This window comes from Collinsella sp. TM09-10AT, from assembly GCF_003436275.1.
Taxonomy (GTDB): domain Bacteria; phylum Actinomycetota; class Coriobacteriia; order Coriobacteriales; family Coriobacteriaceae; genus Collinsella.
Map to the genome: position 1 here is coordinate 1 of NZ_QSOP01000004.1, position 57,671 is coordinate 57,671.

45 protein-coding genes and 2 tRNA genes (1 of these 47 running past the window's edge) are annotated in these 57,671 nt (G+C 61.5%); 39 read left to right on the top strand and 8 right to left on the bottom strand.

Translation table 11 applies throughout. The features are described 5' to 3' along the window. Positions 1-261 precede the first annotated feature (261 nt). From rpmE to DXD77_RS02665, 16 genes are all read left to right on the top strand, one after another. Positions 262-687 carry a 50S ribosomal protein L31 gene (rpmE, locus tag DXD77_RS02590; protein ID WP_006235303.1) on the top strand — a complete coding sequence of 142 codons (426 nt, stop codon included), beginning with the start codon at positions 262-264 and terminating at the stop codon, positions 685-687. A gap of 307 nt (positions 688-994) precedes the next feature. Beyond that, positions 995-3,802, top strand: coding sequence for a preprotein translocase subunit SecA (gene secA / locus DXD77_RS02595; RefSeq protein ID WP_117646541.1), 2,808 nt, complete (start codon positions 995-997; stop codon positions 3,800-3,802). Continuing rightward, positions 3,802-4,950 carry a peptide chain release factor 2 gene (prfB, locus tag DXD77_RS02600; protein ID WP_117646542.1) on the top strand — a complete coding sequence of 383 codons (1,149 nt, stop codon included), beginning with the start codon at positions 3,802-3,804 and terminating at the stop codon, positions 4,948-4,950. The genes secA and prfB overlap by 1 nt, the downstream gene beginning before the upstream one ends. 131 nt (positions 4,951-5,081) lie before the next feature. Next, positions 5,082-5,972 carry a YitT family protein gene (locus DXD77_RS02605; RefSeq protein WP_117646543.1) on the top strand — a complete coding sequence of 297 codons (891 nt, stop codon included), beginning with the start codon at positions 5,082-5,084 and terminating at the stop codon, positions 5,970-5,972. Between the two features lie 208 nt (positions 5,973-6,180). After that, positions 6,181-7,011: a transketolase gene (locus tag DXD77_RS02610; RefSeq protein ID WP_117647649.1), complete on the top strand. Its 831-nt coding sequence runs from the start codon at positions 6,181-6,183 to the stop codon at positions 7,009-7,011. A 1-nt stretch (position 7,012) separates the two neighbouring features. Continuing rightward, positions 7,013-7,954, top strand: coding sequence for a transketolase family protein (locus DXD77_RS02615; RefSeq protein ID WP_117564201.1), 942 nt, complete (start codon positions 7,013-7,015; stop codon positions 7,952-7,954). A gap of 451 nt (positions 7,955-8,405) precedes the next feature. Then, a complete protein-coding gene (gene ftsE / locus DXD77_RS02620; RefSeq protein WP_117564202.1) occupies positions 8,406-9,626 on the top strand; it encodes a cell division ATP-binding protein FtsE in 1,221 nt (406 codons plus the stop codon). Further along, positions 9,613-10,533, top strand: a complete 921-nt coding sequence (gene ftsX / locus DXD77_RS02625; protein ID WP_099432018.1) for a permease-like cell division protein FtsX — start codon at positions 9,613-9,615, stop codon at positions 10,531-10,533. The genes ftsE and ftsX overlap by 14 nt, the downstream gene beginning before the upstream one ends. Positions 10,534-10,668: 135 nt before the next feature. Next, positions 10,669-12,804, top strand: a complete 2,136-nt coding sequence (locus DXD77_RS02630) for a ribonuclease R family protein (RefSeq protein WP_117647651.1) — start codon at positions 10,669-10,671, stop codon at positions 12,802-12,804. A 177-nt stretch (positions 12,805-12,981) separates the two neighbouring features. Next, positions 12,982-13,587 carry a recombinase family protein gene (locus DXD77_RS02635; RefSeq protein WP_117564204.1) on the top strand — a complete coding sequence of 202 codons (606 nt, stop codon included), beginning with the start codon at positions 12,982-12,984 and terminating at the stop codon, positions 13,585-13,587. Between the two features lie 105 nt (positions 13,588-13,692). Next, the gene (locus DXD77_RS02640; protein WP_117564205.1) at positions 13,693-14,274 is read left to right on the top strand and encodes a VanZ family protein; all 582 of its coding nucleotides are present in this window, start codon (positions 13,693-13,695) and stop codon (positions 14,272-14,274) included. Positions 14,275-14,478: 204 nt separating this feature from the next. Beyond that, positions 14,479-15,330: a MurR/RpiR family transcriptional regulator gene (locus DXD77_RS02645; protein WP_117564206.1), complete on the top strand. Its 852-nt coding sequence runs from the start codon at positions 14,479-14,481 to the stop codon at positions 15,328-15,330. 10 nt (positions 15,331-15,340) lie between these two features. Further along, positions 15,341-16,264, top strand: a complete 924-nt coding sequence (gene murQ, locus DXD77_RS02650; protein ID WP_117564207.1) for an N-acetylmuramic acid 6-phosphate etherase — start codon at positions 15,341-15,343, stop codon at positions 16,262-16,264. A gap of 57 nt (positions 16,265-16,321) precedes the next feature. Continuing rightward, positions 16,322-17,752, top strand: coding sequence for a PTS transporter subunit EIIC (locus tag DXD77_RS02655; protein WP_117634809.1), 1,431 nt, complete (start codon positions 16,322-16,324; stop codon positions 17,750-17,752). A gap of 117 nt (positions 17,753-17,869) precedes the next feature. Next, positions 17,870-18,922 carry a MupG family TIM beta-alpha barrel fold protein gene (locus tag DXD77_RS02660; protein ID WP_117564209.1) on the top strand — a complete coding sequence of 351 codons (1,053 nt, stop codon included), beginning with the start codon at positions 17,870-17,872 and terminating at the stop codon, positions 18,920-18,922. Between the two features lie 92 nt (positions 18,923-19,014). Beyond that, on the top strand, positions 19,015-19,374 hold the full coding sequence (locus tag DXD77_RS02665) for an arsenate reductase family protein (RefSeq protein ID WP_117564210.1): 360 nt from the start codon (positions 19,015-19,017) through the stop codon (positions 19,372-19,374). A 134-nt stretch (positions 19,375-19,508) separates the two neighbouring features. Here the strand turns inward: DXD77_RS02665 and DXD77_RS02670 are convergent, their stop codons facing one another. Then, positions 19,509-19,919 (bottom strand): hypothetical protein, encoded by a 411-nt coding sequence (locus DXD77_RS02670; protein ID WP_117564211.1) that lies wholly within the window; start codon positions 19,917-19,919, stop codon positions 19,509-19,511. Between the two features lie 266 nt (positions 19,920-20,185). Here DXD77_RS02670 and DXD77_RS02675 point away from each other — a divergent pair. The 6 genes from DXD77_RS02675 (at position 20,186) to DXD77_RS02700 (ending at position 22,771) form a co-directional block, all read left to right on the top strand. Next, a tRNA-Gln gene (locus tag DXD77_RS02675) sits at positions 20,186-20,259 on the top strand. Between the two features lie 17 nt (positions 20,260-20,276). Further along, positions 20,277-20,353 (top strand) — tRNA-Glu (locus tag DXD77_RS02680). Positions 20,354-20,450: 97 nt separating this feature from the next. Next, on the top strand, positions 20,451-21,368 hold the full coding sequence (locus DXD77_RS02685) for a hypothetical protein (protein WP_117564212.1): 918 nt from the start codon (positions 20,451-20,453) through the stop codon (positions 21,366-21,368). Further along, positions 21,358-21,828: an SsrA-binding protein SmpB gene (gene smpB, locus DXD77_RS02690; protein WP_117564213.1), complete on the top strand. Its 471-nt coding sequence runs from the start codon at positions 21,358-21,360 to the stop codon at positions 21,826-21,828. Before DXD77_RS02685 ends, smpB begins: the two co-directional genes overlap by 11 nt. Positions 21,829-22,034: 206 nt before the next feature. Next, entirely contained in the window at positions 22,035-22,538 is a 504-nt protein-coding gene (locus DXD77_RS02695) for a flavin reductase family protein (RefSeq protein ID WP_055251877.1), read from the top strand. Positions 22,539-22,627: 89 nt separating this feature from the next. Continuing rightward, on the top strand, positions 22,628-22,771 hold the full coding sequence (locus tag DXD77_RS02700) for a rubredoxin-like domain-containing protein (RefSeq protein ID WP_055251878.1): 144 nt from the start codon (positions 22,628-22,630) through the stop codon (positions 22,769-22,771). A gap of 222 nt (positions 22,772-22,993) precedes the next feature. On the opposite strand, the gene DXD77_RS02705 is transcribed toward DXD77_RS02700, so the two are convergent. Together DXD77_RS02705 and gpmA are read right to left on the bottom strand one after the other, a co-directional pair. Continuing rightward, positions 22,994-24,250: an Nramp family divalent metal transporter gene (locus DXD77_RS02705; RefSeq protein ID WP_117647653.1), complete on the bottom strand. Its 1,257-nt coding sequence runs from the start codon at positions 24,248-24,250 to the stop codon at positions 22,994-22,996. A 75-nt stretch (positions 24,251-24,325) separates the two neighbouring features. Beyond that, entirely contained in the window at positions 24,326-25,099 is a 774-nt protein-coding gene (gene gpmA, locus DXD77_RS02710) for a 2,3-diphosphoglycerate-dependent phosphoglycerate mutase (RefSeq protein ID WP_117647655.1), read from the bottom strand. A gap of 571 nt (positions 25,100-25,670) precedes the next feature. Here gpmA and gltB point away from each other — a divergent pair. The 5 genes from gltB to DXD77_RS02735 all read left to right on the top strand — a co-directional run bounded on the left by gltB (position 25,671) and on the right by DXD77_RS02735 (position 36,109). Beyond that, on the top strand, positions 25,671-30,347 hold the full coding sequence (gene gltB / locus DXD77_RS02715; protein ID WP_117647657.1) for a glutamate synthase large subunit: 4,677 nt from the start codon (positions 25,671-25,673) through the stop codon (positions 30,345-30,347). A gap of 5 nt (positions 30,348-30,352) precedes the next feature. After that, positions 30,353-31,834: a glutamate synthase subunit beta gene (locus DXD77_RS02720; RefSeq protein WP_117647659.1), complete on the top strand. Its 1,482-nt coding sequence runs from the start codon at positions 30,353-30,355 to the stop codon at positions 31,832-31,834. A 353-nt stretch (positions 31,835-32,187) separates the two neighbouring features. Next, entirely contained in the window at positions 32,188-32,895 is a 708-nt protein-coding gene (locus DXD77_RS02725) for a hypothetical protein (protein ID WP_117647660.1), read from the top strand. A 278-nt stretch (positions 32,896-33,173) separates the two neighbouring features. After that, positions 33,174-34,250 carry a hypothetical protein gene (locus DXD77_RS02730; RefSeq protein ID WP_117647662.1) on the top strand — a complete coding sequence of 359 codons (1,077 nt, stop codon included), beginning with the start codon at positions 33,174-33,176 and terminating at the stop codon, positions 34,248-34,250. 488 nt (positions 34,251-34,738) lie between these two features. After that, positions 34,739-36,109, top strand: coding sequence for an amidohydrolase family protein (locus DXD77_RS02735; RefSeq protein WP_117647663.1), 1,371 nt, complete (start codon positions 34,739-34,741; stop codon positions 36,107-36,109). Between the two features lie 133 nt (positions 36,110-36,242). Here DXD77_RS02735 and DXD77_RS02740 read toward each other — a convergent pair whose 3' ends face one another. The 4 genes from DXD77_RS02740 to DXD77_RS02755 all read right to left on the bottom strand — a co-directional run bounded on the left by DXD77_RS02740 (position 36,243) and on the right by DXD77_RS02755 (position 39,895). Beyond that, on the bottom strand, positions 36,243-36,716 hold the full coding sequence (locus DXD77_RS02740; protein WP_117647665.1) for a hypothetical protein: 474 nt from the start codon (positions 36,714-36,716) through the stop codon (positions 36,243-36,245). A 146-nt stretch (positions 36,717-36,862) separates the two neighbouring features. After that, complete coding sequence (locus tag DXD77_RS02745) at positions 36,863-37,135, bottom strand: metal-sensing transcriptional repressor (RefSeq protein ID WP_055285698.1); 273 nt, start codon at positions 37,133-37,135, stop codon at positions 36,863-36,865. Positions 37,136-37,178: 43 nt separating this feature from the next. Then, the gene (locus tag DXD77_RS02750) at positions 37,179-37,400 is read right to left on the bottom strand and encodes a heavy-metal-associated domain-containing protein (protein WP_006235338.1); all 222 of its coding nucleotides are present in this window, start codon (positions 37,398-37,400) and stop codon (positions 37,179-37,181) included. A 152-nt stretch (positions 37,401-37,552) separates the two neighbouring features. Beyond that, a complete protein-coding gene (locus DXD77_RS02755) occupies positions 37,553-39,895 on the bottom strand; it encodes a cation-translocating P-type ATPase (protein ID WP_117647667.1) in 2,343 nt (780 codons plus the stop codon). 560 nt (positions 39,896-40,455) lie between these two features. Here DXD77_RS02755 and DXD77_RS02760 point away from each other — a divergent pair. From DXD77_RS02760 to DXD77_RS02810, 11 genes are all read left to right on the top strand, one after another. After that, positions 40,456-42,654 carry a DEAD/DEAH box helicase gene (locus tag DXD77_RS02760; RefSeq protein WP_117647669.1) on the top strand — a complete coding sequence of 733 codons (2,199 nt, stop codon included), beginning with the start codon at positions 40,456-40,458 and terminating at the stop codon, positions 42,652-42,654. Between the two features lie 352 nt (positions 42,655-43,006). Then, positions 43,007-43,519: a PTS glucose transporter subunit IIA gene (locus DXD77_RS02765; RefSeq protein ID WP_158549076.1), complete on the top strand. Its 513-nt coding sequence runs from the start codon at positions 43,007-43,009 to the stop codon at positions 43,517-43,519. Positions 43,520-43,537: 18 nt separating this feature from the next. Continuing rightward, positions 43,538-44,392, top strand: coding sequence for a PRD domain-containing protein (locus tag DXD77_RS02770; RefSeq protein WP_117647706.1), 855 nt, complete (start codon positions 43,538-43,540; stop codon positions 44,390-44,392). A 99-nt stretch (positions 44,393-44,491) separates the two neighbouring features. Beyond that, complete coding sequence (locus DXD77_RS02775) at positions 44,492-46,108, top strand: PTS transporter subunit EIIC (RefSeq protein WP_117647671.1); 1,617 nt, start codon at positions 44,492-44,494, stop codon at positions 46,106-46,108. A 3-nt stretch (positions 46,109-46,111) separates the two neighbouring features. Beyond that, complete coding sequence (locus DXD77_RS02780; RefSeq protein WP_117634836.1) at positions 46,112-47,494, top strand: 6-phospho-alpha-glucosidase; 1,383 nt, start codon at positions 46,112-46,114, stop codon at positions 47,492-47,494. A gap of 256 nt (positions 47,495-47,750) precedes the next feature. Continuing rightward, positions 47,751-49,583, top strand: a complete 1,833-nt coding sequence (locus DXD77_RS02785; RefSeq protein WP_117647673.1) for an NAD(P)-binding protein — start codon at positions 47,751-47,753, stop codon at positions 49,581-49,583. A gap of 50 nt (positions 49,584-49,633) precedes the next feature. After that, positions 49,634-51,388 carry a [FeFe] hydrogenase, group A gene (locus DXD77_RS02790; protein WP_199408992.1) on the top strand — a complete coding sequence of 585 codons (1,755 nt, stop codon included), beginning with the start codon at positions 49,634-49,636 and terminating at the stop codon, positions 51,386-51,388. A gap of 2 nt (positions 51,389-51,390) precedes the next feature. Beyond that, positions 51,391-52,446 carry an ABC transporter substrate-binding protein gene (locus DXD77_RS02795; protein ID WP_117647676.1) on the top strand — a complete coding sequence of 352 codons (1,056 nt, stop codon included), beginning with the start codon at positions 51,391-51,393 and terminating at the stop codon, positions 52,444-52,446. Positions 52,447-52,449: 3 nt separating this feature from the next. Continuing rightward, the gene (locus DXD77_RS02800) at positions 52,450-53,826 is read left to right on the top strand and encodes an ATP-binding cassette domain-containing protein (RefSeq protein ID WP_147325409.1); all 1,377 of its coding nucleotides are present in this window, start codon (positions 52,450-52,452) and stop codon (positions 53,824-53,826) included. 214 nt (positions 53,827-54,040) lie between these two features. Next, positions 54,041-54,244 (top strand): hypothetical protein, encoded by a 204-nt coding sequence (locus DXD77_RS02805; RefSeq protein ID WP_117647680.1) that lies wholly within the window; start codon positions 54,041-54,043, stop codon positions 54,242-54,244. 34 nt (positions 54,245-54,278) lie between these two features. Continuing rightward, positions 54,279-55,190: a CPBP family intramembrane glutamic endopeptidase gene (locus DXD77_RS02810; protein ID WP_117647681.1), complete on the top strand. Its 912-nt coding sequence runs from the start codon at positions 54,279-54,281 to the stop codon at positions 55,188-55,190. On the opposite strand, the gene DXD77_RS02815 is transcribed toward DXD77_RS02810, so the two are convergent. Continuing rightward, on the bottom strand, positions 55,187-57,322 hold the full coding sequence (locus tag DXD77_RS02815) for a YgiQ family radical SAM protein (protein ID WP_233506716.1): 2,136 nt from the start codon (positions 57,320-57,322) through the stop codon (positions 55,187-55,189). The two genes, DXD77_RS02810 and DXD77_RS02815, sit on opposite strands and share 4 nt — an antisense overlap. 256 nt (positions 57,323-57,578) lie before the next feature. On the opposite strand from DXD77_RS02815, the gene DXD77_RS02820 reads away from it, so the two are divergent. Further along, positions 57,579-57,671, top strand: partial view of a YoaK family protein gene (locus DXD77_RS02820; RefSeq protein ID WP_089572184.1) — the 5' end (the start) only. 624 nt of this gene lie beyond the right edge of the window; only the first 93 of its 717 coding nucleotides appear in the window; the start codon lies at positions 57,579-57,581; the stop codon falls past the right edge of the window.

Here is a 57,671-nt window from a genome sequence, read left to right on the forward strand (position 1 = left end):
GGCACGCTCGTGGAAAAGATCAAGTCGTCCTCGCAGACGCTCAAGCAGGAATATCTCGATACATACGAGAGATGAATGTGGGGGAGTGTTCGGATGAAGTTGATATTTAAGGTCCAGCTCGTGTTGTGCCGAAAAGACCGTGAACCTTTTGTGGGACACGCGGCGCCGTGGTACCATAGCCGAGTTTGTTGTCTTGGTCGGAAACCAAGACGCCTTATGCGCTGATCGGTAACCAGCGCCTGACCAATAAGGAGTCCTACCATGAAGCAGGGTATCCATCCCCAGTATGTCGAGTGCACGGTGACGTGCTCCTGCGGCAACACCTTCAAGACGCACGCTACCGTGTCCGAGATGAAGGTTGAGCTTTGCAACGAGTGCCACCCGTTCTACACCGGCCAGCAGAAGTTCGTCGACACCGGTGGACGCGTCCAGCGCTTCGCCGACAAGTTCGGTGGCGCCGCTGCCGCCCAGCTCAAGAAGGCTGAGGAGGCCAAGGCTGCCAAGGCCGCCAAGGCTGCTGAGGCCGAGGCCGCTCGCAAGGCCGCCGCTGAGGCTAAGGCTGCCGAGAAGGCTAAGCGTGCTGCTAAGTTCGCCGAGGAGGCTGCCAAGCAGGCCGCCGAGGCTCCCGCAGAGGCTCCCGTCGAGGAGGCCGCTGCCGAGGCCGAGACCACCGAGGCTGCTGAGTAAATAGCTCGCCGCGGAATCGCTCGCATTCATGGCATAAGGGCCGTGCATCCATTTGGGTGCGCGGCCCTTTTCTTTTTATTGGTGCAAGCTAACCTGTCCCCGTGGCACCAAATGGCAGAGAGACGGCGTTTGCTCAGATAAAACTTGCCAAAATAAACCTGTCCCATTGTGGCAGGTTGGTCATAGTTATTACGTGGCGGTCGAGGTCGACCGTATAGGCCGTGCCTTGTTTGGCTAAAGTACAATCATCTGTGTTTAACTCGCCCGCAGCTGCACGGCGTGGGCGATGGCCAAAAAGGAAAACCACATGGGATTCATGTCAAAGCTGCTGTCCTTTGGATCCGATAAGGACCTTAAGCGCTACTACAAGATCGTCGACCAGATCAACGGTCTTGAGCCCCAGTTTGAGAAGATGACCGAGGAGGAACTCCGCGGCCAGACCGATAAGTTCCGCGAGCGTTACGCCAACGGCGAGTCGCTCGACGACATGCTCCCCGAGGCTTTTGCCACCGTGCGCGAGGCTTCCAAGCGCATCACGGGCATGCGTCACTTTGACGTACAGCTCATCGGCGCCATGGCGCTGCACGAGGGGCATATCGCCGAGATGAAGACCGGCGAAGGCAAGACGCTCGTCTCCACGCTGGCCGGCTACCTCAACGCTATTGCCGGCAAGGGCGTGCACGTCGTTACTGTCAATGATTACCTTGCCAAGCGCGACTCCGAGTGGATGGGCCGCATCTACAAGTACCTGGGCATGACCGTCGGTCTGCTCCAGAACAACATGCCGCTCGAGCTCAAGCGTCCGGCCTACCAGGCAGACGTCACCTACGGCACCAACTCCGAGTTCGGTTTCGACTACCTGCGCGACAACATGGTCACCCGCCCCGAGCAGCGCGTACAGCGCGGCCACAGCTACGCCATCGTCGACGAGGTCGACTCCATCCTGATCGACGAGGCACGTACCCCTCTCATCATCTCGGGCGCCGGCACCAAGTCCGCCAGCACCTACAAGGACTTCGCGCGTGCCGTGCGCGGCCTTGAGCGCGGCGAGGATGTCTCGCACGACATGCTCACCGCCACCGAGGACGTCGAGCCCACGGGCGACTACGTCATGGACGAGGCCAAGCACACTATCGCCGCCACCGAGCGCGGCCTTAAGAAGATTGAGCGCCGCCTGGGTATCGATGACATCTATGCCGATCTCTCCGGTCAGCTGGTCAACCACCTGCAGCAGGCGCTGAAGGCCCAGTACATGTTCCACCGCGACAAGCAGTACGTGGTCACCAACGGCGAGGTCAAGATCGTCGACGAGTTCACCGGCCGCATCATGGAAGGCCGCCGCTACTCCGAGGGCCTGCATCAGGCCATCGAGGCCAAAGAGGGCGTGCTCGTGCGCGAGGAGAACCAGACGCTGGCCACCATCACCTTGCAGAACTACTTCCGTCTGTATGACAAGCTCTCCGGCATGACCGGTACGGCACTCACCGAGGACGCCGAGTTCCGCGAGATTTACAAGCTGCCCGTCGAGGTCATCCCCTCCAACAAGCCCGTGCAGCGTGTTGACCACGAGGACCTGGTCTACCGCACCATCCAGGCCAAGTACAACGCCGTCGCCGACGACGTCGAGCGACGTCACGCCAAGGGCCAGCCGGTCCTGGTGGGCACCGTCTCCATCGAAAGCTCCGAGAAACTGTCGGCCGCCCTTACCAAGCGCGGCATCGCGCACGAGGTCCTCAACGCCAAGCACCACGAGCGCGAGGCTCATATCGTTGCTCAGGCCGGACGCTACGGCGCCGTGACCATCGCTACTAACATGGCCGGTCGTGGTACCGACATCCTGCTGGGCGGCAACCCCGACGAGCTGGTGCGCGAGCGCCTTGAGTACGAGGGCCTGACCATGGAGGACGTGACACCCGAGCAGCTCGAGCAGTTTAACGCCGAGGCCAAGGAGACCTGCAAGGCCGAGCGCGAGCGCGTGCTTGCCGCCGGCGGTCTGACCGTCATCGGCACCGAGCGCCATGAGTCCCGTCGTATCGACAACCAGCTGCGCGGCCGCTCCGGTCGTCAGGGCGATCCGGGCGAAACCCAGTTCTACCTGTCGCTCGAGGACGACCTCATGCGCCTGTTCGGCGGCGACAAGATGGACCGTGTCTCCAAGATGATGGTCACCGCCGACATGGGCGACGACATGCCCATCCAGCACAAGATCATCTCCAAGGCCGTCGAGAACGCCCAGCACAAGGTCGAGAGCATCAACTTCTCCATGCGCAAGAGCGTCCTTGAGTACGACGACGTCATGAACAAGCAGCGCCAGGTCATCTACGCTGAGCGCAATAAGATTCTGGACGGCAAGGACCTGACCGACCACATCACCGAGGTCATGCACGACACCGTGTACCGCTGCGTTCAGGAGTTCTGCACCAAGGACAGTCACGATGGCGAGCGCGACCTGGAGGGCCTGCGCAAGTGGGTTGTGGAGCTCACCGGCCACATCGATACGCCGAAGTTCCCCGACGAGGATTATGAGGCTCTGGCTGCCGATGTCCTGGCTTACGTAGAGAAGTGCTACAACATGAAGGCCGAGCGCTTGGGCGAGGACCTGATGCGCGAGCTCAACACCCAGGTCATGCTGCGCGTCATCGATACCCGCTGGATGAACTACCTGCAGGAGATGGACTATCTCAAGACCGGCATCGGCCTGCGCGGCTTTGGCCAGCGCGACCCGCTGGTCGAGTACAAGACCGAGGCCTACGGCGCGTTCCAGATCCTCGTCGACACCATGTACGAGGATTACCTGCGCACGGTTCTGCGCATCGAGATCAAGGCTGCCCCGCGTGCCGTGGAGCACAAGGAGGAGCCCGCGCTCGAGGGTGCGCACTTCTCCGGTCCTGCCGAGGTCGATGGTGACAACGGCGACTCGGTGCTGCGCAAGCAGGCGCAGGTGCAGGCCCGCACGGCTGTCCAGGGTGGTCCGGCTGCCGTCAACAACGGTGGCAAGGTGACCACCTATCGCAAGTCCGAGAGCGACGATCCGTACGTCAACGTGGGCCGCAACGACCCGTGCCCCTGCGGTAGCGGCAAGAAGTTTAAGTACTGCCACGGCAGGAATCGTTAATGGCTGAGGCTTTAGAGGTAACGCCCGCCGAGCTGGACGCGTTTGCGGACCGGCTCGGCGAGGTCGAGTCGTATCTCCACTTGGACGAAAAGCGCACGCGCGTGACCGAGCTCGAGGCCAAAAGCGTGGCCCCCGGCTTTTGGGATGACGCCGACGCCGCCCGTGCCACCATGGAGGAAATCGCGCGCACCAAGGAAGATATCGCTGCCGTGGACAACGCGCGCGGCGAGCTTTCCGATGCCCGCGCCGCGCTGGAGCTTGCCGAGGAGATGGGGGATGACCCCGATGCCGCCGCCCTTCGCGAGGAGGCTACAGCCACGGCTGAGCGCCTGGCCCGTGCCATCGATGAGCTTGAGCTTTCGAGCTGGTTTACCGGTGAGTTCGATCACGGCGATGCCATTGTGACCATCAAGCCCGGACAGGGTGGTCTGGAGGCCCAGGACTGGACCTTCATGCTATTTAAGATGTACATGAAGTACTGCCAGCGTCGCGGCTGGAAGGTCACGATTAACGACTGCCCCGCCGCTGAGGTCATCGGCATCGACCGCGCGACCTTTACCGTCGAGGGCAAGGACGCATTTGGCATGCTGCGCGCCGAGGCCGGCGTCCACCGCTTGGTTCGCATTAGCCCCACCGACGACAAGAAGCGCCGCCAGACCACGTTTGCCGGCGTCGAGGTCATCCCCGTGCTACCCGATGATATCGATATCGAGATCAGCCCCGATGACATCCGCGTGGACGTGTACCACGCGAGCGGCCCGGGCGGACAGGGCGTCAACACCACCGACTCCGCCGTACGCGTGACGCATTTTCCCAGCGGCATCGTTGTCACTTGCCAAAACGAGCGCAGCCAGATTCAAAACAAGGCCGCGTGCATGCAGATTCTCAAGGCCCGTCTGTACGAGATCGAGCTCGAGAAGCGCGCCGAGGCGCTCGACGAGATTCGTGGACCCAAGACCACGATCGGTTTTGGTAACCAGATTCGCAGCTACGTGCTCTACCCGTATCAGATGGTCAAGGACCTGCGCTCGGGTGTGGAGACTAGCAATGTCGAGGCCGTTCTTGACGATGGCGATCTGGATCCGTTTGTAATTGGCTATCACCGTTGGGCTACCGGCAACGCCGGTGCGGAAGGCTCGGACGCCTAGGCACATGGTTGGCTCCGGGTCGATGCAAACACTTCGCAGGGGGTGGTATTTGCTCGGTGAATCGGTAGAATCGAATACAGTAAGAAGTTCAAAGCGCACTCGTTTGGGTGCGCTTTTTTGAGGGAGGCAGCATGGCATATCGTCTGGACATCAAGCGCATTCTTTCGCTGAACTTCTTTCATGACTTGCCCAAGATCATGTTTGGCTGCGCCCTGGCAGCTATCGCGACGGATCTGTTTTTGATTCCCAACGGTCTTGCTGCCGGCGGCGTTACGGGTCTCGCCACGATTATCCAGGCGGTCGGCGCCTCGCATGGCATCTCGCTGCCTGTCGGTATTCAAACCATCGTGATGAATGCCTTGCTGCTGCTGGTCGTTATGCGCGAGGGGGGCATGTTCTACGTGGTCCAGACGGCGACGGGCTTTGTGCTGCTGGGCTTCTTCACCGACCTGTTCGCTCCGTTTGTGGCGCCGCTGGCACATGCCGACCTGATGCTGCCCGCTATGTGGGGCGGCATTATCACGGGCATTGGCTACGGCATGGTGCTACGCGCCGGTGCCAACACTGGCGGCTCTGACACCATCGGTCAGATTATCTCGCGCAATACGTCACTACCGGTGGGCTCCACCGTCATGGCGATCGACGTTGCCGTGTGCGCGCTGTCGGCCCCGGTCTTCTCGGTCGAAAACGCGCTGTATGCGGGCCTTTCGATGGTCATTAGCGGCTACGTGATCGATGCCGTGGTCGACGGCGGCAACAGGCGCCGTATGGTACTCATCATCTCGGACAAGTTCCCTGATATCGCTGCCGATATTATGTATGGCCTGGGTCGCGGCTGCACCAAGTTTAAGGCGACCGGCATGTACTCGGGCGCCGAGAAGCCGGTGATCATGGTCATTGTGAGCCGCCGCGAGCTCAACACCCTCAAAACGATCGTGCGCGAGCGCGATCCTCACGCCATTGTGACGGTCGCCGACGTTACGGAAGCTTTCGGTGAGGGATTCAAGGACATTAACGCGTAGGGCCGACTGCGTTCCATCCAAAAGACGTTCACATTGATAAACCGTTTCATCTGCGGGACTGCCTGCTAAATTGCTCAAATAATGATAAAAAGTCTGGTAAAGCCATCAGTTTCCAGCATAATGAATGACGTACGTGCATCGCGGCTGTGTTGGGACTACCTTTCCGTGCCGTGCGCATCTTGTCTTAAGAGGATGAAAGGAAGGCACAATGAGCGACGAAGAGCTCAAAAAGGTTGCCAACGAGGTAAGGAAGGGCATCGTCACCGGCGTGCACGCTGCCAAGTCCGGCCATCCGGGCGGTTCGCTCGGCGCTGCCGACATCATGACCTATCTGTACTTTGAGGAAATGAACGTCGACCCGGCCGACCCCCGCAAGGCCGACCGCGATCGCTTCGTGCTTTCCAAGGGTCATTGCGCGCCTGGTCTGTACGCCGTGCTCGCCGAGCGCGGATTCTTCCCCAAGGAGGATCTCGAGACGCTGCGCCACATCGGCAGCCACCTGCAAGGTCACCCCAACATGAACGACACCCCGGGCGTCGATATGTCCACCGGTTCGCTCGGCCAGGGCATCTCCGCCGCCGTGGGCATGGCCGTTGCCGCCAAGCACTGGGGCGACGACTATCGCACCTACGCCCTGCTGGGCGACGGCGAGAGCGAGGAGGGCCAGGTTTGGGAGGCTGCCATGTTTGCCGGCAACCAGCAGCTTGACAACCTCTGCGTGATCGTCGACCACAATGGCCTGCAGATCGACGGCCCCGTCGAGGAGGTCAACGACCCCATGCCGCTCGCCGACAAGTTCCGCGCCTTCAAGTTCCACGTGGTTGAGCTCACCGACGGCAACGACTTCGACCAGATCCGCGCCGCCTTTGCCGAGGCTCGCGCCACCAAGGGGCAGCCGACCGCCATTATCGCCGAGACCACAAAGGGCAAGGGCGTGTCCTTTATGGAGAACCAGGTTGGTTGGCACGGCAAGGCCCCCAACGATGAACAGTTTGAGCAGGCCATGGCAGAGCTCACGGCCGCCGGAGAGGAGCTCTAGGATGGCAGACGTCAAGAAAATCGCCACGCGTGTAAGCTACGGCGAGGCCCTCGTCGAGCTCGCCAACGAGCACGATGACTTTGTGGTCCTCGACGCCGACCTGGCCGCCGCCACGCAGACCGGTAAGTTTAAGGCCGCTTGCCCCGACCGCTTCTTCGACGTGGGTATCGCCGAGAGCAACCTGATGGGCGTCGCCGCCGGTATCGCGACCACTGGTCGTGTTGCCTTCGCGAGTACCTTTGCCATGTTCGCTGCCGGTCGCGCCTTTGAGCAGGTCCGCAACTCCATCGGCTACCCGCACCTCAACGTTAAGATCGGTGCCACGCACGCCGGCATCTCGGTGGGCGAGGACGGCGCCACGCACCAGTGCTGCGAGGATATCGCCCTCATGCGCGTCATCCCCGGCATGACCGTAATTGTTCCCGCCGACGACGTGGAGGCCCGCGCCGTGACGCGCGCCGCCTACGAGTGCGACGGTCCGGTGTACATGCGCTTCGCCCGTTTGGCCTCGCCGGTTATCAACGACCCCGAGACCTACAAGTTCGAGTTGGGTAAGGGCATTGTCATGCGCGAGGGCGCCGATGCGACCATCATCGCCTGCGGCCTGATGGTCGGCGAGGCTCTCGAGGCCGCCGAGCAGCTCGCTGCCGAGGGCATCGACGCCGAGGTCATCAACATGCACACCATCAAGCCCATCGATGCCGACCTGATCGTCAAGAGCGCCACCAAGACCGGCCACGTCGTGACCGTCGAGGAGCACTCTGTGATCGGTGGCCTGGGCAGCGCCGTTGCCGACGTCCTGTGTGAGCAGTGCCCGACGCCGCTCAAGAAGATTGGCGTCAACGACACCTTCGGCGAGTCCGGCCCGGGTGCCGAGCTCCTGCACAAGTACGGCCTGGACGCCGCCAACATCGTGGCGACCACCAAGGAGTTCTTGGCATAAGGCAAGACGAGGCAAAGTATCGTCTCAACAACCACATCCAAGCCAGAACAGGGGCATCCCCAAAGAGGGCGCCCCTGTTTTTGTTGAATTTAAATTAGAGTCCTGCCAAGCAAAGTTCCCATGGGGAAACGGGCCCATCCCAACAAAGTGCAATTCAGACCCTTCCAACTTTGTATGCGCAGCATCTCAAGTTGGTGCGTCGGCCCCATAGTAGCCGCAGACCGGGCGCAGGGTTACCTCCCAAATCTTTCCGCAGCGCAGGCCGGCGTTTGTCCGCAGCTCCGCAGGAGCAGGACAAATGCCGGCCATGCGCGAGGACGATTTGGGAGGTAACCCTGCGCCCGGCCGGTGGGATCCCAAAGCCCGCCATGCTTCTTATGTGCAGCAAAGCTAATGCTGCTAAAATACTAAGCGCTCATGTAGTTTAAACGCACGACGATAAGGAGCACCAGTGGGTAACCACTTCCGTACCTCCGGTGCGGGCGATGATGCCCCCAAGACGCAGACGGGCGTCCAGGGCAGTCGTTTCGCCACTCCGGATTCAGAGGGCCAGCCTGTTGCTCAGGCCCCCGCTCAGCCGGCAGATCAGGCACAGCCGGCATCCGATCCCTTTGCCTACAATCCCACCAGCGATGTCGCGCTTTCCGGCACGGCGGGTTTTGAGCCCGTTCAGGCCGTGACCGCTCGCGTGGAGCAGCCTCAGGCTGGCGCCGCCACGCCGCAGCCTACCATGGCCGGCATTCCCGACCCCATGGCCCCTGCGACGCCGGTTCCTCAGCCTGCGCAGTCCGGTCTCTTTGCCGCTATTCCCGATCCCACGCAGCCTGCTGCCTCGGTGGTCGAGAGCGATCAGGCCGCCGAGGTCGCAAGCCTCGATAACGCGCTCAACAACCCCGATTTTACGTCGGTGTTTGCGCCCATCGATCCGCAAGCCAGCCGCAAGAAGATGGCCAAGCAGGCCGGTGTCGAGCCCGTCATCCTTATGGAGCATGTCACCAAGATCTATCCGGCACAGCCCAACAAGCCTGCACTCGACGACATCAACATCGAGATCTATCCGGGCGAGTTCGTCTTCCTGGTCGGTCATTCCGGCTCGGGTAAGACCACGCTGCTGTCGACGCTCAACCGCGACGTCAAGCCGACGAGCGGCCGCATCTTGGTTGCCGGTCAGGACCTCATGAAGATCAAGAACCGCAAGGTTCCGTTCCTGCGCCGCCAGATTGGCGCCGTGTTCCAGGACTTTAAGCTTCTGCCGCAAAAGACCGCCTACGAAAACGTGGCGTTTGCCCTGCAGTGCATCGGCAAGCCCAAGGGCGTCATTCGCAGCCAGGTGCCGGAGGTGCTGCGTCTGGTCGGTCTGGCCGATCAGATGGACTCGCTGCCCGACCAGCTTTCCGGTGGCGAGCAGCAGCGCGTCGCCGTCGCCCGCGCTATGGTCAACCGTCCGCCGCTGCTGATCTGCGACGAGCCCACGGGTAACCTCGACCCGGCGATCTCGCTGGGCATCATGAAGCTGCTCGAGCGTATTAACCGCACCGGCACCACCGTGATCGTCGCCACGCACGACCGCGAGATGGTCGATAGCATGCACCGTCGCGTGATCGCCCTCGAGGGCGGCCACGTTATCCGCGACCAGGAGAGGGGAGGTTACGGCAACTATGGCACCAACTAACGTGGGCTACTCCTTCAAAGAGGCAATCAGTCACTTCTTCCGTAACTGGACTACCTCGCTCGGCGCCGTCATCACGATCTTCCTTTCGCTGTTTATCATCGGCCTGTTCATCATGGGCTCCGCGATGCTGAACTCCGTGATCGGCACCGTCGAGGATCAGGTCGTCATCAACGCCTTTATTAGCGATGACGCCGACCAGGCAGATGTTCAGGCCTTTGAGGCTGAGCTCAAGACGTGGAGCAACGTCAAGTCCGTGACGTACAAGGACAAGGACGACGCGCTGGCCGAGTATACGAGCAAGATGTCGGGCAACGCCGACGCCACCATGAGCGCGCTCGATGGCCAGAACCCGCTGCCGGCTTCGTTTGCAATTGAGATGGACGATCCGTCCAAGGTCGAGAGCACGGCCCAGAAGCTCAAGAAGAACGCCGACTTCCAGAAGATCGCGGATGACGGCGACGTCAACGCGAGCGTGCTGTACGGCCAAGAGGAAGTGAGCCGCCTGTTCCAGGTGACCAACTACATCCGCATCGCCGCCGTGGTGCTCGTTGGCCTTTTGACCTTTATCGCATTCATCTTCATCAACAACACGATTCGCCTGTCCATCACGGCGCGTCGTCGTGAGATTGCGATTATGCGTCTGGTCGGCGCCAGCAACGGCTTCATTCGCGGCCCGTTTATCACCGAGGGCGTACTGCAGGCCATTTTGGGCTCGCTGCTTTCCATCGGCGTTCTGGAGCTGCTGCGCAATCTGATGATTCCGCGTTTGCAGGAGAGCATCGGCTGGATGTCGTTTGCCCTGCCGATGCAGTACTACCTGGTGACCTATGCTGCGCTGATTCTGGTCGGTGTGATTATCGGTCTCTTTGGTTCTGCCATAGCCATGCGCCGCTACCTGCGCGTGTAGGCATGCCTGGAATTCATCCCTTCCAACGGGTCGTCTCTTATGGGGCGGCCCGTTTTTTGATCTCTAGGGGACGGCAGGAAAGCGAATCATTTGGGTAGACTCTTTGGAGTTCGTCATCGATAGCAAGGAGGCGCCATGGGGCGCAATAACAAGCATAAGCGCGGTGCTCGCAATAAGCGTGGGCCGGTGCGCAGCGAACGCCGTCTGAGCCTGACCGGGCGCGTGCAGCTCCATGAGCATGGCGCCTATGTCATAACCGAGAGCGGCGACTACAAGGTTATGGGCCGCGGTAAGCGCGAGATCATGGATGGCGATACCGTTGCCGTGAGCATTAAGAACAGCCCGCACGGTGAGCGGCGCGCCGTGATCGAAGGCGTGGTTGAGCGCGCAGCCATAAGCGTGGTGGGTACGTACCAGACCGCTGGTCCGCTCGGTGTGATCGAGCCGCTCGATTCGCGCCTGAAGGCCGACTTCTTCATTCTGTCCGAGGATGCCTCGGCGGATCGTCTGGGCGTCCACCCGGGTGATGCCGTTGTCGCGCGCATTTTGACCTACCCGACGCGCCTGGAATCGGGCACCGTGACGATCGAACGCCGCATTGGCGGAGATGACGCGCCCGATTTGGGCGTTCAATACGTGATGGCGCGTTACGGCTATACCGATAGCTATCCCGAGGCCGCGCTGGACGAGGCCGAGGGGCTTTCGCTCGATGTGTCCGCGGCGCTTAAGGACCCGCTCCGCCGCGATCTGCGCGACCGCTTTGTCATCACGATCGACCCGGTCGACGCGCGCGACTTTGACGATGCCATTTCGCTTGAGCGCACGCCCGAGGGTGGCTACAAGCTGGGTGTGCATATCGCTGACGTTTCTCACTATGTGGCTTGGGACGGGCATATCGATCTTGAGGCTCGCCATCGTACGACATCGGTGTATCTGGCCGATCGCGTGCTTCCCATGCTGCCCGAACGCCTGTCCTGTGACCTATGCTCGCTTCGCCCTGACGAGGACCGTCTTGCGTTTACCGTTGACATTGAGCTCGATGCGCAGGGTCGCGTGCGGCATTACGATCCTTACCCCAGCGTGATTCGCTCGCGTGTGCGTATGGACTATGACGGCGCCGAGGCGCTGCTGGTGCGTGCCGGCGCGGTTGAGTATTCGGTGCTGGAAGGCGCCGCTGAGGATGTTGCGGCTGCTGAGGCCTCGCGCGAGGAGGCGCTTGAGCGCGGTCTTGCGTGCGAGGAAACTGCTCGCGGCTATAACGTCGACCTCGGCGATTTCCTTGTCGCCGCCAAGGAACTCGCCGAACTTCGCCGTCGTATTCGTCGTGCCCGCGGCTCAGTCGATTTTGACACGGCCGAGATTCGCGCTCTATTGGATGAGGACGGAGTACCCGTGCAGATTGTGGCGCGCGAGCGTTCGTGTGCCACGTCGCTTATCGAGGAAGCCATGCTACTCGCCAACGAGTGCGTTGCAGAGTGGCTGGCAGACCGTGATATCGAGGCCTGCTATCGCGTGCATGAGGATCCGAGCCCCGATAGCCTGCACGGTGCCGCCGTTGCGCTGGCGCAGCTAGGCATCATCGACGATCGCCGTGCTGCCGGTATCGCCCTGGGGAGTCCCGATGAGCTACAGGCTGCAGTTGATGCTGCCGCCGGTACGGCCAACGCACCGCTCGTCAACACGCTGCTTCTGCGCAGCATGCAGCGCGCACTGTACAAGCCGCGCAACGAGGGCCACTTTGCGCTCGCCGCGCCGTGCTACTGTCACTTTACGAGTCCCATCCGTCGCTACCCCGATCTGGTGGTGCACCGCGTGCTCAAACTGCAGTTGGCCTATGAGCAGCTCGGCGGCAAGGACGCCCTGGTCCGTACGCCGCGGCTGATCGGCAAGGGGCGCGAGTCGCTGCCGCGCATTCTGCCGCAGATCTGCCGCGCATGCAGCGATGCCGAGCGCGCGGCAGATGCCGCTAGCCATGCGACGCAAAAGATCAAGATTGCCCAGTACTATGAGGATCGCCTGGGCGAGCGCTATGCCGGAACGGTCTCATGGGTCAGCAGTATGGGCCTGTTCGTACGCTTGGACCTGACACAGGTCGAAGGCTTGGTTTCGATCAAGAGCCTGGGCAACGAGTGGTTCGAGTTTGACGAGGACGCGCTCACGCTCACAGGTGTCGACACGGGGACCCGCTATGAACTGGGGCAGCGTGTGATCATCGAGGTCTCACGCGTCAATACCACGCGCGGGCACTTGGACTTTAAGCTTATCCATTAGCCAAATTCCGACTCATGGTGTGGGGGCGGAGAGCGGCCTTTCGGGACCGCCCTTCGCATTTGAATCGTGGCTATCTTGCCGTCTGCTCGGCCGCCTGCTTGCCTGCTATTGGAGAGGTAAAACCTACCAAAATAAACCTGTCCCTTTTTGGCAGGTTTACAAGAAAGCGGGGATGAGATGGCGACGGTGTATGGTTATGCGCGGGTGAGTTCGCGCGATCAGAATCTTAATCGGCAGCTGGATGCGCTGGGCGCCTATGGCGTGGGCTCGGCGAATATTTATGCCGACCATGCGAGCGGCAAGGACTTCGATCGACCGCGTTATCGCGAGCTGCTGCACGTCCTGGGAGACGGGGACGTGCTAGTGGTGCTTTCTATCGACCGACTTGGTCGTAATTACTCCGAGATTCTTGAGGAATGGCGACGCATTACCAAGGAGCTCGGGGTTGCCATTGTGGTGTTGGACATGCCATTGCTTGACACGCGCGCCAGGGCCAGCGGCACGCCGGATGTGACCAACATCCTGATTGCCGATATTGTGCTGCAACTGCTGAGCTACGTGGCGCAGGTGGAGCGCGAGAATATCCATCGGCGCCAGGCGGAGGGAATTGCAGCGGCGCGGGCGCGAGGGGTTCGTTTCGGTCGACCTCGCAAGCCGTGCCCTCCTCAGTTTGAGCTGGTGCGCGATAGCTATGAGGCAGGCGATATTACCCGCAGCCAGGCAGCAAAGTGCCTGGGCGTGTGCGTGGGGACGTTCGATCGCTGGATGCGCGAGGCGGGGTAGGAGTTTGCGTCGCTTTGTTGCTTCCTGTTGCGATTCAAATTTTGATACGGTGACGATGCCATTTTGGACTACACTCGCTGATATTCAAAAAACGGAGGGTGGCCTTTGGCACGCGTAAAACAAATAATCGGATGGACCGCGATCGCTCTGTTCGTCGCAACGCTGGCGGGCATCTGGGTGCTGACGGAGCAAAACGCGGTGCAGACGTCGTTGCTGAGCGAGTCCACCGCGCGTGTGGTGGAGGGTCAGGCTACGGGCGTACAGGCTGCCGATGCCACGGGTGAAGCTCAGACCGAGAACGGGATGACCGGGGGCACCGATTCGGCTGCTTCGAATGTCCGGTCTGGCCGACTTGCTTCCATTCGCATGTGGGTGGGCGCGAACGTCCGTCGCGTTGCCCATACCGTAGAGTTTTTCTTCGTCGGATTGTTCGCCTCGGTGGTCGTGGTTTGCTTTTCCAGGCGTCCGTGGAGCGTATGCTCCCGTTGCGTGCCCGTGTTGCTCTTTTGCGCCGTCTGCTCCGTTGGCGATCAGGTACATAAGATCTTTGTTCCCGGCAGGCATTTCGACGTTATCGATTTAGGATTCGATGCTGCGGGCTATGTTACCGCGATGCTGTTGGTATTGCTGGCAGCGGCGTTGGTGCGCTATGCGACTCGGCCGATCGGCGCCCATGCGAGGCGCTAGCCGGTAACAAACCCGTTTCTGATCATGCGACCTTGTTGAATTATTTTGTGTCGCGCGTATTTCCGAGCGGTCGGATTTGAGGGGCGAGCGGTAGAACGCTCGCCCTTTGTGCGCCACGATGCGGCACAATGTACCGTAAAAGCTGTTTGTATCCGGTACGAATCATTCGTTGGTCTTTAATTCTTCTCAACGGAGGTGTTTGAGATGGCAAACGGATTGCTTTTGCGGCTTCGCGAGCGTGAGCTCAGCGCGAGCCCGGCGGAACGCAATGTCATCGCATATGTGAGCGATCATCCGCACGAGGTGGTCGGGCTGTCCGTCCGCGGTCTTGCCGATGCCACGTTCTCCTCGCCCTCGAGCATTTTGCGCTTTTGCAAGCGTTTGGGTTTTGCGGGCTACAAGGAGTTCCAGCGCGAACTGATTGCCGAGCTGGCGCTCTTAGGCGACAAGAAAGACGTAGCCCTCGAGGACATCTCCATGGATGACAGCGTCGAACGTATCGTGGGGAAGGTGATGAAAAGCAACGTGCGCACGATCGAAGCGACGGCGCGAACGCTCGATTACACCGTCTTGGAGCGATGCGCGGCCTATCTTAAGCGGGCACGCGCAGTCAATCTGTTCGGTATCGGTGCCTCTCGTTTGGTCGCGCACGATCTGGCGCAAAAGCTCATGCGTGTCGACAAAGAGTGCCATCTGTACGACGACTGGCATGATCAGCTCTTGTGTGCCAAGAACATGCATGAGGGCGATATGGCAATCGCCTTTAGCTACTCGGGCTTGACGCAAGAGGTGCTGGACTGCACCGCCGAGGCCCAACGTCACAACTGTCCCGTTGTGGCCGTGACCAAAGTAGATGGATCATCCAAGCTTGCCACCATGGCCGATGCCGTGCTCGGCGTCGCTGCGAGTGAGCCCTTGGTCCGCAGCGGTGCCATGGCTTCGCGTATGGCCCAGCTTATGGTTGTCGATGCCCTGTACGCTGCTTACGTTGCCAGCGACTACGAACGGGCGACGCATGTCATTAAGCAAAACTACATCGAGAAACAGGAAAGATGAGGTGAATGAAATGCTCGATTTAACAAAATTCACGACCGAAAAGCGTAATCAAAGGTCTATGGACCTCGATACGATGACATCGCTGCAAATCGTTACGACGATGAACGATGAGGATCTTCGTGCCGTCCAGTCGGTCACAAAAGTGCTGCCCCAGGTTGCCACAGCAATCGACTGGGCTGCTGAGGCACTCGAGCGCGGCGGGCGCGTCTTTTACATGGGCGCAGGCACCAGCGGTCGTCTGGGCGTACTCGACGCTTCGGAGTGTCCGCCCACGTTTGGCGTGTCACCCGATCTGATTGTCGGGCTCATTGCCGGAGGCGAGACGGCGTTTATCAAGGCTGTCGAAGGTGCCGAAGACAGCGAGGAGCTTGGCGCGAGCGACCTGCGGGAGCGTGGACTCTCGGACAAGGATCTTGTCGTTGGCCTGGCGGCAAGCGGTCGTACTCCCTATGTGGTGGGCGGCCTTGTGTACGCCAAGGCAACTGGGTGCAAGACCATTGCAATTGCCTGCAACCAAGGGTCGAAGATCGGGGAGAGCGCAGATCTTGCCATTGAACCCGTGCCCGGTCCCGAGGTGCTGACCGGCTCAACGAGGCTCAAGGCGGGAACGGTTCAAAAGCTCATTCTCAACATGATTTCGACCGGTGCCATGGTCAAGATCGGCAAGGTATACCAAAACCTGATGGTCGATGTGCAGCAGACGAACGAGAAGTTGGTGGTGCGCGGCCAGAACATCGTGATGGAGGCGACCGGCTGCACGCGCGAGCGCGCTATTCAGGCGCTTGCAGATGCCGGCGGCCACGTAAAAACCGCTATTGTCTCGGTACTGCTGGGCTGCGATGCCGAGCAGGCTGCGGTAGCTCTTGAGCGAGCGAGAGGCCATGTCCGTGCTGCGGTGAGTGGCCATGAGAAGAGCAATGCCGATGCCCAATAGGTGCGCGGCGTGAGCTGATATGACATCCAGACGAGATACCCAATACAAGGAGGAGTTATGACGAACAAAGAGCTGGCTCAAAAGCTGCTGGACCTTTTGGGCGGTAAAGACAACGTGTTGGCAAACGCGGCGTGCATGACGCGCCTGCGCGTGACCGTCAAAGACACGGGCAGCGTCGACACGGAGGGTATTAAGGCACTCGACGGCGTGATGGGCTTGGTCGAGGACGACACGATGCAGATCGTGCTGGGGCCGGGCAAGGTGAATAAGGTGCTCGAGGAGTTCTCCAAGCTCACCGGCCTTGCGAAAGGCGTTGCCGACGAGAGCGTGGTTGACGCTGCGGCCACAAACAAGGCCGCGCAGAAGGCAAAGTACGAGTCCAAGCCGGTTCAGGCCTTCCTCAAGAAGATTTCCAATGTCTTCGTCGCCCTGCTTCCCGGCATCATTGCGGCTGGCCTCATCAACGGTATCTGCAACGTCATTAACGTCTCGACGGCAGGCGCGCTTGCAGGCGAGTGGTGGTACCAGGGCATTCGTTCCATGGGCTGGGCCCTGTTTGCCTATCTGCCCATCTTGGTGGGCTATAACGCGGCACGTGAGTTTGGCGGCTCCGCTGCGCTGGGCGGCATCGCCGGCATGATGTGTATCGCCAACAGTGCCATGCCCCTGCTTGCGCCTGGCGCGGCTGATCCTGCCACTGCCATTCTGCTGCCGCTCACCAATGCGCAGTACAACCCCGCAGCGGGCGGCATGATCGCGGCTCTTATCGCTGGCGCATTTTTTGCCTGGATGGAGCGTCAGATTCGCAAGGTTATGCCCAACGCACTCGACACGTTTTTGTCCCCGCTGCTGGTGCTCATCATCGGCGCCTTTGCTCTGATGCTCGTCATCCAGCCGGTTGGCGCATGGCTGACGACTGCCATCTTTAGCGTTTTGACCTTTATTTTCGAGAAGCTGGGCGTCCTGGGCGGCTATATCCTGTCGGCAGGCTTCTTGCCGCTGGTTTCCGTCGGCCTGCATCAGGCGCTCACGCCGATCCACGCTATGCTCAACGATCCCGACGGCGCTACCAAGGGCATCAATTACCTGCTCCCCATCCTTATGATGGCTGGCGGCGGCCAGGTCGGTGCCGGTCTGGCGCTGTACTTTAAGACCAAGAACGCCAAGCTCAAGAAGTACGTCGCAGAGTCCATTCCCGTTGGAATCCTGGGTGTGGGCGAGCCTCTGATGTATGCTGTTACGCTGCCGCTCGTTCGTCCGTTTGTGACGGCCTGCCTGGGTGCCGGATTTGGCGGCGCGCTCGCGGCGCTGCTTCACATCGGCACGGTTTCTCAGGGCGTTTCCGGTCTGTTTGGCCTGCTGATCGTCGTTCCTGGCCAGCAGCTCGGTTACGTTGCCGCTATGCTGCTTGCCTATGCCGCCGGCTTTGTCCTGACGTGGTTCTTTGGCGTCGACGAGCAGAAGATCAACGAGTTCTTTGGCGAGTAGTTTGATATCGCGAGCCGTGTTGCTTAGGGCTCGCGGCGCGCGGCAGATTTCTTGATGCTATGGTTGTGCCGGCGGGGCTAACTGCTCCGCCGGCCTTTTTTAAAGGAGTGTTGAAGCGTGAAAACGGGTATTTCGATTTATCTTTCCAGCCCTCTGCAGGATATTGAGCGGACGATTGAACACGGTGCCGCGGCGGGTGCGCGCTATGCGTTCACCTCGCTGCATATTCCCGAGGATGGGGGAGCGGCGTATGCCGATAAGGTCCGTCATGTGCTGTCGCTGCTTTCCGCCCGCGGCATTGCGCTCATTGCCGATGTGGGGCCGCGCACGTGCGATTTGCTCGGGCTTGAGCGCATCGAGGACCTGCGCGATCTGGGGTTGGAATACCTTCGTTTGGACTATGGCTTTAGCGCCCGGCGGGTCGCGGAGCTGTCCGGTGTATTTCGCATTGTGGTCAATGCATCGACGGTGAGTTCTGATGAAATCACATCGTGGCGTGAGGCCGGTGCCGATGTGACTCGTTTTGCCGCCTGCCACAATTTTTACCCCAAGCCTTATACCGGTTTAGCTCTGGAGGACATTGCTCGGGTGAATCTTCGTCTTGCGGCGCTTGGATTCGAAATCATGGCTTTTGTGCCGGGTGATGCTAACGTTCGCGGGCCGGTATTCGAGGGACTGCCGACGGTCGAGGCGCAGCGCGGTCGCGCGTCAAAGGTTGCTCTCAATATGCTTGAGCTTGCACATGGCGCCGATTGCGACATTGTGTTGGTCGGCGACCCCGATCTTTCCGATGCGGGCTGGACGCAGTTTGCTCATGTTTCCACCGGATACGTGGACCTGCAATGCGAGCTTGAGCCCGGTTATGCCTATGTACGTGGGCAGATTCATCACGACCGACCCGATTCGAGCACCCTCATCTTTAGGTCTCAGGAGTCGCGTACGACGCTTAAGCCGGATTCCGTGCCGATGGATGCCGGTGCCGGCCTGTCACGAAAGACGGGGTCGATCGCTGTGAGCAATAGCGGCTATGGGCGCTACGAAGGCGAGCTTGAGATTGCGCGGGTCGATCTTCCCGGTGACGAGCGCATGAACGTTGCGGGTCATATCACGCCCGAGGCAATGGAGCTGCTGCCGTTCATCAAACGCGGATTCGGGGTACGGTTCGTTTAGCGTGTGACCCGTGGGCTACAATTGGCCCATCATGCGAAGGCGCCTCGTGTGGCGTGTGTCTGCGTTGACCGATCTATATTCGGAGGATTTCCATGACCGTACTGTTTGTTGAATATCCCAAGTGCTCGACCTGTAAGAAGGCCAAGGCATGGCTGGACGAACACGGGGTAGAGTATATCGACCGCGATATCGTTTTGGACAATCCCACGGCTGATGAGCTTGCGACCTGGATTGCTCGTTCGGGACTGCCGGTGCGGCGCTTCTTTAATTCGTCGGGCATGAAATATCGAGAGCTGGGCCTGAAGGCGCGTCTAGATGCGGGCATGACGGATCGGGAGTGCTACGAGCTGCTGGCGACCGACGGCATGCTGGTCAAGCGTCCGCTGTTGGTGGGCGACGACTTTGCGATTCCCGGCTTTAGGGAATCGGCTTGGGTCGAGGCGTTGCTGTAGCGGCTGCGGAAAGTGCGACCCGTTTTGAGCTTCGATTACGGGATACGGTTTCCGGTTGAGGGCTCGATGGGAAAGTGGGGACCGGTTTGAGCTTGAAATCTGGGACGCACTTTCCGCCGGCAGGCTTGCCCCAGTCAGTCCTCCAACTGCGCCCATTCGTGCGGATCGTAGACCTTTACGTGCTTGTTGGGCTTGCCGCTCCAGTACTCCTCGTCCATAAAGGGCAGATATGCCTGAACGCCGGGGCAGATAAAGGGGATCCGCTGCTGTTGCAGTCGCTCGCGCTGGCGCTGCTCCAGGTGCGCCTCGGATATGACGGTCGGCATACCGGACAGCTCGACGAGGCTTGCCTGGATTCGCTTAAGGTCGGGGAGTCCCGCGTGCCATGACATCCGCATGATCAAAAAGGATGCACGGCGGTATTTTGCCTGCATCACCGTGATGGCGGGGCGCAGAGTGGGATGGATTTTGTCCCGTTCGGGCCAAAGGTCAGCAGTGATCTCGAGGCCCAGGGTCTCCCATAGGTAATCAAGCTCTTCGTCCATGGCGCCTCGATATCTACGTGATCATTGATACTTCGATTGTGTTGCCTGGTGCTATCGTTTTCGCGGTAGAATCTGCCAACGGTTGACGGCTACCGCTCGCGGCGTTTTGCCCTTCGTGTGCAGCGGTCGACTTCACAGGTCCTTCACGTGTTGGCCGTATTTGACTGAATTTCAAAAAAGTCAAAATTGGGGCTTGCGTCACGGCCGGACTTCCCGTATATTTCTTTCTTGCGCAAAGGCACAGCCGAGCGCAGCGATGCAGTCATTGGGATGTCGTCTAATGGCAGGACAGCGGATTCTGGTTCCGTCAATGGGGGTTCGACTCCCTCCATCCCAGCCATTGCATTTGCTACATATGGCCCGTTCGTCTAGCGGTTTAGGACGCCGCCCTCTCAAGGCGGAGATCACCAGTTCGAATCTGGTACGGGCTACCAAAATTGAACGCCCGGGCCTCGTAAGAGACCCGGGTTTTGTGTATTGACCGATATTTAAGGCGCGCGTTGAGTCTGCCGCCCGGACCGAGGAGTTGTCATGGACCTGCCTATCAGCTTGGAAGACATCACGTATGCCGAGAACTATCTGGCGCAGGGCGACCTGGCTACGGCGACGCCGCTGCTGGAGCGTCTGGTGGAGCTTGCCGAGGAGTATATCGACGCTGAATGCAAGACGGAGGAGAAGCGCCAGTACTTTAGCTTCGACAGCAAGTTTGAGCGCCTGGCCTATCGCCGCGTGGAGAAGGATCCGCGCGAGCTGGTGCAGGTCGAGGTTCCCTTTGACCGCCTGTACTCCGACATGGCGTTTGCCTACATTCGCCAGCAGGATTATGTGAGTGCTCGGAATGCCCTGATGCAGGCCGTGCGTTGGGATCCCATGAACTGCAACTATCGCTTGGACTTGGCCGAGCTGTTCCGCGCGCTCGAGGACAAGCAGGAGTGGGCATCGCTCTCGTTCTCGGTGCTGGAGCGCGCGAGCGACGGTAAGTGCGCCGCACGTGCCTACACCAACTTGGGTCAGTACTTCTTGGAGCCCGAGACCGAGAACATTTCGGCAGCCGTGGGCTGCGCGCGTCTGGCGCTGCGCCTGGCGCCCAATGATGCGCATACGACGCGCCTGCTCAACAAGATCCATACCACCTATCCGGATGCCGCGGACGAGAGTGACGACCATGTGATGGGTGAGCTCGCCCTGCAGGGCGTGCCGACCTCGCCTTCGGCCGAGATCGCCATCTGCCTGATCATGTGCGCGACCGATGCTGCAAGCGACGGCGACAAGCAGGAGGCTACGCGTCTGACGGTCCGTGCCCGCGACCTGGTGGGCGAGGAGGCATGCGCGGCGATTATCAAGCTGGTGCGCGAGAGCGATGCCGAGCTTAATGCCGAGCGCAGGGCAAAGCGCGAGGCTGCGGGTTCAAACGCCGATGGCGCCAAGGAGGCCGGCGATGCTCAGTAAGCGCGAGCGCAAGCTCATTTCCAAGAATCGCTCGGCACATCACGAGTACTTTATCGATGAGACGTTTGAGTGCGGTATTGAGCTGAGCGGTACCGAGGTCAAGTCGATTCGCGAGCGCGCGTGCCAGATTACCGATACCTTCGCACTGATTCGTGGTGGGGAGTGCTGGCTCGTCGGCCTGCATATCCACCCTTATAGCCATGGTGGCGTGTGGAATCGCGATCCCGACCGTCGGCGCCGTCTGCTGCTGCACCGCAAGGAGATCGACTTTCTTGACGGCAAACTTCGCAACCGCGGCTATGCGCTGGTGCCGCTGGAGCTCTACTTTAATACCGACGGCCGCGTAAAGCTGCTGCTGGGCCTAGGCCGCGGCAAGAAGCTTTACGACAAGCGCGAGGATATGGCCAAGCGCGATGTCCAGCGCGAGATCGACCGCGCCCTCAAGGAGCGCAATCGCTAGGCGTTCTGTATAAGTTGCGGTGGAATACGGACTGTTTTGCCTGTTTGAGGGGCTATTCAGTCCTTATTTCACCGCAACTGCGGGCGTCTCATCTTTCTTACTGTTCTGACACATATGTTTCAAAGGCAGCGTCCGCTATGGGCGCTGCCTTTTTTGTGGGTACATACATCCATGAGGTTCCAACCCGAGCTAGGGGAGTGATCGTTATGGACAAAACTGCGTTCTTTACCATGCCGAGCGGCCTGTACGTGGTGAGCGCCGCGGCAGACGGGCTGCGCGCCGGCTGCGTCATCAACACAGCGGTGCAGGTGACGTCCATGCCGCCGCGCATTTCGGTTGCCGTGAACAAGGACAACGTCACCTCGGGCGTCATCGCTTCGGCCAAAGCGTTCGCGCTGACCGTGATCGATCAGACCGCCGATATGCTCTACATCGGTAACTTTGGGTTCCGCACTAGCAGCGATTATGACAAGTTTGCCAAATACGAGACCCGCGAGACGGCTCTGGGCATGCCCTATGTGCCCGAGCACGCGGCGGCCCTGTTTAGCTGCCATTTGATCGACACTGTGGATGTTGGCACGCATCTACTGTTTATCGGCGAGGTCGAGGATGCCGAGCGCTTGAGTGACGAGACGCCGCTCACCTACGATTACTACCATAAGGTCCTGAAGGGCAAGACGCCTCCGAAGGCGTCCTCGTATCAAGGCTAGAAATGTTTTAAAAATACTTGCATTATATTATTGAGAATCTATACTGATAAATGAAGTACATCACCAGTCGCGTTTGAGAGGAGAACATCATGGCTGAGGAGAAGAAGACGTATAAGTTCGTGTGCGTCGTTTGCGGTTACGAGGTTGAGGTCGATACGCCCGAGCTGCCCGAGGATTATGTGTGCCCGGTGTGCGGCGTCGGTCCCGATCAGTTTGAGCTCGTCGAGGAGTAGCTCGCAGACACACGGCGAAAGCCGAACATAGCTCTGTCCAAGGGCCTCGGTCGAATTCTCGGCCGGGGCCCTTTTCCTCCGCCCCCAAGGGATCACGGTTGCTGTTGGCCGATCCTGTCTGTTGTGAGTCCGGCCGACCTTTTGTCTTAATCTGTAACGTCTAACGGCTCAAAACGGGTCTTCCTGTTACAGATCGAGACGTTTGCCTAGGTAGGTGCCCCATTACATCCCTGTCAACAACACGACATCGAGAACCGTCACGATGGCACCAATCCCTACGAGCAGCGCGTTGAGCGGGCGCGAATTGGCGTATTTGCCCATGACGCGGCGTGAACTGGTGAGTCGTATGAGCACAAAGACCGTAATCGGCAGCTGAAGCGACAGCAGTGCCTGGCTCCAGATGAGACCTTCAAAAGGATTTGGAACGACCAGGCACGCCGCCACTGCTCCGGCGAAACAGGCCGCCACCCCGACCGAGGAATGTCGGTCGTGGATGTCGTATTCCTCGTCGAACATGCCCGCAGTGATGGTTCCCGCCGCCATGCCCGCTGTCACGCTGCTCGATAATCCCGCGAACAGCAGCGCTACCGCAAAGATGGTCGAGCTCGCCGGGCCCAAGATGGGGGAGAGCGTGGCCGCTGCGACGGCGAGGTCGTCTACGACCATGCCGTGCGCAAAGAAGGTCGTTGCGGCCAGGATGACCATGGCCGAGTTGATTGCCCAGCCCACGCCCATCGAAAAGAGCGTGTCGAAGAGCTCGTAGCGCAGACGTTCTTCGATAACCTGCTCGCCTTGGCCTTCAAAGTGCATGGATTGGATGACCTCGGAGTGCAGAAAAAGGTTGTGTGGCATAACGACCGCACCCAGGACGCTCACGATAATCGCGGCAGAGCCAGTGGGCATACTAGGCGTGATCCAGCTTGCGGCGGCTTGCGGCCAGTCGACCTTGACTAGTGCAAGCTCGGCCAAAAATGAGAGTCCTACCACGCCTACGAAGGCGATGATCCAGCGTTCGGCATGCTTGTAGGAGTTCGTCATGAGCATCGCCATCGATACTGCCGCCACGATGACGCAGCCCGCGCGCACGGGCAGCCCAAAGAGCATTTGAAGGGCAATCGCGCCACCCAGGACTTCGGCCATGGCGGTGGCGACAGTCGCGAGATAGGCACTGGCGAGTACCGTGCGTCCAACGAAGCGGGGGAGGTAACGTGTCGTGGCCTCGGCAAGGCAGGCGCCCGTGGCGATACCCAGGTGCGCCGCGTTGTGCTGCAGCACAATGAGCATAATCGTGGACAGCGTGACGATCCACAGCAGCGCGTAGCCAAACTGCGAGCCCGCGGCCATATTGGAGGCCCAGTTGCCCGGGTCGATAAAGCCGACGGTCACGAGCAGCCCGGGGCCGATATGCCGCGCAATGTCTAGGCCTCCGTGACCGCCGGTGCGCCGGGAACCAAAGTGTTGTTTGAGATGGTTGAGCATGGTACGCTCCTGTGTATGGGCGGCGTGACGTCGCATCTGGGCCGTGCGGCGCCACGCGTCGGTTTTGGGTTGGGGCTACTTGTGTGCTTTGCCCTGATTGGCCACGGCGTCGATCTTGGCGGCGATGGTCGCCGGGTCGCCGATGTAGCGCTTGTCGAGGACGTTGAAATCGGTGTCGAAGGTGTAGACGAGCGGCACGCCGGTGGGGATGTTGACCTTGAGGATCTCCTCGGGCGTGAGGTGCTCGAGCTTCATGACGAGTGAGCGCAGGGAGTTGCCGTGTGCGGCGATGAGTACGCGCTTGCCGGCGAGCATCTGGGGGCGAATCTCGTCTTCGAAATAAGGCCAGGCGCGGGCTATCGTGTCCTTGAGGCATTCGGTATAGGGCAGCTGATCGGGCGCGACGTCGCGGTATTGCTCCTGGGTGTGGGGGTCGCGACTGTCGCCCGGCTCGAGCGCCGGCGGGCAGACATCGAAGGAACGGCGCCAGATGAGCACCTGCTCGTCGCCGTGCTCCGCCGCGGCATCGGCCTTGTTGAGACCCTGCAACGCTCCGTAGTGGCGCTCGTTGAGCTTCCAGGATTTGATGACGGGCAGCCATTCGCGATCCATTTGGCCGAGCACGATGTTGAGGGTGTGGATCGCGCGCTTGAGGCGCGAAGTGTAGCAGACGTCAAAGTCGAAACCGGCTTCTTTGAGGGCGCGGCCGCCTGCCGCCGCCTCTTCGCGGCCCGTGTCGGTGAGCTCGACATCGGTCCAGCCGGTGAACAGGTTGAGCTTGTTCCACTCGGACTCTCCGTGACGGATAAGGACGAGTTGCATCGTCTGCTGGTCTGCTTGGTGCGCCATAGGGGCCTCCTTGATCTGGCACGGTGTGCGTGCCGTTTGCTTGACGCCGCAAAGGATACCCGTTTTAGGCCAAAAAGTTAACCTAGACTAACAAAATTGTTGTATTTGAATAGGATGGTGAAAGGGGGGCTGCCGAAATGTCTCGATCTGTAACAACTAGGGATGGAAATTGGGCCTAGGTGTTACAGATCAAGACAGGAAGAAATGGTCCTTTGGAAAATCTCGATCTGTAACAGCTGACCGCCAAAACCGGCCCTTCGTGTTACAGATCGAGACAAACCAAAACCGTCCTGCAGAAAATCTCAATCTGTAACATCTAGGCGCCAAAATTGGGTCTTCCTGTTACAGATTGAGATGTTAGATGCAGTGAGCTTACAGACCGCCCGGCACGCGGAAGGTGGCGTTGTCGATGAGCTCAATCGACACCTCGGGTGCATGCTCAACCTGCGGCACCCACTCGCAGGGCGTGCGTTACGCGATTGTTTCGAAACGGGTGGGAAACACAACGGGCCGGCGATGCTCCTACTATGCCTATTCAACTGACTGTCTAAATATCTAGGGGAGGATCGCGATGCAGGCAGATTCCGCTCAGCAGCAGGGCCTTTATCGCCCCGAATTCGACCACGATGCATGCGGCATCGGCGCGCTTGCCGATATCAATGGTGAGCGCCATCACCAGATTCTGGACGACGCGCTGTCCATTCTGGTCAACTTGGAGCACCGCGGCGGCACGGGCCTCGAGAAGAACACCGGCGATGGCGCCGGTATCCTGTTCCAGGTTCCGCATCACTTTTTTCGTAAAGAGGCTCAAAAGTGCGGCCAGATTCTGCCGGCAGAGGGCGACTATGGCGTGGCCATGCTGTTCTTCCCGCAGGACGACAAGGGCGTAGAGGATGCCCGCCGCGTGTTTGAGGAGGGCTGCGCCGAGGCCGGCGTGCCGCTGCTCTTTTGGCGCGAGGTGCCGGTCGACCCGCACGACCTGGGCGAGACGGCCCGCGCCTGCATGCCTACTATCCTGCAGGCCTTCCTGGGCCGCCCCGACGACACGCCGGCAGGTGACGCCTTCGAGCGCCGCCTGTACGTGTGCCGCCGCACCATCGAGAAGAAGGCCGACGCCGAGTTTGCCCTGCGAGACAAGATCTTCTACGTGTGCTCCATGAGCTCGCGCACTATCGTGTACAAGGGCATGCTCGTCGCCACGCAGATGCGCCGCTTCTTCATCGATCTCAACGATGCCGCCGTCAAAACGGCCGTGGCGCTCGTCCACTCGCGCTACTCCACCAACACCACGCCCAGCTGGGAGCGTGCGCACCCCAACCGCTTTATCATCCACAACGGCGAGATCAACACCCTCAAGGGTAACGTCAACTGGATTCGTGCCCGCGAGCCCAACCTGTACAGCCCCGTGCTGCAGCATGATCTTGAGCGCGTGATGCCCATCATCAACCGCGAGGGTTCCGACTCCGCGATTCTGGACAACGTGCTCGAATTCTTGGTCATGAACGGCCGTCCGCTCACGCGTGCCGCGTCCATGTTGCTGCCCGAGCCATGGGACCACAACGACAACCTGGGTGAGGAACGCCGCGCCTACGACGCTTACCAGTCCATGCTCATGGAGCCGTGGGACGGTCCTGCCGCTATCGCCTTTACCGATGGCCGTACCCTGGGCGCCGCCCTCGACCGTAACGGCCTGCGTCCCGCCCGCTATTATGTGACGCGCGACGGTCGTTTTATGCTGGCAAGCGAGGTGGGCACCATCGAGGTGAGCCCCGAGAACATCCTGACGAGCGGCTGCTTGGGACCGGGCCAGATGCTCGAGGTCGATTTTGCTCGCGGCCGCGTAATCTACAACGACGAGCTGCGCGCCCGCTATGCCAAGGAAAAGCCCTACCGCGACTGGATTGCCGAGGAGACGCTGACTATCGACGCGCTCGATGAGCCCATTGCTTCCGTGCCCGCCGCCGTGCGCATGGCCAAGCTCGGTTACCACTGGGATGATGTCGACGAGGTCGTGCGCCCTATGGCCCAGCAGGGCAAGGCCCCGCTCGCCTCGATGGGCATCGATGCGCCGCTGGCCTGCCTGTCCAAAAAGACGCGGTCGTTCTACGACTATTTCTATCAGCTGTTCGCTCAGGTCACAAACCCGCCGATCGACGCCCTGCGCGAGCACATGGTGACTTCGACCACGCTCTACCTGGGCAACCACGGTAACCTGCTCGAGGACTCCCGTACGGCCTGCCAGCTGGTTCGCTTGGAGCGACCGCTGTTGAGCAAGGAGGAGTTTGACCGCATTTGCGCCATCGACCGCGTGGGCTTTAAGACCCGCCGTTTCCGTGCCGTGTACCGCCGCAATGCCGGCGAGGGCGCGCTGCAGGCTGCGCTCAAGCAGCTTGCAGAGGACGTTGAGGCTGCGGTTCGCGATGGCGTGAACATCGTGGTGCTGAGCGACCGTGCCGCTGCGGGCGAGGTGCCCGTGCCGTCGCTGCTCGCCGTGGGCTGCGTGCACAACCACCTGATCCGTGCTGGCGTGCGCACCTTTGCCGATATCGTGGTGGAGTGCGGTGACGCCGTGTCTCCGCACGACTTTGCGGCACTGGTGGGCTACTCCGCGAGCGGCATCTATCCGTACAACGCACATGTCTGCATCCGCGATCTGGCGGCACACGGCGACCTGGACGTGACGGCCGAGCAGGGCATCGCCAACTACAACAAGGCTGCGACCGCCGGCATCGTCTCCATCATGTCCAAGATGGGCATCTCCACGGTGCAGAGCTACCATTCGGCGCAGATCTTCGAGGCTGTGGGCTTTACGCCGGAGTTCGTCAACGCGTACTTCGTCGGCACGGTGAGCCGTGTGGGCGGTATGGGTGTCGAGGACGTTGAGCGCGAGCAAAACGAGCGCTACGACGCCGCGCTCGCTATCCTTAAGAGCCCGGCTCCCGATCAGCTGCCCACGCTGGGTCTGACCAAGTGGCGCCCGCTCGGTGGCGAGGATCACCTGATCGACCCTCAGACTGTCTACCTGCTGCAGACCGCCTGCCGTGAGGACAGCTACGACACCTTTAAGGAGTACAGCGCCCGCCTGCACCGCACCGGCCGTGCCGTGCGTCTGCGCGACTTGCTCGACTTTGATGCCAGCGGCCGCACGCCGGTTTCGCTCGACGAGGTCGAGCCCGCGCTCAACATCGTCCGCCGCTTTAACACCGGCGCCATGTCGTACGGCTCCATCAGCAAGGAAGCACACGAGTGCATGGCCATCGCCATGAACCGCCTGCACGGCCGTTCCAACTCCGGCGAGGGCGGTGAGGATCCGCGTCGCGAGACCCCGCTGGCTAACGGTGATTCCAAGAACTCCGCGATCAAGCAGGTGGCAAGTGCGCGCTTTGGCGTGACGAGCCGCTACCTGTGCAGCGCCTTCGAGATTCAGATCAAGATGGCCCAGGGCGCCAAGCCCGGCGAGGGCGGACACCTCCCCGGCAAGAAGGTCTACCCCTGGATCGCCGAGGTCCGTCAGTCCACGCCCGGCATCGGCCTGATCTCGCCTCCGCCGCACCACGACATCTACTCCATCGAGGACCTGGCAGAGCTGATCTTTGACCTTAAGAATGCCAACCCCGGCGCGCGCGTGTCGGTCAAGCTGGTCAGCGAGGCCGGCGTCGGCACCATCGCAACCGGTGTGGCCAAGGGCGCTGCCGACAAGATCTTGATCAGCGGCCACAATGGCGGCTCGGGTGCCGCGGCGCGCGATTCCATTTGGCATGCCGGCCTGCCGCTGGAGCTCGGCCTTGCCGAGGCCCAGCAGACGCTGCTGCAAAACGGCCTGCGCTCGCGCGTGGTGCTCGAGGCCGACGGCAAGCTCATGGACGGCACCGATGTTGCCGTCGCCTGCCTGCTGGGCGCCGAGGAGTTTGGCTTTGCGACCATGCCGCTCATCTCGATGGGCTGCCTCATGCAGCGCGACTGCCAGCAGGATACCTGCCCTGCCGGCATCGCCACGCAAAACTGCCGCCTGCGTCGCGGCTTCCGCGGCAAGCCCGAGCACGTCGAGCACTTTATGCTCTTTGTTGCCGAGCAACTGCGCGAGGTCATGGCGAGCCTGGGTTTCCGCACCGTCGACGAGATGGTCGGCCACCCCGAGTGCTTGCGCCAGATCGAGGTCCCGGGCAACCGCAAGGCCAACCTGCTCGATCTGTCGCCCGTGCTGGCGAGCGCGACCTGCGAGTTTGGTGCCCATATCCCGGGTGCCGACGGTCGTCACTTCCTGCCGCAGATGGCTGCCGACAGCGAGCTCGACAAGACGCTCGACTCCACGTTGTTCGTGCCCTATACGGCCGATGCCCGTGCGCACCTGCGTCCGATTCGCTTCCGCGCCGATATCGCCAACGTCAACCGTTGCGTGGGCACCATCCTGGGCAACGCGGTGACCAAGGCACATCCCGAGGGCTTGCCCGCCGGCTCCATCACCGTCGATTGCGATGGTTCGGCCGGTCAGAGCTTTGGCGCGTTCCTGCCGCGCGGCATTACGCTCAACGTGTGCGGCGACGCCAACGACTACTTTGGAAAGGGCCTTTCGGGCGGCGAGGTGTCGGTGCGCCCCAACCCGCATGCGACCTACAAGTTCGACGAGAACATCATCGTGGGCAACGTTGCGTTCTTTGGCGCCACGAGCGGCCGCGGCTTCATTAACGGTCTGGCAGGCCAGCGCTTTGGCGTGCGCAACTCCGGTGCCACCGTGGTGGTCGAGGGCTGCGGCAACCATGGCTGCGAGTACATGACGGGCGGTCTGGCGCTCATCTTGGGCGAGGTCGGGCAGAACTTCGCCGCCGGTATGACGGGTGGCGTGGCCTATGTCTTTGACCAGTACGGCACGCTCAGTGCCCGCGTGAACCACGAGAGCGTGGAGCTCAAGGCCCCGACGGCCGGCGAGCTGGCACAGATTCGCGAGCTCATCCAAGAGCACGTGGACGCGACGCAGAGCCCGCGCGGCATCAAGCTGCTCTACAGCTTTGAGACGATGAGCAAGCACTTCGTGAAGGTCATTCCGACCGAGTACGAGCGTGTGCTGGCGATTGTCGCCGCCGCCGAGGCCGTCGGCAAGACGCATGCGCAGGCAGAGGAGCTGGCGTTTGACATCGTGACCGGTCGCGCGAGCGCTGCGGATCTCGCTCGCTTCGATGCTGCGGGCGGTGCTGCGGGCGCTGCGTCCGTGGCTGCCAGCCCTGTTGCTTCGACCAAGAAGGAGGCGTAAGTGCCATGGGTAAGCCCGGTGCTTTTCTTGATATCGATCGCGTGACCCACGAGCTTCGCCCCGTGGAGGAGCGCAGCCGTGATTTCGATCCGCTGTACGTGGAGCTCGACGACGACGCACGTCGCGCCCAGGCGAGCCGCTGCATGATGTGCGGCGTGGCGTTTTGCCAGATGGGCGCGAGCTTTGGCAAGGCTCGCCCGAGCGGCTGCCCGCTGCACAACTTGATTCCCGAGTGGAACGAGCTAGTGTACCGCGGCCGCTGGGATGAGACTGCCGAGCGCCTGTCGCTCACCTCGCCCATGCCTGAGTTTACGAGCCGCGTGTGCCCGGCGCTGTGCGAGGCCGCGTGCAACCTGGGTTCGGTCGACGGCCAGCCCACGACGATCCATGACAACGAGCGTGCGATCAGCGACCATGAGTGGGCAAACGGCGGCCCGCGCCGCTTTGAGCCGGCGGGGGAGGGCGCACCCACGGTTGTCGTGGTGGGCTCCGGTCCTGCTGGTCTGGTGGCTGCATGGGAGCTTGCACGTCGCGGTGCCCGCGTGACGGTGTTTGAGCGTGACGACCGCCCCGGCGGCCTGCTCATGTACGGCATTCCCAACATGAAGCTCGAGAAGTCCGTGGTCGAGCGTCGCGTGGCACTTATGCACGAGCTGGGTATCGTCTTTGAGCTGGGTGCCGATGTGACGGACCCTGCGGTGGCGGCCAAGCTCAACGGCTTTGACGCTGTGGTGGTGGCTGCTGGCGCCCGTGCCCCGCGCGGTCTTTCGGCTACGAACGTGGACGCCCCGGGCGTGGTGTACGCCGTGGACTATCTGACGGCTTCGACCGTGTCGGTTCTCGACGGCGGCGAGCTCGCGGTCGATGCGCGTGGCCTGGACGTTGTGGTCATTGGCGGTGGCGATACTGGAAACGACTGCGTGGGTACCGCGGTGCGTCAGGGCGCGCGCAGCGTGCGCCAGTTTGAGTTCTTGCCGGCTGCGCCCGATAAGCGCGCGGCGAGCAACCCCTGGCCGCAGTGGCCCAACGTTAAGAAGACCGACTACGGCCAGCAGGAGGCTATCGCTGCGATGGGTGGTGAGATGCGTGCCTGGGGCGTGGATACGCTCGAGGTGCTGTTGGACAAGAAGGGTGCGGCTGCGGGTCTGCGCGTGGTCGATCTGGACTGCTCGGCGGGAAAGCCCGAGCGCATCGCGGGCTCCGAGCACGAGGTGCCGGCGCAGCTGGTGCTCATCGCCTGCGGCTTTACGGGTCCGGAACACGGTGTGTTCGATGCGGTGAGCGTGCCTGTTGCCACCGCTGGTCGTCCGCTGCCGGTGATGGCTGCCGAGGGCTCGCATCTCGCGGCTCGCACGGAGGGCGTCGCCGCGGATGCCGCGCCGGTGTATGTGGCGGGTGATGCCCGCAACGGCAGCTCGCTCGTGGTGAGTGCCATAGCCGATGCCCTGGCCTGCGCAGCCGAAGTCGCCGAGGCACTGGAGCTATAAAGTAGTCATTTAAGAACGTCCCCAATGACTAGTCATTTTTTGTCTAGTCGTTGGGGGCACTCTTTGCGAGCGATTTACTCGTTTGTCGACGTACGGGTGTTCATTTGGCGACTTCTTGGGCTGTGGTCACCTGTTGTTTCTGTGGTGGCTGCGGGCATCTGGCTCAAAAGGGCGGGTTGGCTGTCTATGTCTACCTGCGGTTTCTTTGCGGTACGCTCATTCGGTCAAGTGCCCCGTCAAGTGTTTGGTTAGCATCTGGTTTGCAGCCGAAGGCCTATTTTGCCCGCGCTTGCCTCGGTTGCTCGCCCTCCTCGTAAGCTCAAATTGAGGTCCATCAGTTTGAGGAGGATGCCATGACTGACCACGCTTTTGACCGAGCAGAGCTGGCTGAAGCCGTCGGCAACGATATTGCCGACATGGCTCACTTTTGGATGCTGCGGAAGTTTCAATTCCTGGAGCCGGCGCGCGAACAGTTCGAGATCATTGTCGACCCGTGGCTCAGCTATTGCGAGGAGCCTTCTCAAAACGAAATCATGGCCTACAACATGGCGTTTACCGATTGGCTGCTCTTCGAGCGCCCCTATCGCCATGGCAAAACGCTGCTCGAGCTATATGTTGACGAGCCGCCGGCATCGCTTTCGCCTGCCTCGCTCAAGCGGCTCGAGCAGGTACGCGACACGCATTATTTCTCGCGCTTTGGCATTTTGGACAAGAATCCTGCGTCCGGCATGGTCGTGCTGAAGGACACACGCACCGATCATCGCTTTGATGTCTACGATCCGCATATCGTGCAGAAGGAGCACTGGAGTGACGGCGCGATTGCGGTGCGCCTCGCCTGCGTCGACGATGTCTGGCTTACGGCGGGACAGCTCTACCTGTATGACATCGCGCGGCTGAGCGATACGGCGGTCGATGGGCCGGGTGCGGTGCATCCGGAGGACCTGCAGGACGGCTTTGACACCTCGTGCATCAGCTTCTTCTTGCGTCTGGTCCGCGACATCATGGGCGCCCAGGGGCGGTACGTAAAGTCGCTCAACATCTACGAGCAGGAGTGGGAGTAGGGGATGGGTAGTTGTCGCCTGCCTTGCCTTTTGGCTTTTTGTCTCGATCTGTAACGTTTGGGGGCAAAACACCGGTCTACCTGTTACAGATCGAGACGAATGCTTGGGCGCCGCTGGTTTGTCTAAATCTGTAACGTTTAGGGGCCTGGAGAACGTCTAACTGTTACAGATCGAGACGTTTGGCACCTGGCTGGGGGGAATGTCTCAATCTGTAACATCTACAGTCCAAAAATCGTTCTTCTTGTTACAGATCAAGACGTTTGTCGGTGGAGGCAACGGTGACGATGGTCCATTTGTCCGATGTGGTGGTGATGGAAGTGTCTAATACCGTTTTCAAGCACAAGCATACGACTCGCAACACGTTGGCGCGGAATAGGATGCTCGCGCGACTCACGGAGGCGACCGAGCAAGGTGCGCTGCTCGCAACGCATGACAATGCCGAGCTCATGTGGCTGCGGCGTCATGTTGGAACCGACGATATCGCGGAACCCGAGCCGTATTTGTTCTGCTTTCAACATGATTGGGATGCGCTGACGCCGACGGAGCGAGCGCTGCGGGCCATCAAAGGGCTTGCGGAGTTTCATCCCGATTGGGCGTTTTGGGGCTATGACGCGGCACTTTTGTGGGGTCTGGAGGTGCCGAATGATCTGCTTGGGCCACGATATCTTGTTAAGACAGGTTGCTCGGTGCCGCTGAGTGCAGGATGTCGGCTGTTGCGTCCGCAGGCGGCGGGCGCACTTGAACAAGTCGACGGCGTGCAGGTGACGTCGTTTTGGCGCACGGTGGAGGATTGCCTACTGCGTGCACCGTTCTCCTACGGGTTGGCGATTGCCGATTCTGCACTGCGGGCGAAAGGCGTATCACGTGGGGATTTGTGCGAGCGCCTCCGCGCCGATTGCGAGGGCAGGCGAGGGTATCGCAGGGCACAGGTGATTGCGTCGTATGCGGACGGGCTGTCTGAAAACGGCGGCGAGTCTCGGTTCCGAGCATTCTTTATTGCGTACGGCTTTCCGGTTCCGGAGCTGCAGGTGGAGTTTCGCGACCCGCTCGATCCGAGCCAGGTGTTTCGCGTCGACTATTTTTGGCGGCTCGAGGACGGGACGTGTGTCATCGGCGAGCTCGACGGAAAGGGGAAGTACACCTTGCAGAGCGGCGAGGGTCGGGAGTCGGCTGACCCATTCGTGGCAGAGCGTCAGCGGGAATCTCATCTGACAATGCTCGGGCATAAGGTGCTGAGGTTTACGTTTGATGAGCTCAAGAACCCAGGGAAGCTGGCTGAAAAGATGAGGCTGGCGGGTATTTCGCAGCGGGCCGATTTGGCTGAGGGATGGAAGCGTCAGTGGTATGGGTGCTAAGGGGTGCAACTGACGCGAATGTGGTTGTTTCTGCCGAGTTTGTCTCGATCTGTAACAACAAGGGGCCGTTTGGCCTCGTAGCTGTTACAGATCGAGACAGAAGGTTGGCTGCCGCTAAAAGATCTCAATCTGTAACATCTAGAGGCCGAAAACCTGTCTACTTGTTACAGATTTAGATGTTTGACGACAGGGCTGGAGAATATCTTAATCTGTAACATCTAACGGCCAAAAACCGCTCTAACTGTTACAGATCGAGACAAAGGTTGGACGCGGTGCCGAAAGATCTCGATCTGTAACATCTGGCTGCTAAAACCCGGTCTACCTGTTACAGATCTAGACATTTTCCTGATGTCGCTGGGGTGGGACTGCAACGCATTTCGTTCCCCGCATCTCCTTCTTGCTCCGTTAACCGATATGTCCGCAGCAATTCCGCCGCGCTAGGTAATAATGGACAAATGTTGAAGTTTTCTGAGAGGGAGGAGCTCGATATGGCGACTGCCGATCGTTCCACGTTGTTTATCAATGCGACCGTTCTGGATGGTTCGGAGCATATGGAGCCGCAGCCCGATATGGCCGTGGTCGTCGAGCGTGGCATCATCACCTGGATGGGACCGAGCGCTGTGGCCCAAGCTCCAGCGGGGGCCGAGGTCATCGACCTGGCAGGGGCGTATCTCATGCCGGGCCTCATCAATATGCACGTGCATCTGTGCGGTTCGGGCAAGCCGGTCTCGGCGGGTGATGCGGGCGCGCTGATGAAGAAGCTCGACAATCCCGTGGGCCGCGCCATCGTTCGCCACATCCTCAAAGGCAGCGCCCAACAGCAGCTGGCAAGCGGCGTGACTACGGTGCGCGGTGCGGGTGACCCGCTGTTTGCCGACATCGCCGTGCGCGATGCTATCGATGCCGGCAAGTATCAGGGTCTGCGTCTGGTAGCGCCGGGAACGGGCGTTACAGTGCCGGGTGGCCACGGCGCGGGGCTGTTCGCGCAGGTCGCCAATACGCCCGACGAGGCGGCCGAACAGGTGCGCGACTTGTACGCTCGTGGTGCCGACGTCATCAAGTTGTTCGTGACGGGTGGCGTGTTCGACGCGACCGAAGTTGGCGAGCCGGGCGTGCTGCGCATGCCGATCGATGTTGCCGCGGCGGCGTGCAAGGCGGCGCACGAGGTGGGCCTGCCGGTTATGGCTCATGTCGAGAGCACCGAGGGCGTGAAGGCCGCGCTTGAGGCCGGGGTCGACACGATCGAGCACGGTGCCCCGATGACGCCCGAGATCCTGGAGCTGTATCGCGGCGCCGCGGGCACACAGCTCGAGGGACGCGCGCCGAGCGTGACCTGCACGATCAGCCCGGCGCTGCCGTTTGTATTGCTCGACCCGGAAAAGACCCATTCGACCGATACACAAAAGAAGAACGGCGACATCGTGTGCTCGGGCATCATCGAGAGCGCCCGTGCCGCGCTGGAAGCTGGCATTAAGGTGGGCCTGGGCACGGACTCAAGCTGCCCGTTCGTGACGCAGTACGACATGTGGCGTGAGGTGGCCTATTTTGCCAAGTATGTCGGTGTGAGCAACGCCTTCGCGCTGCATACGGCTACGCAAGTCAACGCCGAGCTGCTGGGGCTGGGCGGCGAGACCGGTACGATCGAGTGCGGCAAGGCCGCCGATATCCTGGTGACGCGCAAGAATCCGCTCGATGACCTGTGCGCTCTGCGTGAGCCGACGCATGTGATGTGTCGCGGTGATTTGGTACGCAAGCTCAAGGTGAAGCGTATTCCCGAGGTGGACGCCGAGCTCGACGCGATTATGGCCATGCCTGCCGAAGCGCTGGCTGAGGAGCTGGCCCGCGACGGTGTGGCGTAGATGTGACAAAGGGGCAGCTCCGTTGCCGCATGCAAAAAGCTGAGGTCTCAACACGAGGCCTCAGCTTTTTTATCGAACAAATACTTAAGATTTGGGACAAACAAACCTGATTAATTTGTCCCGCGTGCGGGCGTTAGGAGCGGGTTTCCATCTTGGCGTGGCACTTGGGGCAGGTGACGCGGATCTTGCCTTTGCCCTTGGGGACGGAGAGCATCTGGCCGCAGTTGAGGCACTTGAGGTATGCTGTGGTCTTGCGACCCTTCCACATCTTCTTGGCCGTGCGCTTGGCACGCTCAAAGTCTTCCTTGCTGGTACCGGCCGTGCGCGAGGCGTTGGCAGCCGCGGCGCCGCTACCCAAGCTCGCTACGAACTTGCCCAGGCCGGGGACGTTAGCGGTCGCGGCGACAAAGGCCGCGTTTTCCTTGCGACGTGCGTCGATGTTTTTGGACAGGCCGCGCAGCACGCCAATCACGATTACGGCGATGGCAATCCAGCTGAGCCACTGGATATGGGCTATCGATCCGATCATCGCGATGACGATGCCGACAAAGCCCATAACGATGGTGAGCTCATCGGCGCCATTGCGGCCCTTCATAAAGTCATTCATGCAAATTGCCTTTCGTTCGATATGCTGCACGCCTTTATACCCGATTTAGAGCAAGGGGGACAGGTCAATCTGCACCAAGGTGGTGCAAACATACCTGTCCCCGATGCACCAAGAAGGTGCAAAGCAGTCCGTCCCCAATGCCCCAATTACTTGGAGAGCTTGTCGACGACGCGTTCGATCTCGGCGAGCTTGGCGGCCTTGAGGTCTTCGTCGCCCGATTCGATTGCCGAAGTCACGCAGCCCTCGATATGCGCCTTGAGCACGTCGGCGTTGATGCGCGCAATGAGCGCCTGCGTTGCCATGAGCTGCGTGGAAATATCGACGCAGTAACGGTCCTCATCGACCATCCGCAAGATGCCGTCGATCTGGCCGCGTGCCGTCTTGAGCATGCGGGTTACCGATTTGTGGTCTGCCATCATGGCGGGTCCTCGTTTCTGGTCGGGGGGGGGTACGTGCGGGTCGTTACGCGGCGGTCACCGAAAGGGCGTGGAACTTCTCGCCGGCGCCCTCGACGGCGGCGGCGAGCTGCTCGGCGGTCACGGTGTCGGCGCACTCCACCTGGACGGTCTGGGTCTCGTGATCGGCGTCGGCGTCGGTCACGCCGGCCACGTTGAGCAACGCCGTCTCGACGGTGGCGTCGCAGTGGCCGCACATGAGGCCGGAAGTCTTGATTGTGTATCGCATGGGTGTACTCCTTATCGATTGAGATTATCTGACAGTTTAGTCGTGAACAGCGTCATCTTAAAGGTGCGCTGAGGTGCCCGAGATTGCCCCGAAAGAGGAGCGAAGCGTACTTGGGTACGCGAGCGACGGTTTGAGGGGCAAGGTCGGGTGCATCAGTGCGCCGTCTTGGGCTTAAAGGATTTCAGGCGCAGAGCATTGCTTACGACGCACACGCTCGACAGGCTCATGGCCGCGGCGCCGAACATCGGCGAGAGCTGCCAACCGGTGAGGGGGAAGAACACGCCGGCCGCCAGCGGAATGCCGATGCCGTTGTAGAACAGCGCCCAGAACAGGTCCTGCTTGATGTTGCGAATCGTGGCGCGCGAAAGCTCGATGGCGCGGGCGACGTCCATGAGGTCGCTGCGCATGAGCACCACGTCGGCGCCCTCCTTGGCAATGTCGGCGCCGGTGCCGATGGCAAGGCCCACGTCGGCGCGCGCCAGGGCGGGGGAGTCGTTGATGCCGTCGCCCACCATGGCGACCATGCTGCCCGCATCCTGCAGCTCGCGCACGTGGCGCTCCTTGTCGGCGGGAAGCACGTCGGCGATGACCTGCCTGCTGTTCAGTCCCACGCGGCGGGCGATTGCTTCGGCCGTCACGCGGTTGTCGCCGGTGAGCATGCGCACGTCGACGCCGAGCTTGCGGAGCGCGGCGATGGCCTCGGCGCTCGTCTCTTTGACCTCGTCAGCCACGGCGATGGTACCGACGAGCTCGCTGTTCTTGGCAAAGAACAGCGGTGTTTTGCCCTCGGCGGCGAACTGTTCGGCAAGGTCGGCGGGCACCTTCGCGCCGAGCTCGTCCATCAGGCGTACGTTGCCGGCTGCAATGGCGTTTTGCCCCTCGCGCGCCGTAACGCCACGACCGGGCACGGCGGCAAAGTCCTCGACCATGCGCGCGACAATTCCGCGCGCCTCGCACTCGGCCATAATCGCCTCGGCCAGCGGGTGTTCGCTTGAGCGCTCCAGCGCGGCAGCGAGCTTGAGCAGCGACTTTTCGCTCATGGCGGGCGAGCCGTCAGCGCGCGTGGCTACTACGATATCGGTCACGGCAGGCTTGCCGCGGGTGACCGTGCCCGTCTTGTCGAGCACCACGGTGCCCACACTGCGCAGATTCTCCAGCGCCTCGGCACTCTTGAACAGAATGCCCATCTCGGCGCCCTTGCCGGTACCCACCATAATGGCGACGGGCGTGGCCAGACCCAGTGCGCACGGGCAGCTGATCACCAGCACGGCCACGGCGGAGGTGAGCGCCTCTTTCATGCTGCCGGTCAGTGCCATCCACACTACAAAGGTCACGACCGAGATTACAAACACCACGGGCACGAACACGCCGGCGACCTTGTCGGCCATGCGGGCGATGGGCGCCTTGGTGGCGTTGGCGTCCTCGACGAGCTGGATGATTTTGGCGAGCGACGTGTCGGCGCCCACGCGTGTGGCACGGAAGGCAAACGAACCGGTGCGGTTGACGGTGGCGGCGTTGACGGTGTCGCCGGCGGTCTTTTCCACGGGGATGGACTCGCCGGTGAGCGCGCTCTCGTCCACGGCCGAGCTGCCTTCGAGCACCACGCCATCGACGGGGATGGACTCGCCGGGGCGCACGCGCAGGACCTGGCCGGGAAGGATGCTGTCGACGTCGACGGTGGTCTCGCTGCCGTCCTCTGCCACGATGGCCGCGGTCTTGGGTGCTAGGTCGATCAGCGCCTCGATGGCGCCGCCGGTTTTGGACTTGCTGCGCGTCTCGAGGTATTTTCCCACGGTGACCAGAGACAGGATCGTGCCGGCGCTCTCAAAATACAGGTTGTCCATGCTCGTCATCATGGCCTCGTGGACCTGACCCGCGGCTAATTGGTCGGCCATGATGAACATGGCGTAGAGCGACCAGGCGATGGAGGCGGTGGCGCCCACGGCAATAAGGGCGTCCATGGTGGGCGCGCCGTGCGCGAGCGATTTAAACCCGTTGATAAAGTAGGCATCGTTGACGTAGACGACGGGGATGAGCAGGACGAGCTCGGTGAGCGCGAGCGTCATGCTGTGGATGTGGTCGGTGAAGATGCCGGGCAGCGGCCAGCCGAGCATGTGCCCCATGCCTATGTAGAACAGTGGGATGAGGAAGACAATCGAGACGATGAGGCGGGTGCGCATGGCAGAGGCGGCGGCCTCCAGCTTTTTGGTAGGCGACTCCATGTGGGCGGCGCCGGACCTGGCTTGCGCGCTGCCGCTTGAGCCGGCGGCACCGGTGCCCGCATCGACGGGCGAGGCCGAGTAGCCCGCGCGGTCGACGGCGGTGCAGATATCGTCGGGGGAGACCTGCGTGGGGTCATAGTCGACCATCATGGAACCGGCGAGCAGGTTGACCGCGACGCTTTGGACGCCGTCGAGCTTGCTCACGGCACGGTCCACGTGCGCCTGGCAGGCGGCGCATGTCATGCCGCCCACGTCGAACTTATCTTGAGCCATGGCTTCTCCTTTCTGTGGTTCGCTGTTGGAATTGTTAACCTGCTGATACTATACACCCATACCCCCTGGGGGTGTCTAGTTGGAGTTGAAATGTATGACATTTCGCTACGGTTGAGGATGGCTGTTCAGTCGTTGGCCATCCTTGCTAAATATCTCAATCTGTAACAGCAAGACCGGTTTTTGCCGAGTTACTGTTACAGATTGAGATAAACCGTTGGCTGGCAACTCAACGTCTCGATCTGTAACAACAGGACCCGGTTTTACCCTGTAGATGTTACAGATTGAGACAATCGACCCAGGCCCACTCCTCCTGCACCGTCATCTGTGGTTTACGTGGGGGCATGCGAAGCACGGGTATACTAACCGGCGGCGAATCTGCTCCATCGCTTAGAGCTGCTGCGTCTGGACGGCGCGTGATAGGGCTGCCAAAGCGATCGCCAGCGTGCTGAGCAACGTCCTCTCTGTGCGCACCCGTTTTTGTATGTATTAGCGCACTACCAAGCACGCCCGCGCGGCCGCATGCCGTGCCCATTGCGCGTGCAGATAAGGAACAACAACATATGCGTAATTCTGTATCCGACGTCACCGACGCCGAGATTCTGGACGAGACCCGCGAGGCCATGACCCAGGCTGCCTTCGATGCTGCCGATGAGGCCAATGCTGCCCAGGCCGTCGAGTCCGCTACCGAGAGCCTGCCCGCCTTTGACGAGCTGGGCCTTTCCGACGAGATGCTTCGTGCTATCGAGAACCTGGGCTACACGGCGCCGACGCCCGTGCAGGCCGGTTCGATTCCTGTGGTGCTCGAAGGCCGCGACCTGCTTGCCGCCGCTCAGACTGGCACCGGCAAGACGGCCGCTTTCTTGCTGCCGACCATGAACAACCTGGAGCACATCGCTCCGCCCAAGCCTGTGCGCGAGCGCAGCGGCCGCAACCGCCGTCGCGGCGCTAAAAAGCCCGAGGGCAACGGCCGCGGCCCCGTGATGCTCGTCATCACCCCCACGCGCGAGCTTGCCCAGCAGATCGACGAGGTCGCGAACAAGATCGCCGACGTCACCGGTCATGTCGCCGTGACCGTCGTGGGCGGCGTGAGCTACAAGCCGCAGACCGCTGCCCTCAAGTACGGCTGCGACATCCTGGTCGCCACGCCGGGCCGTTTGGTCGATTTGATCGAGCAGGGCGCCTGCCACCTGGACGAGGTCAAGGTGCTGGTGCTCGACGAGGCCGACCGCATGCTCGACATGGGCTTTTTGCCCGCCGTCCGCCGCATTGTGCGCGAGACGCCGGCCGAGCGCCAGACGCTGCTGTTCTCGGCCACACTTGACGAGGAGGCTGTGGGCGAGATCACCGACCTGGTGAGCGACCCGGCTCGCGTGGAGATCGCACCGGCCACGTCGACCGCCGACACCGTCGACCAGTTTGTGTTCCCGGTGTCCATCGAGGCCAAGAACAACCTGTTGCCCGAGTTCCTCAAGAAGGAGGGTCCGGAGCGCACTATCGTCTTTATGCGCACCAAGCACCGCGCCGACAGCTGCTGCCGTCGTCTGGAGCGTAAGGGCATCAAGGCCGCCGCGATTCACGGCAACCGCAGCCAGGCCCAGCGCGAGCGCGCGCTTTCGGCCTTCCGCGACGGTACCGTCGACGTGTTGGTGGCAACCGACGTGCTTGCCCGCGGCATCGACATTAGCGACGTGCGCTACGTCGTGAACTTTGACGTACCGGCCGAGCCGACCGACTATATCCACCGCATTGGCCGTACGGGCCGCGCCGGCGAGCTGGGCTGGGCCATTACGTTTGTGACCGAGCAGGATGTCGATGAGTTCTACGAGATCGAGAAGCTCATGGACAAGACGGCCGACATCTACGAGGCCAGCGACCTGCATGTGGGTCCCAACCCGCCCGCCGTTGATCCCGAGCGCGATCCTGCGGCCTTTAAGGTGAAGAAGAAGACCAAGCGCGGCAAGTCCAAGAGCAAGAAGAAGCTTGAGCAGGCGCGTCGCGACGGCAAGCGCAACGGCGACGATTACGGTGATGTGGCCGGTCGTTCCAACCGCGGTCGTGACGAGCGTCGCGGCGACGGCGAGCGTCCGAGCCGTCCTAAGCGCGGCGGCAAGACCCGCGTGCGCGAGGGCGTTCAGGCTCGCGTGGACGAGGCTGTGGAGAGCGTGGCTCGCGAGGTGGCTGCCGAGGAGCGCGGCGGTGCCGCTGCCGTCGAGCAGGCCCCGCGCGGTAACCGTGCCGAGCGTCGTGCCAAGCAGTTCCAGGGCGAGGCACACCGCCGTCGTCGTGAGGACGAGGACCGTGGTGGTCGTCGTCGTGTTGAGCGCGAAGACGAGGGCCGTGGTTCGCGCGGCGGCAAGCGCGGCTCGGGCGACCGTCGTCGCTCCGGTCGCGATGGCGAGCGCGGTGGCCGTGGCGGCGAAGGCCGTGGTTCGCGTGACGAGCGCGGCGTCCGTGGCGGCGAGCGTCGCGAGGGTGCTCGTGGCAACGGTGGCCGCAGCGGCGCCGGTCGTTCGAATGAGTCGCGCGATCGTCGCGACCCGCGTGCCAGCCGCGATCGTCGCGATGATTGGCGCAACTACGACGACACCCGCGAGGAGCGCCGTGGCGGCTATCGTGGTGGTCGCGGCGGCAACCAGTCCGGCTCTCGTGGCGGCCGCGCCGGCGGTCGCGATAACCGTGGCAGCTATGGCAATAGTCGTGGCGGCAAGCGCGGTAGCAGCTCCCGCCGCCCCGGTGACGGCGGCGGCAAGCGCAAGTAACATACGCGTCGCACGCTAGTGTGAGGCAAGCTAAGGGCCCCGAGCAACTACGCTCGGGGCCCTTTTTGGTGCAAAGGGGCCAGAGCAAGGAGTGTCCCTGGGTGCCGGCAGAAAAGGAACGTCCCCAAGTGCCGCATAGATAGATACCGTTTATCGGAGAATAAATACCGTTCACCGGTCATTATGATTGTTCTGGCTTTGGGCTTGTCTACAATAACTCCCGTAAAAAGAAATGCGGAAGGTTACCGAGTCCCTCGGACGTGGGCCTAACCAAAGTCTTTGAACGGGTGTGTCTCTATGGATGCATTCGCTTGATTTTGGTTGGGCTATATTTATGAAGGGACATGCCACCATGGGTTTCTTTTCTCGCCTGATGGGCGGTTCGGATGAGCAGAAGACTGCAGCTTCCGAGTTCGAAATCCTCGCTCCCGTTTCCGGCGAGCTTGTTCATCTAGAAAATACCAATGACCCCGCTTTTAGCAGCCGCGCCGTGGGCGATGGCGTTGCCGTGGTTCCCCAAGAGGGAACGGTGTGCGCTCCTGTTTCCGGCACCGTCGCGGCGTTGTTTCCGACTGAGCACGCGCTGGGCATCATGTCCGACGACAGCTCTGCTCAGGTGATGCTGCATATCGGAATCGACACTGTTAAACTTGAGGGCAAGGGCTTCCATGCGCTTGTTGCCCAGGGTGACCATGTCGACGCGGGCCAGCCCCTCGTCGAGGTCGATTTCGACGCGGTCCGCGCCGCCGGCTTCGATCCCACGGTCTTCGTTATCGTGTGCGAGCGTTCGGAGAACTCGACTCTTCGTGAGCACGCTTCCGGCCCTGTTGCTGTTAAAGAGCCTGTCGTCTGGCTTTCCGAGTAAATTCTTGTGGTGGGTACCGTGGTTATCAAGCGAGTTTTCAACAACAACGTCGCAATGGTCACTTCGGACGATGGCTCTGAGCTCATCGTCATCGGTCGAGGCCTCTGCTTTGGCCGTCATGCCGGCGATGCCATCGACGAGGCATCGGTCGAAAAGACCTACGCGTTGCAGGAGGGAACTTCTCAGGATTCGCGTACGATTGACCGCTTGGCACATCTTTTAGAGTCCATCCCCACCGTCAACCTCGTGATTTCCGAGGACATCGTTCAGATGCTTCGTCGAGAGCTCAATGTTGATATCAATGACAAGATTCTCATCGCTCTCGCAGATCATATAAGCCTCGCCCTTGATCGCGAGCGCAAGGGCATTCCGTGCGAGAACCCGTTGCTGCTCGAGATCCAGCAGTTCTATCGCAAGGAGTACGCGCTCGCGGGCCGTGCCCTTCAGATTATCAAGGACTACCTGGGCATCGAGATGAGCGAGGAGGAGCAGGGCTTCATCACCTTGCATATCGTCAACGCCACCATGCCGCAGCGCTCTGACCGTCTGATTGTTTCGGTCCAGCTTGTTCGCGACGTGCTCGCGATTGTTTCCGAGCACTATGCCACGACCCTTGACGTCACCTCGTTGCCTTACGAGCGTTTCGTTCGCCATCTGCAGTTTTTTGCGCAGCGAGCGCTCGATCCCGCGGCGGGGCAGGTCAATGGCGACGCGCTGTTCCGTATCGATGAAACGGCGTATCCGAGGGCGTTCTCGTGTGCGGAGTCAATTGCCGACCACTTGGCGTCTACCTATAACGTTGTCGTTACCGATGCCGAGAAGAGTTATCTCGCATATCACATTGTTAACCTGCTTGGAGAACCTGGTCTCTAGGCATAACGTGCCCACACATCGATTGATATAAGGCAAGGCTCACGGTCTTGTCTAGGGCACACCTATCTCAATTTGCGGAAAAGGAAGGGGAGTACCGCTATGACCGCAAAAAAGAAGTTCAATTTCAAAGCGCCGTTGGAGGTGTTCGCGAAGTCGATCGTTCAGCCGATGATGTATCTCTCGGTTGCCGGCATCCTGCTCATCGTGGGCATCATTCTGACCAACAAGACCATCTGCGCTGTGGTCCCCGTGCTGGGCTCCGGTCCGTTCCAGCTTGTGGGCGCCGTTGTCTATCAGTCGCTGATGTTTATCATCAACAATCTCTCGATTCTGTTCTGCGTGGGCATCGCCGGCGCCATGGCAAAGAAGAACAAGGGCCATGCTTCGCTGATCGCCCTGATGTCGTTCTTCCTGTTCCTTCAGGCCAATAACATCGTGCTCAACGCCACCGGCTCTCTTGCCGAAGCGAGCGGCATGCTCGGCCTTACCGGAACCGGCCAGAGCACCGTTATGGGCATTCAGGTGCTCGATACCGGCGTGTTTGGCGGCATCATTCTTGGTTGCATCACCGGTGCCGTGTTCAACAAGTACTCGAATAAGCAGTTCCCCATTGCCCTTTCGATGTTCTCGGGCGTTCGCTTCCCGTTCCTGATCATGATCATCATCTCCTGGATCATGGGCGCTGGCTTCTGCATCGTTTGGCCTCCGGTCCAGGGTGCTATTTCCTCCGTTGCCGGCATCATTAAGGAGTCTGGCAACATCGGTCTGTTTATCTACGGCATGCTCAACAAGCTGCTCGTTCCCACCGGTCTGCACCACCTCATCTACACCCCGTTCCAGTTCTCCGATGTGGGCGGCACCCTGACGCTGGGCGATCAGATTATCGCCGGCGCCTATCCCATCCGTGTCGCCGAGATGGCAATGACGGGCCAGCCCTTCTCCGATAGCACGTATTTCAACAGCTACACCTTCAACAACCTGTGGCCCTACATCGGTATCGGTCTCGCCTTTATCTTCACCGCTTACAAGGGGAACAAGGATAAGACCAAGGCCGTTATCATCCCGCTGATCATCACCGCCGTGCTCTCCTGCGTCACCGAGCCCATGGACTTCCTCTTTGTCTTCGCCGCTCCCGTGCTCTTTGTCGTTCACTCGGTTCTTTCCGGTATCTTTCTGGTCCTGCTCAAGGTCCTCTCCGTGCCCGCTTCGACTGCAGGCGGCATCATCAACATCGTGGTTTCCAACCTGGTCCTCGGTGTCGATAAGACCAACTGGCCGGTCATGCTGGTGCTTGGAGTCGTCAACGCCGCTCTGTACTTCTTCCTCTTCACCTTCCTTATCAAGAAGCTCAACCTCCACACGCCTGGTCGCGAGGAAGAGTCCGAGCTTGCTGAGTCCGTTGCCGAGGGCGAGGCCGCCGCGTCTGTCGCGGTGAAGCAGGGCGCTGTTGCCGCGGCCCCCGCAGAGGGCGTCGATGCAGGTATTGCCGACCTGGTCGCAGGTCTTGGTGGCAAGGACAACATCGAGGAGCTCGAGAACTGCTTTACGCGTCTCCGCGTGAACGTTAAGAACCCGGACCTCATCAATGAGGACCTCATCAACCACGTGCCCAACAGCGGCATCAACCGCAACGGCAATAATATCCAGATCATCTTTGGCATGAAGGTCGCCGAGATGCGCGACAAGGTCGAAAACGCAATTGAGAAGGAGCAGTAAACAATGATCATTACTCTGTGTGGTGGCGGATCCACCTTTACCCCCGGCATCGTCAAGTCCATCGCTCTGCGCAAGGACGAGCTCGACGTTGACGAGATTCGTCTGTACGACATCAACGAGGAGCGCCAGCGCAAGATCGGCGTGCTCGTGGACTGGATTTTGCACGAGGACCTTGGCCTGGACATCAAGCTCACGGTGACCACTGACAAGGAGACTGCCTTTACGGACGCGAGCTTCGTGTTTGCCCAGATGCGCGTGGGCGGCTATGCCATGCGCGAGCAGGACGAGAAGATTCCGCTGCGTCACGGCTGCGTGGGCCAGGAGACCTGCGGTTGCGGCGGCCTTGCCTACGGCATGCGCACCATCTTCCCCATGGTCGAGCTGATTGACGACGTTGAGAAGTATGCCAAGAAGGACTACTGGATTCTTAACTACTCCAACCCTGCCGCCATCGTCTCCGAGGGCTGCCGCGTCCTGCGCCCCAACGCTCGCATCATCAACATCTGCGACATGCCGATCGCGATTATCGACGTGGTTTGCGCCGCGCTCGATATCGACAAGAAGGATGTCGAGTACGATTACTTTGGTCTCAACCACTTTGGTTGGTTCACCTCGATCCGCCACAAGGGCGAGGAGGTGCTCCCGCAGCTGCGCGAGTACATCAAGGAGCACGAGATTCTGCTGCCCGATTCGTACCTCAAGGGCATGGGCTCGCTGATGTCCAAGAAGCCCGAGGAGGCCACTGACGAGCACCCCGAGCAGAACCGCCACACCAAGGGCAGCTGGTACTACGTCTGGAAGGGCGAGTACGAGATCATGGAGTGCTTCCCGGAGTACCTGCCCAACACGTACCTGAACTACTACCTGCAGCAGAAGGAGTTCGTCGAGCATTCCAACCCCGAGCGCACCCGTGCTAACGAGGTTGAGGAGACGCGTGAGAAGAACCTCTTTGATGGTATCGATCACTACGAGAAGACGGGCGAGATCGACGAGAGCACGTTCTATGCGGGCAGCCACGGCGACTGGATTGCCGACCTGGCTATCGCTCTGAAGAACGACACCAAGCAGCGCTTCCTGGTCATTTGCGAGAACAAGGGCGCTATCCCCAACATGCCCTACGACGCTATGGTCGAGCTGCCTGCCTACATTGGCAAGAACGGCCCCGAGGTCATCAGCCGCGACAACATTCCTCTGTTCCAGCAAGGTCTTATGATGCAGCAGCTGAACTCCGAGAAGCTCGTGGTCGAGGCTACGATCGAGGGTTCGTACGAGAAGGCGCTCAAGGCCTTCACACTCAACAAGACCGTGCCGTCGATGAAGGTCGCCAAGGAGGTTCTCGACGACATGATCGAGGCCAACAAGGACTTCTGGCCCGAGCTTAAGTAAAGGCAACAGGGTCGCTGGCCGCATACCTAGAGCAATGCCCCGTCCACGTGATTGCGTGGACGGGGCATTGTCATTTGGTAATGCGTTTTATCAAATATGGCATTTATCTGCGGTAAAGGTGTTTAGCACCGCTGAGGGCCGCGTTTTATACCGCCTGCCGAACTGTGTTGTTGCCAAACAACTTTTTAGGCCAGTGTGTTGCATGTAGCATTTTCGCCCGGCCTCGCCTCCGGGCTGCCATGTGAGAGGGGATCTTATGGCACGACTGCATGTAATGGAGCGCAGCCACGCCCAGGCCGTTATGGACGACCTGCACGATGCGCTCGGGCGCCGCTTGGCGGTGAGTTCGCTCGCCCCGTGTCCCGTTGAGTTTACGGCAGCGCTCGTCAACCTGTGTTCCACTCAGAGCTGCGGCAAGTGCACACCCTGCCGCGTGGGCCTGAGCGCGCTGTGCGACCTGCTCGCCGACGTGCTTGAGGGCCGAGCCGATGAGTCCACGCTCAATCTGATCGAGCGTACGGCCCGCACCATCTACCTTTCGAGCGACTGCGCCATCGGCTACGAGGCGGGCGCCATGGCGCTCACCGCCATTCGCGGCTTCCGCGACGACTTTGAGCACCACATCCGCGAGCATTCCTGCGGCTTTGATCGCGAGGCGCGCGTTCCGTGCGTCTCGGGCTGCCCGGCGCACGTCGACATCCCCGGGTACATTTCGCTCGTCGAGGCCGGCCGCTATGCCGATGCCGTCAAGGTCATCCGCAAGAATAACCCGCTGCCGCTCGTCTGCGGCCTGGTGTGCGAGCATCCCTGCGAGATGCACTGCCGCCGCGGCATGGTCGACGACCCCATGAACATCCTCGCCCTCAAGCGTTTTGCCGTCGAGCATAGTGACCTCAACGACCACAAGCCGCATGTCGTGGACAATACCGGCAAGCGTGTCGCTGTGGTCGGCGGCGGCCCGGCTGGCCTCTCCTGCGCCTATTATCTGGCCGTGATGGGCCATAAGGTGACGATTTTTGAGCAGCGTCACCACCTGGGTGGCATGCTACGCTACGGTATCCCCAGTTATCGTCTGCCGCGTGAGCGCCTGCAGGCCGAGATTGACTGGATCTTGAGCGCCGGCATCGACGTGGAGCTCGACCACTCTGTGCGCGGCGAGGAGCTCGCCCGCCTGCGTGACGAGTGCGATGCCGTCTACCTGGCCATCGGTGCCCACAACGACAAGAAGCTCGGCCTTCCGGGCGAAGAGGCGCCCGGCGTGGAGTCGGCCGTCAAGATGCTGCGCGCCATCGGCGACGACGAGCTGCCCGACCTGAGCGGTCAGCGCGTGTGCGTCATCGGCGGCGGCAACGTTGCCATGGACGTGGCCCGCTCTGCCGTGCGCTGCGGTGCCGAGAAGGTGAGCATCGTCTACCGCCGCCGCATCTGCGACATGACGGCCCAGGACGCCGAGATCGCCGGCGCCCAGGCCGAGGGCTGCGAGGTGCTGGAGTTGACGGCCCCGCTCGCCATCGAGACGGGTGAGGAAGGTCTCGTGTGCGGCCTGCGCGTACAGCCGCAGATTATCGGCGAGCCCCGCCGTGGTCGTCCGGCTCCGCGTGCCGCTGCCACGCCCGAACGCATCATCCCCTGCGAGCGCGTGTTTGTGGCGATTGGCCAGGACATCGATTCCAAGTCGTTTGAGGATATGGGCATTGTTTGCAAGTGGGGCTGTGTCATCACCGATTCGGACGGCGCCGTGCCCAACTTCGATGGCCTCTTTAGCGGCGGCGACTGCCAGACCGGCCCCGCCACCGTCATTCGCGCCATCAATGCCGGCCGCGTGGCCTCGGCAAATATCGACCGTTATCTGGGCTTTGATCATAAGATCAAACTCGAAGTCGAGCTGCCGACCGTCCAGTTTAAGGGCAAGCACGAGTGCGGCCGCTGCGAGCTGGGCGAGCGTGAGGCCGGCGAGCGTATTCGCGATTGGAATCTGGTCGAGCAAGGTCTTACCGAGCAGGAGGCGCGCCAGGAGGCGAGCCGCTGCCTGCGTTGCGATCACTTTGGCTTTGGCGCGTTCCGCGGAGGGAGGAACTTGGAATGGTAGAGCCCAACAAAACCACCGTCAGCGACAACACCGAAAACGGAGCGCACAATATGGTCAAGCTCACTATCGATACTTGTGAGGTCGCGGTGCCCGAGCGCACCACGATCCTGGACGCAGCCAAGTCCGTCGGTATCCAGATTCCCACCCTGTGCTATCTGCGCGATCTGAACGAGATCGGCGGCTGCCGCGTGTGCGTGGTCGAGGTTGAGGGCTGCGACCAACTGGTTGCCGCCTGCAACAACTACGTGCTCGACGGCATGGTGGTCTACACCAACAGCCCCAAGGCGCGCGAGGCCCGTCGCACTAACGTTCAGCTGCTCCTGTCGCAGCACGACGCGCAGTGCGCGAGCTGCGTGCGCAGCGGCAACTGCAACCTGCAGGCCATCGCCAACGACCTGGGCATTTTCTATCTGCCCTACCAGAAGCATCTGGCGGGTGAGGGATGGGACTTCGACTTTCCCATCATCCGCGACAACGACAAGTGCATTAAATGCATGCGCTGCATCAAGGTGTGCGAGAGCGTCCAGGGCCTGGGGATTTGGGACCTGACCAACCGCGCCACGCATACCGCCGTGGGCACCCGCGGGCGTGCGCCGATCGGCAAGACCGATTGCGTCGCATGCGGCCAGTGCATCACGCATTGCCCGACGGGCGCGCTGCGCGAGCGCGACGACACCGAGACCGTGTTCGACGCTCTCGCCGATCCCAATAAGATCGTGCTGGTGCAGATTGCGCCGGCCGTGCGTAGCGCTTGGGGCGAGGAGCTTGGCATTCCGCGTGAGGAGGCCACCGTTGAGCGCCTGGCCTGCGCGCTGCGCCGCGTGGGCTTTGAGTACGTGTTCGATACCGATTTCTCGGCCGACCTCACCATTATGGAGGAGGGCTCCGAGCTAATCGAGCGCCTGGGCGCCGCCGCCAAGGGCGAGGGCGATAGCCGCGGCTGGCCCATGTTCACGAGCTGCTGCCCGGGCTGGGTGCGCTTTGTGAAGGCACGTTACCCCGAGTTTGTCGACAGCCTGTCCACGTCAAAGTCGCCGCAGCAGATGTTCGGCGCCATCGCCAAGACCTACTACGCCAAGGCCCTGGGCGTGGAGCCCGAGCGCCTGTTTGTGGTGTCCGTGATGCCGTGCACGGCCAAAAAGGCCGAGCGCGCGCTGCCGAGCATGGTGGGCGAGGACGGTGCGCCCGACGTGGACGTTGCACTGACGGTGCGCGAGATGGTACGCATGATCCGCGCGAGCCACGTGAGCGTCGACACGCTTACCGAGGAGCCGCTCGATACGCCGCTGGGCTTCGGCACGGGCGCGGGCGTGATCTTTGGCGCCACGGGAGGCGTGATGGAGGCTGCCGTGCGCTCGGCCTATTACCTGGTGACGGGCAAGAACCCCGATGCGGATTTCTTTACCGACGTGCGTGGCCTGAATGGCTGGAAGGAGGCCGTGGCCGATATCGATGGCACCAAGGTGCGCGTCGCCGTGGCGCACGGGCTGGGCAACGCTGCCCGCCTGCTCGATGCGATTCGCGACGGCCGTGCGAGCTATGACTTCGTCGAGGTCATGGCGTGTCCGGGCGGCTGCGTCGGTGGCGGTGGTCAGCCCATCCATGACGGCTGCGAGCTGGCGGCAGAGCGTGGCCAGGTTCTTTGGGACCTCGATGCGGCAGCGGACATTCGCTTCTCGCACGAGAATCCCGATGTTCAGGCATGCTATCGCGAGTTCTTGGGTGCGCAGCTCTCGCCGCTGGCCGAGGAGTTGCTGCATACCGATCATCACGCGTGGACGATGCCCAACGAAGGGATGTGCTAACGATGCGCGCGTTTGAATTTGAGCTTTCGCGCCGAGGGTTTGCCTCGGCGCTTGCCGCGGGCGCGCTGTCGCTTGCGTTGGCTGGCTGCAGCGGCGGGGCTGCGGGGGCGGGCTCCTCTGCGGGCTCTGCCGGGTCTGCGCCGAGCGGCGCTGCCGCCGAGTCGGTCGAGGTGCACGTCGCCTCGCTCAAGGGGCCGACGTCAATCGGTCTGGTGCAGTTTATGGACCAGGCGGCGAGCGGCGAGACAGATAACGAGTTCGACTTTGCGATCAGCGCCGCTGCCGACGAGATCGTGCCCAAGGTCATTCAGGGCGATGTCGATATTGCCCTGGTGCCCGCCAACGTGGCGAGCGTGCTCTACAACAAGACCGAGGGCGCGGTGCAGGTCATCGACATCAATACGCTCGGCGTGCTGAGCGTGGTGACGGGCGACGCGGGCGTGATCTCGTTTGGCGACCTGGCGGGCCGCACCGTCTATATGACGGGCAAGGGCACCACGCCGGAGTACGTCATGAACTACCTGCTGGAGCGCGCAGGTCTGACTGGCCAGGTGGCGCTTGAGTTTAAGAGCGAACCCACCGAGGTGCTGTCGGCCCTGCTTGCCGACCCGTCCGCCGTGGGCGTGCTGCCGGAGCCATTCAAGACCGCTGCCATCGCCAAGAGCGAGGGCAAGCTGTCGGCACCGGTGAGCCTGACCGATGTGTGGGACGAGCTCGCGGGTGACACGGGCTCCCGTTTGCTGACGGGCGTGACCGTGGTGCGCCGTGCCTTTGCCGAGGAGCATCCCGAGGCTGTGGCGGAGTTCTTAAGCTGCCATGCGGCGAGCGTTGAGGCCGTAAACGCGGCACCGGCGGACTGGGCTCAGGCGGTGGTCGATGCGGGTATCGTCGATAACGCCACGATTGCCGAAAAGGCGATTCCCGGGTGCATGCTCGTGTGCCAGACGGGGAAAGATATGAAGGCGGCGCTCGGTGGGTACCTGCAGGTGCTGGCCGATGCGGACGCGAGTGCCGTGGGCGGTAAGCTCCCGGCTGACGATTTTTACTACATGGAGTAGCCCGTGCGTGCGTTTGCTCGACACATGACTGAGCGTGCGAAGGCGGTGGCGGCAGTGGGTGCCGTCGCCGCCTTTTGGCTTGCCGTGTGGATCTTTGCGGCGTCGCTGGTGGCGCAGCCGCTGATCTTGCCGGGGCCGGGTGCTGTTGCCTTGGCGCTTCTGCGCCTGGTGTGCGATGGCGGTACCTGGGCGATTTTGGCGGGCTCGGGCGCGCGGATACTGGGCGGGCTGGCGCTTGCCGCGGTGTGTGGTGGTGTGCTTGCCGGGATTTCGTCACGTTCGCGGGCGTTTGCGCACCTGGTGGCTCCGGCGCTGTCGTTTGTAAAGGCGACACCGGTCGCCTGCGTGGTGGTCCTGTTGCTAATCTGGCTGGGGTCGGCGCGCGTGAGCATCGCGGCAGTCTTTTTGATGGCGCTGCCGGGCGTGTATTTTTCGCTGGCCGAGGGCTTGGCACAGGTGAATAAACCGCTGGAGCAGATGTTCCGTCTGCATGGCGTGCGCGGCTGGCGACTGTTTTGCGCCCATACCTGGCGCGAAGTCCTGCCGTTTGTGCTTTCGTGTGCGCGTGCCGTGATTGGCATGAGCTGGAAGGCCGGCGTGGCAGCCGAGCTCATCGGCATGGCGGTGGGCACCGTGGGTGAGCGCATCTATCAGGCGAAGCTTTTGATCGAGACGGCTGATCTGCTGGCGTGGACCGTGCTGGTCGTTGCCGCCTCGTGGGCGTGTGAGCGCGTGCTGGTGTGGCTGCTGCGGGTTTCGGGACCCGTGGCGTGGCGCGTGGCCGTGCGGGCGCATGGGCGCGGCGCTCGCGGGCGTGCGGGGGCTGCCGGGGGCGGCGCTGCGGCGGAGCTTGCGCTCGCCGTGGGCGAGCGGGCGCCCTGGGCTCCGGCGCTCGACGGACTGACACTCCGTGTGCCCGCCGGTGGGCGCGCCTGCGTGATGGGCGCCTCGGGTGTGGGCAAGTCGACGTTGCTTGCGCTGGCTGCGGGGGAGTGCGCGCCGTGCTCCATGGTGTTTCAGGACGTGCGCTTGGTTGAGGACGTTTCGGCTTTGGAAAACGTGCTGGTGTGCGCCGACGCGCGCGTGGACGCCTCGGGTGCCGCGGCCCTGCTGCGCCTGTTGGTGCCGGGGGTCGATTTGCATGCTCGCGTGGCCGAGCTCTCGGGTGGGCAGCGTCGTCGCGTCGAGATTGCCCGAGCACTGCTGTGCCCGGGCGGCGCGGTGATTCTGGACGAGCCCTTTACCGGCCTGGATGTCGTCGCGCGCGATGCGACGGCCGAGGTCGTGCTCGATCTGCTCGACGGTCGCACGCTCCTACTCGCCACACACGATGCCGCTGACGCTCGGGCCCTCAATATCTCGGACATCATCACGCTCTAAATACTTACTCAGCAACATAATAATCCGTTTTTCTCCGTCCCCATGGGGCGGGTGTGGTATTCTATCTGCGGGGTAATACTTAGGAATACCAAGTAATACCAATGCCGTAAAAACAAACTCAGGATGCGGGCCAATCGGGTTGCCTTCACAGCCCGTCGCCCAGCCGCGTGGCCCGCATCTATCCGCACCACCGTCGTTTCAAAAAGGAAGCGCCATGGCAGAACACATGACCCCGGTTGTCGCGAAGGTCTTGCCCGAGGAAAAGGCGGCCTTCGCGGCGGCAACTCAGCTCGTGGGCACCACGCCGTCCAACGCCATCCGCATGTTTATCGCTGCGTTCAATCGCTGCGGCACCTTCCCGTTCGACATCTCGCCGAGCGGGGCTTTTGGCACTGCGCCCGATTCTCATCAACAATGACTGTCCCCAAGTGCCGGGTTTTGAGGAGGTTGGCATGCTCAATGCGATAGCGTGGGCGCTTGCCTGTTTTGGCGTTGTCGCGGTAGATATTGCCCTGAGCGTGGTTCTGTTTTCTGTTCTCGATGCCGTGTCGGTGCTGACGGGCTATCCGATCGACAACCTCGATGTCCAATGGTTCCAGGCTGCCGCTCAGACGGCGTCGTTTTTGATGGCGCTGCTGTGGTGGCGCTATCTGTGGCCCCGCTCCTTCATGGCGCGCCGGCAAGGTGAGCGCCCGCTCGGCGGGGGAGCAAATGCTGCATGGAGGCGCATCGCATGCGTTGTCGTGATCGGCCTATCCATGCAGGTGGTCATTAGCTACCTATGCGACGGCGTGCTGTCACTGCTGCCCGAGGTTGCGGCAGACTATAGCGAGCTCGTCGAGGAAACAGGTATGGGCGATACCAACCTTCTTGCCGTCCTGACCACGGTGCTCGGCGCTCCGTTTTGCGAGGAGTTGCTGGTGCGCGGTATCATTTTTGAGTTCTCACTGCGTGCGTTTAATCCACAGTGCCGTCCGCTCTGGAAGCGCCGACGCCGCGCGAGCGCGCAAGACGGCGCCATAGTGCCCTGGGCGGCCCCGAGTACCTGGGGTGTTGCCGCGGCAATCGTGCTGCAGGCGGCAATCTTCGGTTTTATGCACATGAATTGGGTGCAGGGTTGCTACGCGGGTGCCGCCGGCCTCATCTTTGGTTGGGTGCTCGTGACGACCGGAAAGCTCCGCTACACGATCCTGCTGCACTTCGCCTTTAATGCCGGGTCGTATCTCATGACGTTGCTCTGGTTTGTGAACACGCCGTTCGACGTGGCAATTACGATCGCTATCGCCGGCGTCATCTTCGTTGAGGCAATGCGCTCGCTGCGCCACGCGTGTGGGATGGACGCAGCGAGCGCGCCGCTGCCCTAGTTGCGACGCCCGCCGCCGTTGGCGCCCTGTCGTCCCTGGGCCGCGCGGTTACGGCCGGCGGTGTTCTGCGCACGCGACATGCCACCGTGGCCCTTGCTGCTCTTGGGTCCCTTGCCGCCGCCGTGGGCCTTACCGCCCTTCTTGCCAGTGCCGTGTCCGCCGCCAGCAGACGTCTCGCCCGGGCGCGGCGGCACGGGGCGAATCAGGCAATGCTTGGTGTAGCCGATCAGATCGTGGCGGCCAGCCTTTTCCAGCGCCTCGCGTACCAGCTTGTAGTTCTCGGGCTTGCGATACTGGATGAGCGCACGCTGCATGGCCTTCTCGTGCGGGTCGCGTGCCACGTAGATCGGCTGCATGGTGCGTGGGTCCACGCCGGTGTAGTACATGCAGGTCGACATGGTGGACGGTGTGGGGTAGAAGTCCTGCACCTGCTCGGGCATATAACCCATGTCGCGTACGGCCTCGGCCAGGTCCACGGCTTCCTTCATCGTCGAGCCGGGGTGGCTCGAGATCAGATACGGCACCACGTACTGCTTGAGTCCGTATTCGCGGTTCAGGCGTTCAAATTTACGACAGAATGTATCGTAGACGGCGCGGCTCGGCTTGCCCATCACACTCAACACCGCGTCGCTCACGTGCTCGGGCGCTACGCGCAGCTGGCCCGAGACGTGGTGCTCCAGCAGCTCGCGCAAAAACTCGTCCGAGGCATCGGCCATGGTGTAGTCAAAACGGATGCCGCTGCGCACGAAGACCTTCTTGACGCCTGGCAGCTGGCGCAGGTCGCGCAGCAGCTGCGTGTAGCCGCTCTCGTCGACCACCATGTTCTTGCATACGCTCGGCCACAGGCAGCGTTTGTTCTTGCACACGCCGTGCTTGAGCTGCTTGTCGCAGGCAGGGCGGCTAAAGTTAGCCGTCGGCCCGCCCACGTCGTTGATGTAGCCCTTAAACTCGGGATCGCGCGTGAGCAGCTCGGCCTCGCGCATGATCGAGTCGTGACTGCGCATTTGCAGCACGCGACCCTGGTGGAAGGTCAGCGCGCAAAACGAGCACTCGCCAAAACAGCCGCGGTTGGAGCTAATGGAAAATTTGATCTCGGCAAAGGCCGGCACGCCGCCCGCCGCGTCGTAGTCGGGATGCCAGTCACGTGCGTAGGGGAGTTCGGCCACCTCGTCCATCTCGTCGGTCGTCAACGTCGCCGACGGCGGGTTCTGCACCACATAGACGCTGTTGGGATAGGGCTCTACCAGGCGATGTCCGGTGATGGGGTCCATATTCTGCTGCTGCACGTTAAAGCTGCGCGCGTAGTTGAGCTTGTCGGCGGAAAGGTCGTCCCAGCTGGGCAGCAGGTCGTAGTCGTAGACCTCGTCGAGCGAACCCGTGCGGTAAACGGTGCCGTTGATATAAGTGATCTGATCGATGGGCAGCCCCGCGTCGAGCGCGTCGGCGATCTCGACGATTGCGCGCTCGCCCATGCCGTAGATGAGGATGTCGGCGCCTGAGTCAAGCAGTACCGAGCGCTTGAGCTTGTCCTGCCAGTAGTCGTAGTGGGCCAGGCGGCGCAGGCTTGCCTCGATGCCGCCGATGATGATGGGGGCGTCCTTGAACGTCTGGCGGATGAGGTTGCCGTAGACCGTGACGGCACGATTGGGACGGCGCCCCTCCTCGCCACCAGGGGTATAGGCATCGGTGTGGCGGCGGTGCTTGGTCACCGAATAGTGGTTGACCATGGAGTCCATGTTGCCGGCGCTGACGAGAAAGCCCAGGCGCGGCTCGCCAAGCACGGTGATGCTGGCGGGGTCGGTCCAGTCGGGCTGGCAGATGATGCCCACCTTGTAGCCGTGCGCGTCGAGGACGCGGCTGACGATGGCCATACCAAAGCTGGGATGGTCCACGTAGGCGTCGCCGCAGATATAGACGAAGTCGCACTGGTCCCAGCCACGCGCATCCATGTCGGTGCGGCTGACGGGGAGGAACTTGTCGCGGCCCGGTCGCCAGGGGCGGGCGGGCGTCGCTTGGGAATGCTTGGTGCGGGCGACCGTGGCCTGCGCCTTGCCGCCGCGCTTTTGTTGCTGGCCCTGTTTGTCCTGCTGACTGCGCTGGTTGTTCTGAGCGTGCTGAGGCTTTTTTGCCACGATCCCTCCCGGTGTTTGTATGCTGCACGTAATTGTAACCAGTCTTTTTGGGACGGGGCTAAAAAGACTGGTGGAGTACACGAGGCGTCGGGCGTCGGGTGTGGCGCCGCGCCCACCGTTTGTTTCCAGACTGTGTATCTGCGCGTTGGGGAGCCCGTCTCGCGCGCACGCCATGTTGTCAATGGGTTACAGTATGAACGGCGGCTATGTCTCCGCCAACGCACGAGAGGGTCGTCAACAAGGAGGCCGCACGACGATGCAGCGTGCCAAGCAGATATCGGAGTCCATCGAGCTGGGCATCATTCTGGCGCTCGCCGGTGGCTTTATGGACGTGTATTCGTACATTGGG

Bases quoted from the DNA above. Each gene is read 5' to 3' on its own strand.
- rpmE (WP_006235303.1), top strand. From the start codon at position 262: ATGAAGCAGGGTATCCATCCCCAGTATGTCGAGTGCACGGTGACGTGC.
- secA (WP_117646541.1), top strand. From the start codon at position 995: ATGGGATTCATGTCAAAGCTGCTGTCCTTTGGATCCGATAAGGACCTT.
- prfB (WP_117646542.1), top strand. From the start codon at position 3,802: ATGGCTGAGGCTTTAGAGGTAACGCCCGCCGAGCTGGACGCGTTTGCG.
- DXD77_RS02605 (WP_117646543.1), top strand. From the start codon at position 5,082: ATGGCATATCGTCTGGACATCAAGCGCATTCTTTCGCTGAACTTCTTT.
- DXD77_RS02610 (WP_117647649.1), top strand. From the start codon at position 6,181: ATGAGCGACGAAGAGCTCAAAAAGGTTGCCAACGAGGTAAGGAAGGGC.
- DXD77_RS02615 (WP_117564201.1), top strand. From the start codon at position 7,013: ATGGCAGACGTCAAGAAAATCGCCACGCGTGTAAGCTACGGCGAGGCC.
- ftsX (WP_099432018.1), top strand. From the start codon at position 9,613: ATGGCACCAACTAACGTGGGCTACTCCTTCAAAGAGGCAATCAGTCAC.
- DXD77_RS02630 (WP_117647651.1), top strand. From the start codon at position 10,669: ATGGGGCGCAATAACAAGCATAAGCGCGGTGCTCGCAATAAGCGTGGG.
- DXD77_RS02635 (WP_117564204.1), top strand. From the start codon at position 12,982: ATGGCGACGGTGTATGGTTATGCGCGGGTGAGTTCGCGCGATCAGAAT.
- DXD77_RS02645 (WP_117564206.1), top strand. From the start codon at position 14,479: ATGGCAAACGGATTGCTTTTGCGGCTTCGCGAGCGTGAGCTCAGCGCG.
- murQ (WP_117564207.1), top strand. From the start codon at position 15,341: ATGCTCGATTTAACAAAATTCACGACCGAAAAGCGTAATCAAAGGTCT.
- DXD77_RS02655 (WP_117634809.1), top strand. From the start codon at position 16,322: ATGACGAACAAAGAGCTGGCTCAAAAGCTGCTGGACCTTTTGGGCGGT.
- DXD77_RS02665 (WP_117564210.1), top strand. From the start codon at position 19,015: ATGACCGTACTGTTTGTTGAATATCCCAAGTGCTCGACCTGTAAGAAG.
- DXD77_RS02670 (WP_117564211.1), bottom strand. From the start codon at position 19,919: ATGGACGAAGAGCTTGATTACCTATGGGAGACCCTGGGCCTCGAGATC.
- DXD77_RS02685 (WP_117564212.1), top strand. From the start codon at position 20,451: ATGGACCTGCCTATCAGCTTGGAAGACATCACGTATGCCGAGAACTAT.
- smpB (WP_117564213.1), top strand. From the start codon at position 21,358: ATGCTCAGTAAGCGCGAGCGCAAGCTCATTTCCAAGAATCGCTCGGCA.
- DXD77_RS02695 (WP_055251877.1), top strand. From the start codon at position 22,035: ATGGACAAAACTGCGTTCTTTACCATGCCGAGCGGCCTGTACGTGGTG.
- DXD77_RS02700 (WP_055251878.1), top strand. From the start codon at position 22,628: ATGGCTGAGGAGAAGAAGACGTATAAGTTCGTGTGCGTCGTTTGCGGT.
- DXD77_RS02705 (WP_117647653.1), bottom strand. From the start codon at position 24,250: ATGCTCAACCATCTCAAACAACACTTTGGTTCCCGGCGCACCGGCGGT.
- gpmA (WP_117647655.1), bottom strand. From the start codon at position 25,099: ATGGCGCACCAAGCAGACCAGCAGACGATGCAACTCGTCCTTATCCGT.
- gltB (WP_117647657.1), top strand. From the start codon at position 25,671: ATGCAGGCAGATTCCGCTCAGCAGCAGGGCCTTTATCGCCCCGAATTC.
- DXD77_RS02720 (WP_117647659.1), top strand. From the start codon at position 30,353: ATGGGTAAGCCCGGTGCTTTTCTTGATATCGATCGCGTGACCCACGAG.
- DXD77_RS02725 (WP_117647660.1), top strand. From the start codon at position 32,188: ATGACTGACCACGCTTTTGACCGAGCAGAGCTGGCTGAAGCCGTCGGC.
- DXD77_RS02735 (WP_117647663.1), top strand. From the start codon at position 34,739: ATGGCGACTGCCGATCGTTCCACGTTGTTTATCAATGCGACCGTTCTG.
- DXD77_RS02740 (WP_117647665.1), bottom strand. From the start codon at position 36,716: ATGAATGACTTTATGAAGGGCCGCAATGGCGCCGATGAGCTCACCATC.
- DXD77_RS02745 (WP_055285698.1), bottom strand. From the start codon at position 37,135: ATGATGGCAGACCACAAATCGGTAACCCGCATGCTCAAGACGGCACGC.
- DXD77_RS02750 (WP_006235338.1), bottom strand. From the start codon at position 37,400: ATGCGATACACAATCAAGACTTCCGGCCTCATGTGCGGCCACTGCGAC.
- DXD77_RS02755 (WP_117647667.1), bottom strand. From the start codon at position 39,895: ATGGCTCAAGATAAGTTCGACGTGGGCGGCATGACATGCGCCGCCTGC.
- DXD77_RS02760 (WP_117647669.1), top strand. From the start codon at position 40,456: ATGCGTAATTCTGTATCCGACGTCACCGACGCCGAGATTCTGGACGAG.
- DXD77_RS02765 (WP_158549076.1), top strand. From the start codon at position 43,007: ATGGGTTTCTTTTCTCGCCTGATGGGCGGTTCGGATGAGCAGAAGACT.
- DXD77_RS02775 (WP_117647671.1), top strand. From the start codon at position 44,492: ATGACCGCAAAAAAGAAGTTCAATTTCAAAGCGCCGTTGGAGGTGTTC.
- DXD77_RS02780 (WP_117634836.1), top strand. From the start codon at position 46,112: ATGATCATTACTCTGTGTGGTGGCGGATCCACCTTTACCCCCGGCATC.
- DXD77_RS02785 (WP_117647673.1), top strand. From the start codon at position 47,751: ATGGCACGACTGCATGTAATGGAGCGCAGCCACGCCCAGGCCGTTATG.
- DXD77_RS02790 (WP_199408992.1), top strand. From the start codon at position 49,634: ATGGTCAAGCTCACTATCGATACTTGTGAGGTCGCGGTGCCCGAGCGC.
- DXD77_RS02795 (WP_117647676.1), top strand. From the start codon at position 51,391: ATGCGCGCGTTTGAATTTGAGCTTTCGCGCCGAGGGTTTGCCTCGGCG.
- DXD77_RS02805 (WP_117647680.1), top strand. From the start codon at position 54,041: ATGGCAGAACACATGACCCCGGTTGTCGCGAAGGTCTTGCCCGAGGAA.
- DXD77_RS02810 (WP_117647681.1), top strand. From the start codon at position 54,279: ATGCTCAATGCGATAGCGTGGGCGCTTGCCTGTTTTGGCGTTGTCGCG.